Annotated in this window: 51 protein-coding genes and 3 pseudogenes (1 of these 54 running past the window's edge); 20 read left to right on the forward strand and 34 right to left on the reverse strand. The window is 69.4% G+C overall.

Annotated elements, in window-relative coordinates; genetic code table 11:
- The 16 genes and pseudogenes from FREUN1FDRAFT_RS01860 to FREUN1FDRAFT_RS01930 all read right to left on the reverse strand — a co-directional run.
- Nucleotides 1–536, reverse strand: partial view of an RNA ligase family protein gene (locus FREUN1FDRAFT_RS01860; protein WP_006538227.1) — the 5' portion only. Its footprint begins 106 nt before the window's first position; only the first 536 of its 642 coding nucleotides appear in the window; its start codon is at nt 534–536; its stop codon lies off the left edge, out of view.
- Nucleotides 537–641: 105 nt separating this feature from the next.
- Nucleotides 642–809, reverse strand: a complete 168-nt coding sequence (locus FREUN1FDRAFT_RS43360; protein WP_006538228.1) for a hypothetical protein — start codon at nt 807–809, stop codon at nt 642–644.
- A complete protein-coding gene (locus FREUN1FDRAFT_RS39380) occupies nt 799–1,437 on the reverse strand; it encodes a hypothetical protein (RefSeq protein ID WP_006538229.1) in 639 nt (212 codons plus the stop codon). The genes FREUN1FDRAFT_RS43360 and FREUN1FDRAFT_RS39380 overlap by 11 nt, the downstream gene beginning before the upstream one ends.
- 58 nt (nt 1,438–1,495) lie before the next feature.
- Nucleotides 1,496–1,603, reverse strand: a pseudogene (locus FREUN1FDRAFT_RS47850) (CHC2 zinc finger domain-containing protein); the annotation flags it as partial.
- Between the two features lie 74 nt (nt 1,604–1,677).
- A complete protein-coding gene (locus FREUN1FDRAFT_RS01875) occupies nt 1,678–1,860 on the reverse strand; it encodes a hypothetical protein (RefSeq protein ID WP_006538230.1) in 183 nt (60 codons plus the stop codon).
- Between the two features lie 15 nt (nt 1,861–1,875).
- Nucleotides 1,876–2,247, reverse strand: coding sequence for a hypothetical protein (locus FREUN1FDRAFT_RS01880; RefSeq protein ID WP_006538231.1), 372 nt, complete (start codon nt 2,245–2,247; stop codon nt 1,876–1,878).
- Nucleotides 2,248–2,421: 174 nt separating this feature from the next.
- Nucleotides 2,422–2,628, reverse strand: a complete 207-nt coding sequence (locus tag FREUN1FDRAFT_RS01890; RefSeq protein WP_006538233.1) for a hypothetical protein — start codon at nt 2,626–2,628, stop codon at nt 2,422–2,424.
- A gap of 326 nt (nt 2,629–2,954) precedes the next feature.
- Nucleotides 2,955–3,440: a Recombination endonuclease VII gene (locus FREUN1FDRAFT_RS40915; RefSeq protein ID WP_006538235.1), complete on the reverse strand. Its 486-nt coding sequence runs from the start codon at nt 3,438–3,440 to the stop codon at nt 2,955–2,957.
- A complete protein-coding gene (locus FREUN1FDRAFT_RS01905) occupies nt 3,437–4,204 on the reverse strand; it encodes an AAA family ATPase (RefSeq protein ID WP_006538236.1) in 768 nt (255 codons plus the stop codon). The genes FREUN1FDRAFT_RS40915 and FREUN1FDRAFT_RS01905 overlap by 4 nt, the downstream gene beginning before the upstream one ends.
- Before the next feature lie 6 nt (nt 4,205–4,210).
- Complete coding sequence (locus FREUN1FDRAFT_RS01910) at nt 4,211–4,648, reverse strand: hypothetical protein (RefSeq protein ID WP_006538237.1); 438 nt, start codon at nt 4,646–4,648, stop codon at nt 4,211–4,213.
- 26 nt (nt 4,649–4,674) lie between these two features.
- Nucleotides 4,675–5,502: a PD-(D/E)XK nuclease family protein gene (locus FREUN1FDRAFT_RS01915; RefSeq protein ID WP_006538238.1), complete on the reverse strand. Its 828-nt coding sequence runs from the start codon at nt 5,500–5,502 to the stop codon at nt 4,675–4,677.
- Between the two features lie 307 nt (nt 5,503–5,809).
- A complete protein-coding gene (locus FREUN1FDRAFT_RS43365; protein WP_006538239.1) occupies nt 5,810–6,079 on the reverse strand; it encodes a hypothetical protein in 270 nt (89 codons plus the stop codon).
- Nucleotides 6,080–6,626: 547 nt separating this feature from the next.
- Nucleotides 6,627–7,025 carry a hypothetical protein gene (locus tag FREUN1FDRAFT_RS43375; protein ID WP_006538241.1) on the reverse strand — a complete coding sequence of 133 codons (399 nt, stop codon included), beginning with the start codon at nt 7,023–7,025 and terminating at the stop codon, nt 6,627–6,629.
- Nucleotides 7,026–7,232: 207 nt separating this feature from the next.
- Nucleotides 7,233–8,234: a pirin family protein gene (locus FREUN1FDRAFT_RS01920; RefSeq protein WP_035948763.1), complete on the reverse strand. Its 1,002-nt coding sequence runs from the start codon at nt 8,232–8,234 to the stop codon at nt 7,233–7,235.
- Between the two features lie 229 nt (nt 8,235–8,463).
- Nucleotides 8,464–10,728: an arylsulfatase gene (locus tag FREUN1FDRAFT_RS01925; protein WP_369809767.1), complete on the reverse strand. Its 2,265-nt coding sequence runs from the start codon at nt 10,726–10,728 to the stop codon at nt 8,464–8,466.
- Between the two features lie 1,024 nt (nt 10,729–11,752).
- The gene (locus tag FREUN1FDRAFT_RS01930) at nt 11,753–13,474 is read right to left on the reverse strand and encodes an ABC-F family ATP-binding cassette domain-containing protein (RefSeq protein WP_006538244.1); all 1,722 of its coding nucleotides are present in this window, start codon (nt 13,472–13,474) and stop codon (nt 11,753–11,755) included.
- 547 nt (nt 13,475–14,021) lie between these two features.
- Here FREUN1FDRAFT_RS01930 and FREUN1FDRAFT_RS01935 point away from each other — a divergent pair.
- From FREUN1FDRAFT_RS01935 to FREUN1FDRAFT_RS01950, 4 genes are all read left to right on the forward strand, one after another.
- The gene (locus FREUN1FDRAFT_RS01935; RefSeq protein ID WP_006538245.1) at nt 14,022–15,332 is read left to right on the forward strand and encodes an ABC transporter substrate-binding protein; all 1,311 of its coding nucleotides are present in this window, start codon (nt 14,022–14,024) and stop codon (nt 15,330–15,332) included.
- Between the two features lie 155 nt (nt 15,333–15,487).
- Nucleotides 15,488–15,964, forward strand: a complete 477-nt coding sequence (locus FREUN1FDRAFT_RS01940) for a hypothetical protein (protein WP_006538246.1) — start codon at nt 15,488–15,490, stop codon at nt 15,962–15,964.
- On the forward strand, nt 15,961–16,269 hold the full coding sequence (locus FREUN1FDRAFT_RS01945; protein WP_006538247.1) for a transcriptional regulator: 309 nt from the start codon (nt 15,961–15,963) through the stop codon (nt 16,267–16,269). The genes FREUN1FDRAFT_RS01940 and FREUN1FDRAFT_RS01945 overlap by 4 nt, the downstream gene beginning before the upstream one ends.
- Nucleotides 16,270–16,447: 178 nt before the next feature.
- A complete protein-coding gene (locus FREUN1FDRAFT_RS01950; protein WP_006538248.1) occupies nt 16,448–17,449 on the forward strand; it encodes an SPFH domain-containing protein in 1,002 nt (333 codons plus the stop codon).
- Between the two features lie 60 nt (nt 17,450–17,509).
- Here FREUN1FDRAFT_RS01950 and FREUN1FDRAFT_RS01955 read toward each other — a convergent pair whose 3' ends face one another.
- The 3 genes from FREUN1FDRAFT_RS01955 to FREUN1FDRAFT_RS01965 all read right to left on the reverse strand — a co-directional run bounded on the left by FREUN1FDRAFT_RS01955 (nt 17,510) and on the right by FREUN1FDRAFT_RS01965 (nt 20,946).
- Nucleotides 17,510–19,930, reverse strand: coding sequence for an excinuclease ABC subunit UvrA (locus FREUN1FDRAFT_RS01955; RefSeq protein ID WP_006538249.1), 2,421 nt, complete (start codon nt 19,928–19,930; stop codon nt 17,510–17,512).
- 72 nt (nt 19,931–20,002) lie between these two features.
- Complete coding sequence (locus tag FREUN1FDRAFT_RS01960; protein WP_006538250.1) at nt 20,003–20,413, reverse strand: VOC family protein; 411 nt, start codon at nt 20,411–20,413, stop codon at nt 20,003–20,005.
- A 5-nt stretch (nt 20,414–20,418) separates the two neighbouring features.
- On the reverse strand, nt 20,419–20,946 hold the full coding sequence (locus FREUN1FDRAFT_RS01965; RefSeq protein WP_006538251.1) for a helix-turn-helix transcriptional regulator: 528 nt from the start codon (nt 20,944–20,946) through the stop codon (nt 20,419–20,421).
- Nucleotides 20,947–21,201: 255 nt separating this feature from the next.
- Between FREUN1FDRAFT_RS01965 and FREUN1FDRAFT_RS01970 the strand changes: the two genes are divergently transcribed.
- The 3 genes from FREUN1FDRAFT_RS01970 to FREUN1FDRAFT_RS01975 all read left to right on the forward strand — a co-directional run bounded on the left by FREUN1FDRAFT_RS01970 (nt 21,202) and on the right by FREUN1FDRAFT_RS01975 (nt 22,507).
- Nucleotides 21,202–21,678, forward strand: a complete 477-nt coding sequence (locus FREUN1FDRAFT_RS01970; RefSeq protein WP_232294999.1) for a hypothetical protein — start codon at nt 21,202–21,204, stop codon at nt 21,676–21,678.
- A gap of 22 nt (nt 21,679–21,700) precedes the next feature.
- Entirely contained in the window at nt 21,701–21,949 is a 249-nt protein-coding gene (locus tag FREUN1FDRAFT_RS40920) for a toll/interleukin-1 receptor domain-containing protein (RefSeq protein WP_232295000.1), read from the forward strand.
- 66 nt (nt 21,950–22,015) lie between these two features.
- Nucleotides 22,016–22,507, forward strand: a complete 492-nt coding sequence (locus tag FREUN1FDRAFT_RS01975; RefSeq protein WP_232295001.1) for a hypothetical protein — start codon at nt 22,016–22,018, stop codon at nt 22,505–22,507.
- 33 nt (nt 22,508–22,540) lie between these two features.
- Here the strand turns inward: FREUN1FDRAFT_RS01975 and FREUN1FDRAFT_RS01980 are convergent, their stop codons facing one another.
- The 4 genes from FREUN1FDRAFT_RS01980 to FREUN1FDRAFT_RS01995 all read right to left on the reverse strand — a co-directional run bounded on the left by FREUN1FDRAFT_RS01980 (nt 22,541) and on the right by FREUN1FDRAFT_RS01995 (nt 26,301).
- Complete coding sequence (locus FREUN1FDRAFT_RS01980; RefSeq protein ID WP_006538255.1) at nt 22,541–23,314, reverse strand: ABC transporter ATP-binding protein; 774 nt, start codon at nt 23,312–23,314, stop codon at nt 22,541–22,543.
- Nucleotides 23,311–24,264 (reverse strand): ABC transporter permease, encoded by a 954-nt coding sequence (locus tag FREUN1FDRAFT_RS01985; RefSeq protein ID WP_006538256.1) that lies wholly within the window; start codon nt 24,262–24,264, stop codon nt 23,311–23,313. Before FREUN1FDRAFT_RS01985 ends, FREUN1FDRAFT_RS01980 begins: the two co-directional genes overlap by 4 nt.
- Nucleotides 24,261–25,343, reverse strand: a complete 1,083-nt coding sequence (locus FREUN1FDRAFT_RS01990) for an ABC transporter substrate-binding protein (RefSeq protein ID WP_232295002.1) — start codon at nt 25,341–25,343, stop codon at nt 24,261–24,263. Before FREUN1FDRAFT_RS01990 ends, FREUN1FDRAFT_RS01985 begins: the two co-directional genes overlap by 4 nt.
- Nucleotides 25,344–25,443: 100 nt before the next feature.
- Nucleotides 25,444–26,301 (reverse strand): TauD/TfdA family dioxygenase, encoded by an 858-nt coding sequence (locus FREUN1FDRAFT_RS01995; protein ID WP_006538258.1) that lies wholly within the window; start codon nt 26,299–26,301, stop codon nt 25,444–25,446.
- A 195-nt stretch (nt 26,302–26,496) separates the two neighbouring features.
- Here FREUN1FDRAFT_RS01995 and FREUN1FDRAFT_RS02000 point away from each other — a divergent pair, with 195 nt between their 5' ends.
- From FREUN1FDRAFT_RS02000 to FREUN1FDRAFT_RS02020, 5 genes are all read left to right on the forward strand, one after another.
- The gene (locus FREUN1FDRAFT_RS02000) at nt 26,497–27,477 is read left to right on the forward strand and encodes a helix-turn-helix domain-containing protein (RefSeq protein WP_006538259.1); all 981 of its coding nucleotides are present in this window, start codon (nt 26,497–26,499) and stop codon (nt 27,475–27,477) included.
- A 191-nt stretch (nt 27,478–27,668) separates the two neighbouring features.
- Nucleotides 27,669–28,877, forward strand: coding sequence for an amidohydrolase family protein (locus tag FREUN1FDRAFT_RS02005; protein ID WP_006538260.1), 1,209 nt, complete (start codon nt 27,669–27,671; stop codon nt 28,875–28,877).
- A 207-nt stretch (nt 28,878–29,084) separates the two neighbouring features.
- Nucleotides 29,085–30,536: an aldehyde dehydrogenase gene (locus FREUN1FDRAFT_RS02010; RefSeq protein ID WP_006538261.1), complete on the forward strand. Its 1,452-nt coding sequence runs from the start codon at nt 29,085–29,087 to the stop codon at nt 30,534–30,536.
- Nucleotides 30,537–30,602: 66 nt separating this feature from the next.
- Nucleotides 30,603–31,319 carry an acetoacetate decarboxylase family protein gene (locus tag FREUN1FDRAFT_RS02015; protein ID WP_006538262.1) on the forward strand — a complete coding sequence of 239 codons (717 nt, stop codon included), beginning with the start codon at nt 30,603–30,605 and terminating at the stop codon, nt 31,317–31,319.
- Entirely contained in the window at nt 31,316–32,614 is a 1,299-nt protein-coding gene (locus FREUN1FDRAFT_RS02020) for a flavin reductase (protein ID WP_006538263.1), read from the forward strand. The genes FREUN1FDRAFT_RS02015 and FREUN1FDRAFT_RS02020 overlap by 4 nt, the downstream gene beginning before the upstream one ends.
- Nucleotides 32,615–32,953: 339 nt before the next feature.
- Here the strand turns inward: FREUN1FDRAFT_RS02020 and FREUN1FDRAFT_RS47855 are convergent, their stop codons facing one another.
- The 3 genes and pseudogenes from FREUN1FDRAFT_RS47855 to FREUN1FDRAFT_RS02030 all read right to left on the reverse strand — a co-directional run bounded on the left by FREUN1FDRAFT_RS47855 (nt 32,954) and on the right by FREUN1FDRAFT_RS02030 (nt 37,924).
- Nucleotides 32,954–34,543: an AMP-binding protein gene (locus FREUN1FDRAFT_RS47855; protein WP_198144221.1), complete on the reverse strand. Its 1,590-nt coding sequence runs from the start codon at nt 34,541–34,543 to the stop codon at nt 32,954–32,956.
- 210 nt (nt 34,544–34,753) lie between these two features.
- Nucleotides 34,754–36,427: pseudogene (locus FREUN1FDRAFT_RS47860) on the reverse strand (AMP-binding protein); the annotation flags it as partial.
- A gap of 108 nt (nt 36,428–36,535) precedes the next feature.
- Nucleotides 36,536–37,924, reverse strand: a complete 1,389-nt coding sequence (locus FREUN1FDRAFT_RS02030; RefSeq protein ID WP_232295003.1) for an ABC transporter substrate-binding protein — start codon at nt 37,922–37,924, stop codon at nt 36,536–36,538.
- 348 nt (nt 37,925–38,272) lie between these two features.
- Between FREUN1FDRAFT_RS02030 and FREUN1FDRAFT_RS02035 the strand changes: the two genes are divergently transcribed.
- Both FREUN1FDRAFT_RS02035 and FREUN1FDRAFT_RS02040 read left to right on the forward strand, forming a co-directional pair.
- A complete protein-coding gene (locus tag FREUN1FDRAFT_RS02035) occupies nt 38,273–39,517 on the forward strand; it encodes an amidohydrolase family protein (protein WP_006538266.1) in 1,245 nt (414 codons plus the stop codon).
- A 4-nt stretch (nt 39,518–39,521) separates the two neighbouring features.
- On the forward strand, nt 39,522–41,249 hold the full coding sequence (locus FREUN1FDRAFT_RS02040) for an amidohydrolase family protein (protein WP_006538267.1): 1,728 nt from the start codon (nt 39,522–39,524) through the stop codon (nt 41,247–41,249).
- Between the two features lie 363 nt (nt 41,250–41,612).
- Here FREUN1FDRAFT_RS02040 and FREUN1FDRAFT_RS02045 read toward each other — a convergent pair whose 3' ends face one another.
- The 4 genes and pseudogenes from FREUN1FDRAFT_RS02045 to FREUN1FDRAFT_RS47865 all read right to left on the reverse strand — a co-directional run.
- Nucleotides 41,613–42,080, reverse strand: coding sequence for a type II toxin-antitoxin system VapC family toxin (locus FREUN1FDRAFT_RS02045; protein ID WP_006538269.1), 468 nt, complete (start codon nt 42,078–42,080; stop codon nt 41,613–41,615).
- A complete protein-coding gene (locus tag FREUN1FDRAFT_RS02050; RefSeq protein WP_006538270.1) occupies nt 42,070–42,336 on the reverse strand; it encodes a type II toxin-antitoxin system Phd/YefM family antitoxin in 267 nt (88 codons plus the stop codon). Before FREUN1FDRAFT_RS02050 ends, FREUN1FDRAFT_RS02045 begins: the two co-directional genes overlap by 11 nt.
- A 132-nt stretch (nt 42,337–42,468) precedes the next feature.
- Nucleotides 42,469–43,266, reverse strand: a complete 798-nt coding sequence (locus FREUN1FDRAFT_RS45775) for a hypothetical protein (protein ID WP_006538271.1) — start codon at nt 43,264–43,266, stop codon at nt 42,469–42,471.
- A gap of 258 nt (nt 43,267–43,524) precedes the next feature.
- Nucleotides 43,525–43,740 (reverse strand): annotated as a pseudogene (locus FREUN1FDRAFT_RS47865) (helix-turn-helix domain-containing protein); the annotation flags it as partial.
- 556 nt (nt 43,741–44,296) lie between these two features.
- Here FREUN1FDRAFT_RS47865 and FREUN1FDRAFT_RS02060 point away from each other — a divergent pair.
- Nucleotides 44,297–44,791, forward strand: coding sequence for a hypothetical protein (locus tag FREUN1FDRAFT_RS02060; RefSeq protein WP_157474206.1), 495 nt, complete (start codon nt 44,297–44,299; stop codon nt 44,789–44,791).
- 110 nt (nt 44,792–44,901) lie between these two features.
- On the opposite strand, the gene FREUN1FDRAFT_RS02065 is transcribed toward FREUN1FDRAFT_RS02060, so the two are convergent.
- Both FREUN1FDRAFT_RS02065 and FREUN1FDRAFT_RS02070 read right to left on the reverse strand, forming a co-directional pair.
- Complete coding sequence (locus FREUN1FDRAFT_RS02065; protein ID WP_035948826.1) at nt 44,902–45,981, reverse strand: Zn-dependent alcohol dehydrogenase; 1,080 nt, start codon at nt 45,979–45,981, stop codon at nt 44,902–44,904.
- A 30-nt stretch (nt 45,982–46,011) separates the two neighbouring features.
- Nucleotides 46,012–47,490 carry an aldehyde dehydrogenase gene (locus FREUN1FDRAFT_RS02070; RefSeq protein WP_006538274.1) on the reverse strand — a complete coding sequence of 493 codons (1,479 nt, stop codon included), beginning with the start codon at nt 47,488–47,490 and terminating at the stop codon, nt 46,012–46,014.
- A gap of 289 nt (nt 47,491–47,779) precedes the next feature.
- On the opposite strand from FREUN1FDRAFT_RS02070, the gene FREUN1FDRAFT_RS02075 reads away from it, so the two are divergent.
- Nucleotides 47,780–48,931, forward strand: a complete 1,152-nt coding sequence (locus tag FREUN1FDRAFT_RS02075) for an LLM class flavin-dependent oxidoreductase (RefSeq protein WP_006538275.1) — start codon at nt 47,780–47,782, stop codon at nt 48,929–48,931.
- Between the two features lie 31 nt (nt 48,932–48,962).
- Here FREUN1FDRAFT_RS02075 and FREUN1FDRAFT_RS02080 read toward each other — a convergent pair whose 3' ends face one another.
- On the reverse strand, nt 48,963–50,231 hold the full coding sequence (locus FREUN1FDRAFT_RS02080; RefSeq protein WP_006538276.1) for a CaiB/BaiF CoA-transferase family protein: 1,269 nt from the start codon (nt 50,229–50,231) through the stop codon (nt 48,963–48,965).
- A 249-nt stretch (nt 50,232–50,480) separates the two neighbouring features.
- On the opposite strand from FREUN1FDRAFT_RS02080, the gene FREUN1FDRAFT_RS02085 reads away from it, so the two are divergent.
- From FREUN1FDRAFT_RS02085 to FREUN1FDRAFT_RS02100, 4 genes are all read left to right on the forward strand, one after another.
- Nucleotides 50,481–51,272 carry a crotonase/enoyl-CoA hydratase family protein gene (locus FREUN1FDRAFT_RS02085; RefSeq protein WP_006538277.1) on the forward strand — a complete coding sequence of 264 codons (792 nt, stop codon included), beginning with the start codon at nt 50,481–50,483 and terminating at the stop codon, nt 51,270–51,272.
- Between the two features lie 30 nt (nt 51,273–51,302).
- Nucleotides 51,303–52,286, forward strand: coding sequence for an LLM class flavin-dependent oxidoreductase (locus FREUN1FDRAFT_RS02090; protein ID WP_006538278.1), 984 nt, complete (start codon nt 51,303–51,305; stop codon nt 52,284–52,286).
- A gap of 248 nt (nt 52,287–52,534) precedes the next feature.
- Entirely contained in the window at nt 52,535–53,143 is a 609-nt protein-coding gene (locus FREUN1FDRAFT_RS02095; RefSeq protein WP_006538279.1) for a restriction endonuclease, read from the forward strand.
- A complete protein-coding gene (locus tag FREUN1FDRAFT_RS02100) occupies nt 53,140–53,376 on the forward strand; it encodes a hypothetical protein (protein ID WP_006538280.1) in 237 nt (78 codons plus the stop codon). Before FREUN1FDRAFT_RS02095 ends, FREUN1FDRAFT_RS02100 begins: the two co-directional genes overlap by 4 nt.
- 316 nt (nt 53,377–53,692) lie before the next feature.
- Here the strand turns inward: FREUN1FDRAFT_RS02100 and FREUN1FDRAFT_RS02105 are convergent.
- Nucleotides 53,693–54,350, reverse strand: a 658-nt coding sequence (locus tag FREUN1FDRAFT_RS02105) for a TetR/AcrR family transcriptional regulator (protein ID WP_006538281.1), incomplete at its 5' end; no start/stop codon positions are given.

Here is a 54,350-nt window from a genome sequence, read left to right on the forward strand (position 1 = left end):
TATCCGGGGACTGCCCGGCTACCCGTGGATTCCAGGTCCCACAGGGCGTCGTCGATGACGCCGGTGTCGAAGGTGCCGCCGCTGTCGAGCACGGGCACCAGGCCGACGCAGGCGGGCAGCGTCTCGCCGGACCACCGGCCGACGTTGAACAGGGAGAATCGGCGTTCGTCGAGGCCGTAGCCTCGCTGGATGCCCTTGCCCCACCATTCGCCGTAGTGGTTGCCCGATCCCAGCTTGGACAGCTCGAAGGCGTTGGCCAGGGCCCACGCGGCGAACCCGTAGTTGTCGTTCTCCGGAGTGATCCAGCGCTTCCGCGAGCCTGCCCGCACTTCCCAGAGAACCCCGTCACGGGAAGTGAACGCCGAGTTGGTCACCGTCTCCCAATGCGTGCGTCCCTCGTCTTCGGGCTCGGATGCGCCCATGGCGCAGATACTGACCAGGGCGTTGGTGCCGTCAATCTTCTCCGTGATCACCATCTCGCGGAAAAGGCGGGGGGTCTTCGGCCAGGCCGGAAAGGAATCGGGGCCACTGCTCACGTACTGCTCTCCTTCGCTTTTGGTCTTGCGCGTCGAGGTAGGTTCCTGCTATCGCGATTCCCCCGAAGAACGCGATCATCACTGCTGAGACGATGAGAAAGGCGGTCACGGCTCGACGCCTGGCCACTCCCCGGACAAGACCAGGGCGAGGATCGCGCCGTACCCTGCGATGTCCTGCGCCGTGTCGTAAAGGCTCTCGAAGGCAGGCTCACCAGGCCGTGTGATCAGGTTCGCTGCCCGGTGCAGCTCCGCCGTGGCGGCGTCAGATTCCAATGCCTAGCCTTTCGCAGAGTGCCTCGCCGCCTTCGCGGAGCACGAACGTTGTCGGATCGTCCTTCTCTTCCGGGAGGCGGACCACGACCAGGCCGCTGATTGCCTCCGTGAGGGTTTTCACCAGTTTCTCGCCTGGCCGTTCACCGCTTCGCGGGTTGACCGGGTCGTGGTCGGGAATCAGGTAGACGTCGAGGCCTGCGAAGCATCGGGCCATGTACGCCTTCCAGGTATCGACCCCGGGAATCCCAACGGCTGGGATGCCGGTTTCCTGCTGTGTAACAATGGCGTCTAGCTCGCCTTCGACGATCGCCACCGTGCCAGCGGCGTAGGCCAGGGTTCCGGCGTTGTAAAGCCGCGGTGCCGCCCCGGGCAGGCCCCGGTACTTCGGCGTGTCTGTGGCACTCAGGCCAGGCATCGCCCGGAACTTGAAACCAACAACACCGGTTGGTGTCACGTAGGGGATTGCCAGGCGGCCCCGGACGTCCTCATGACCCGTCAAGGGCTCGGCGACGAATCCCAGCCTGAAAAATTGTGCGCTGTCCCCGGTGATCCCCCGGAGCGTCAAGTATTCGTGAACCAGGGGTTCTGCCCGTAGCGCCTCCTGGTAGGTCTGGCACGCCTGCTCCAACGACCTCCTGTATGAAGCGTCTGGCACTAGGGAAATCGAGTCCCTCCCTCCACATCACCAGGTTGTAGGCGTCGCCCTTCACACATCCTGAGTGGCATTTGAATGCGTTCTCGGTGAGGTTGACGGAGGCGGAGGGTAGACGATCCTCATGGAACGGGCATTTCATTTTCGCCCACCCCCCGCGCTCCGGTACTGTCCCGTCGTAAAATTCGAGGACTGCCCGAATGTCGGGCTTATCGCTCACCGCTCAATGTGCAGCTCGAAGTCGTGATACTCGCTGGCGGCAGCCTGGCGGAAGCGGAGGACCGCGCCGGGGGGCGCCTCGTCGACAAGTCGCTTCAGTTCGTCACGAGAGATACTGTCCCCGATGTCGAACAGAATTCCCTCGACGGGCGGAGGCGACTGATAGGAGAGTCGAGCCATGACGGTTTCCTTCCCTTAGCTGACGTGGTAGCCGCGTAGATCTCTCACGATCTCGCGGAATTGGTCGAGTTCCATCACTACATAGGCTTGTTCGACGGTCTTCCGTCGAGCCTTGACGACGGCAGCGTAATAGCGCGTATTAGCGTTCTCGCGCTCCCTCTTGGCCTCCGCCATATAACCGGCAAGCCTGATCTTCTCTTCGTCTTTGCATTCGATGACGAAACCGGTAACGCCGCGAATGTCACCCTGATCGAGGCGCCCATGCACATCCCCGTTGCGTTCGATGTCCTCCGGCCTGGCAGCCCCGAAGTCCCGGAAGTTCTCTCGCAGGTAGTCCCGGACCGCGGACTCCCATCGGGTGCCGCGAATCTTGCTCGGGTGGCTCACGTGGCCGGTACCAGCTCAGTCATCAGGCGCTGTGACATGGCGACCGCGAATGCCGCCGGCTCCGGGGTTCGCCACGCGCCGTTCTGCGCTGCTGCGGCCAGGGCCTGAGCGATCCACACAGCCTCATCCTGGGAAAGAACCAGGGTGGTCGTGACTACCCGGTCGACACGGATGTCAGCCAAGGTCGGCCGCGTGAAGGTCGATGCCGCCTGTGAGCCGTCCGAGCGGGTCAAGTTCGTCGACGATCCGGATCGCGGTGGCGTCGTCGGCCCTGCTGAGCCAATCCCGACCGTAGGCCTTCGAGGTGAGGCGCAGCAGGAATCGGAGTTCGTCACGGGTGAACTCGACGGTGATGGTTTCGTTGTCAATGATTCGAGGCATGAGCCTCCCCTTCTACTCAAATTCGATGTCGGTTCCGCAGTCCGTACAGACGGTGTCGTCGGCCGGAACGTGCCCGCCTCCCGCCTCACCCTTCGAGACACACCGGGGGCACGGCTTACAGAGAGGCATTCCCATCTGCGCGAATTCCGGGTCTTCGCAGATGTAACAACCGTCCCGGTGCACTTCCGGTGCGGTGGTGTGGCCGTCTCGCATCATGGCGAGTTCGGCTGCCCTGGCGAGGCGGACCCCTTCGCGTTCCATGATTCCGCGAAGGTCCCACTCGGCGGGGGCGATCATCTCGACGAAAGAGACCATCTCAGGCGACGTCATGCGGCTAGCCTCTCCGGGGGGTTCTGTTGCTCGATCCAGTCTGTGAGGCGGATTCCCTGCGCGATGCGGTCAGCGTGGGTAGATCTGTAGGCGTCGATCTGTGGGATGGCTAGTCCAGAATCTGGCCTGTAGTACCCCTCGATCACGTTGCAGTCGCGGCAGAGAATCCCCCGGACGCAGATTCCGCAACCGCTCGCCAGGGGATGGCATGCGTGGTCGTGATCGACACCGCGCCCCCGCCCGGTAACATCCGACAGGTCTAGTTGGCAGACGGCGCAGCTATACCCTTGCCAGGCTAGAATGGTCTCGAAATCGTGATCCGTGAGGCCGTATTTACGCCAGGATGGAATCTTGCGGCGCAGTTCTCGCGCACATTCCTGGCAGTAGGTCTGGAGGCCGTCAGGGTTTCTCGCGTTTCGATGGAACTCGGCGCCCTTCTTCCGCTTCTTACACCTCGTGCAGGCCTTCTCTCCGGCGCTCATGTCAGCCTCCCCGTCCTCAAATCCCAGCTAAGGAACGCCTGATATCGGCCTGATGGGTCGGCTTTACCTCCCCGGTTCTTCACGATCGCCACGCCCATTTTTGGAAACAGTTCGTCCCCGGCACGCCACAGGGTCAGCACCTGCTCAGGGACCTTCGAGACCTTCCCTCGAAGGCCGGACAGCGGCACAGGGTCTGTTCCGGTTTCAAACTCGCCGGTCACGTGGTGCAGGACGATGATCAGCGCGCCGGTTTTCCGGGCCAAGTCGTGCAGGTAGTCGAGACCTTTTTCGAGGGCTGACCATCGTTCCGCCTCGCCGGTGTAGATGTTGGAAAGGTTGTCGACCACGATGATTTCCGGCCAGGCTCCCCAAATCTGGGCGTAGGCTAGAAGTTCATCGTCGATGTCCTCTGTGCTGGGATTTGCATCGTAGTGCCATTGGATTGCGTCCGCACCTAGGTATTGGCGGTATCCGTGCGGCTCTCGCGCGATGTCTTCGAGGGCCAGGCCGGAGTGCAGCGCGACCAGGCGGCAATACTGGGTGTAGGCGTCGGTGTCCGCGCTGAAATACAGGGTGCGCAGCCTCGACGCGAACACCAGGTTGAGCGCGAACGGGCTTTTGCCGACGTTGGGGGCTGACGCCACCAACACCATCTGGCCTAGCCGCAGGGTGAGCCCAGAGGCTGTGAGGGCCGGGAAAACGGCAGGCACCGGAGTGCCCGCCGTCCCTGACGTCCGCAGGCCCCGGAGCGCCGTTACCGGCACGGACGCCTACCGTCGAGGCGGGTAGACCGGGGAGCAGCCGGAGCCCTGCGGACAGATGCCCTGCACGTACGCCTGGCCGTTCTTCGAGCTGACGCCGGTCGCGATCGACCGGGGCCCGTGCATGTTGCAGTGGAGCGCACCAGCGGGGAAGCGGGCGGCATGCTCGGCGTAGGCGGGGTTGTCCGGGCGGAAGATCTGCCGGCCCGAAGGCGCCTGCGGCGCCTGCTGCTGGGCCGGGTACGTCTGTGCCTGCGGCTGTGCCTGCGGGGCGCCCACGGGCGCCTGCGGGTTGATCAGGGGGCCCAACAACAGGGTCGCCTTGTACATCTCGTTTGCGCCTGCCAGGGCGGTTGCAACCTCCGCAGAGGTGACCGCCTCCGAGAGCGCGCGGAGTTCCTCGGGCGTGTCCGCCCGGATGGTCAGCATGGGTCCGCGGTCGGACATGCTGAGTTGAACCTTATAGCTGTCGGTCAGGTCGGCCCTTTCATTTGGAAGATCGGACAGTGCATTTTGACGTCACAGGCGCGGCAATGCTCGCCAGGGTTCGCAAGAAAGACACCTTCGGCGAGTGCGGTTTCGAGCGCCTGAAACTCGGCGTGCATGACCTCCGGCGTGTAGCCGGACAGCGGGATGGGTGGTGTGGCGGCTCCCTTCTTTGCCATGTAGTAGTCACCTTCGGTCACGACCTCACCGAAGAGGGCTTCGACGGCTAAGCCGTAGATTCCCAGCTGCCGGTTGCCAACTGGTTCTTTGGCCCCGGTCTTGTGATCGCGGACGCGGACGCTGCCCGCCCGCGTGACGTAGACCAGGTCAACCGCACCGACCAGGCGGACGACGGCGGTTTCCGTCTCCCACAGGGGCAGGACGAACGGCACCTCGACGGCCGGTGAGCCGTCCGGGAGTTCGTAGACCTCGACGGGGCTGGTCAGGGTCGCGTCGATGTAGGCCCTGATCATGTCCGGGCCCTGTGCGCGCCTGCGCTCAATGTCCGCCTCGACGCCACCGCGGCCACCGTAGAGCCAGAGGTGACGCGGGTAGGTGGTGCGCTGTTCGATGGCCAGCAACTCGCGGTCGAACTCGGCAATGAAGACGTCAACGGCAGCGTCAGGGGGCATGCCGCCGGATGTCTCGTACAGCTCGACGGTGCGGTGAAAGGCTAGGCCGGTGGCGAGCCACGGCGCCGGTAGGCGCTCGACGCGGTCAATGCGATGTAGCCGGTATTTCAGGCCGCACTGCGCCCACTCACTGAGCTGTGAGTACGACCGCGTGATGATCGTGCGTTCCTCGGTGACGTGCACCCCCTTACCCGGTGGGCGTCAAAGCCGGTGATCCCCTCGAAGGTCTGATGACAGGTGGCACAGTGGCATCGGGCTAGCCCGGTCCACCGGGCGTCACATCCGCCGCAGGTGGCGTACTGCCTGGCCTCACTGCCGGGTCGGCACTGGTCGTGCCATCGGCGCCGTACGGCGCCCTTGCTCGTCTCCAGGTCGTTGCCGCAAACCTCACAGGCTCCTGCCGGGGCGGTCGGTACCGCCTCGACGGATGTGGGTTTCTCTGTGCACTGCGGATGGGCGGTACGGGGCCGCCCGGGGCGCCCTGTGGGTGCTATCGGCTCATGGCAGATTCGGCAGGGGCGACCGTAGGGGTTGGTGTTTGCGCTGATCGCAATGCCTCCGGGTCAAGATAGGTCCGGATGACGAACCCGTCGGAAGATTCTTTGAGTACCGCTTCGAGCCCCACCGGCACCATGGTCAGGATTGCCCGAACAAAATGCCGTGGTAGGTCGTCGAGATAGCGCAGGACACAGAAGGCCCCGTCTCGGCACAGTTCCCAGATGCCTTCGACGCCGTCGATCAGTTCCGGCATGTCGCGCATGGAAAACCCCCGGCGGTCCCTTTGAGTTGGCTGTGTAACGCTAGCCCGGGGCAGGGGTAAGGCATATGGCCTTAGAACAACGGATACACAAACACGCTATGCATTAGCGCTCTGCGGCGTAGCTAGGCTGCGCTCCGCAGTTCCGCCCGGATGCGCTCGACGGTCCTAGACGACAGGCCGGTTTCGCGGGCTACATCAACATTCCGCAGGCCGGAGCGCAGAAGGTCCACGGCCCGTGCACGCAGGGGCCGCAGGCGGCTAACGGGCGCGCCTCCGGCAGGCTCTCCGCCCCATACGCCATATTCCTCGGTGGCTCCGACTCTTCGGCAGGCCTCGAAGGCGAAGCATCCCGAGTTGCACAGGGCGATGGCCTCCGCCTCCCGGGAGGGGTCAAACATCAAATCCCACTGTCCCGCGCAGGGCGCCTCCGGCATTTTCGATCTCTCCTGTCTGTGGGCGTTCCCGCTGACAAGAGATATCAAACTACACCTTCAGGGTGCCCGCAACGACGTTTGGCGGCACCCTGCCGGGACCGGAGAAATGATGCTTAGGCGACCTGACGTGATGCGCTCCGTGAGCGGAGCTTCTTTGGAGGCATCCTGACCAAATCCTCACCGGGCCCACGCGAAACGTAGGCGAATCCGCCTCGCTGCGGCGACGCGGGATTCGGCGGGACATCGGGGTGGTAATAGACCACCAGGTCGCCATCTCGCAAATCTTCTAGCCAGGCGTCGACCGCCTGATTTATCCGCGCATCCAATTTCTGCCCCCGGAGGCGCTTGGAATACTCGCGGAGCATTGTTGCGGCGTAGACGTGTTGGTGGTCCATCTTCATTCGCCAGGGGAGAACCTGCGCCCGTGGTGCCGTCTCGCCCATGGCTGCAAGGCGTTTGTTCACCGCACCCCGACTGACGTCGTACTTTTCGGCAATTTCGGCAATCGTCATGCCGGCTCGACGGTGTGCGCGGAGTATCGCGTCCGTGGGCAGCTTCGGCAAGGCTGGCATGTGTCGAGGGTAGCGCGCCGCATGATCGGTGCCAAAGTCCCCTTTTGTGTGCGCCACGTCACACGGTCGTGATCTATACGGGGAGTGACATGGACCGGTCGCGCCCCCTAAGATCACGTCAGCGGAAGCGCTGACCGGCTCGACGGGTCAGGGCCTGGTACGAGGCTTGATCCGGGTCTCAGGCAGGGGTGGCGCAGGCAGCCACGCTGGGCCGCCTACATAGCCCCTGACCTGCCCAAACCGGTCCGATTGGGCCTGCCACTCCGCGTGAAACGCCACGATCTCGTCATGACTACGAGCGATGAAGTTCCACCACATGACGATGTCCTCGTTGAAGGGTTCCCCACCGATCAGTACGACCCGTGCCGGGTCGCTGCCGGGGTTGCCCAATGTCAGGCTCGCCGCACCCGCGGCGAGGTACCCCAGCTCGCCAGCCGCGACCCGCTGTCCACCCGCGCCCGTGCCCGCGTCGGCGCCCGCGGTCACCTCGACGTCACCGGTGTCCACCAGGACGCCGTGCTCGTAGCCGGGGCTGACGGGCAACGTCAGCCGGGAATGCGGTGGGAGCACGAGCTCGGCGCCGAGAAGCGGCGAGAACGTGCGTACCGGTGACCGCTCGCCGGCGAGCTCGCCCAGGAAGACCCGTGCCGTCGCGCCGTCGAGGTCCACGACCGGCGGAACGTGGTGCTGGAAGTCGCGGGGGGCGTCGCGGTGCGCGTCGGGCAGCGCGACCCAGAGCTGCACCCCGTGCAGGATCGTCGTCCCCGGGGCGGTCACCTCGGAATGGCAGATGCCGTGCCCGCCCGTCATCAGGTTCACCTCGCCGGGGCGGACGAACGCGTGGGTCCCCAGGCTGTCGCGGTGCTCCAGGGCTCCGGCGAACAGCCAGCTCACCGTCTGCAGCCCGGTGTGCGGATGCGGCGGCACATCCATGCCGCCGCCCGCCGAGACGTCATGCGGACCGTAGTGGTCGACAAAGCACCAGGCGCCGATCATCGAGCGGCTGTGGCGGGGCAGGGTGCGCCGCACCGTCATCGCGTCGGCTCCGCCAAGCGGGACGTCGTGCGGGGAGATGATCTCCACGACCTGCCCCGAGTGCTCGTCGGCCCGGCACCGGATCTCGGCGGAAACCGTTTCCACATTGCTCACAGCGCACCGTCACCCTGGTCGGCCAGCATCTGAACCGAGCCTTTTCCGTCGTCGGTCACGAGCTGTAGCAACAGTGCCCGACAACCGTGAGATGGAAAAGGTTCACTGCACAACCTATTGCGACGATGCCCGTGTTCCACCAGTTCCGGTGCCGGATCCGAGATCGGAAGGATCCTGAGCCCTGAGCCCTGAGCCCTGAGCCCTGAGCCCTGCGCGCGGTCGCCGGCGCCTACTCGAACGCGGCCGCGGCCTCCCGCATCACCCGGACGAGTGTCTCGAGATCGTCCGGACCCGGCTCACCGGAGGTGTAGGTCACGCTGCGCAGCTGGCCGGTGTAGCGGAACGTCCGGTGCCGCTCGTGGACGGGCCAGGAGACCGGGGAGCGGCGGTCCACGCCGACGCTGATCCCCTGGAACGGCGCCATGCCGATCAGCTGGTGGACGCTGGCGAGCCGCGCCGTCTCGACTCCGTCGACGAGGACCCGCCACTCCCAGCGCAGGCCCGCCTGCGCCGCCACCGCGATGCGAACGGCATGCACACCCTCATCCAGCGGCCCGGCGTCCACCTCGTGCAGCGTGCCGTACTCGTTGTAGGCGAGGTGAAGCCGGCCGTCCTCCACGTAGACGCTGTAACCGCCTCCCTGGTCACCGTGCGAGACGAGCACACCCGTGTCGTCCGTGGCGTGCCAGGTCAGGTCGATGTCGATGTCGAAGGACCGGAACGTGATCAGTTTGGCGGACCGGTACCGCTCAAGCTCCGGCGTGCCGGCCAGCAGGGTGACCGGGCGGCGCAGGCGCTCCTCGGCCGGGTTGCGGATGGCCAGGCCGCCGCTCGCGTCGGTGAGCGGGAAGACGCCGTTGCGCCAGGCGGCGTCCTCCCAGGCGGCCGCCAGCGCCCTGACGACATCGGGGTGCTCGGCGGAGATGTCGTCGATCTCGGTCGGATCCGCGGCCAGGTTGTACAACGCCCATTCACCGTCGTCGTACGGCGTGCCGAACCGGTGCAGGGTGACCAGCTTCCAGCCATCCCGGTAGTAACTGCGGTTACCGGTCATCTCACAGTACTGTTCACTGTGGGTGCTGCCCGTGTTCTGGTCTGTCAGAACGGGTACGAAACTGACCCCGTCGAGTTCCTGGACGACCTGCCCGTGGCGCTGTTCAGGCCGTTTCACCCCGGCCAGCTCGAGCAGCGTGGGCGCGATGTCGGTGACGTACTGGTACTGCGCCCGGATGCCGTCGTCCTCCCCGGTCCGACGCAGGCCGGCCGGCCAGGAAAGCACGAAGGGAACCCGCACCCCGCCGGCGTGGGTCTGGCCCTTGTAAAGCCGGAACGGGGTGTTCGACGCCATTCCCCAGCCGCGGGGATAGTGCACCAGGCTCTGCGGCCCACCAATGAGATCGATCTCGCGCTCGACGTCGGGATTCCAGTCGGCGGGAAGCAGCGGGTAGTGAACGAAACGGCTGAAGTAGCTGCGGGTGCCCTCCGGGCCGCCTTCGCCGGTCCCGCCGTTGTCCGAGGTGAACAGGATGATGGTGTTGTCCAGCTCCCCGAGGGCTTCCAGGGTGTCCACCAGGCGGCCGAGGTTCTGGTCGACATTGTCGACCATCGCGGCGTACACCTCCATGTACCGGGCGTACAGGCGCTGTTCTTCCGGGGAGAGGTCAGCCCATGCGCCGACCTCGAATCCGGCCTCGAAGTTGCGGCGTGGCAGTCGGGTGCCCGGCGGGAACAGACCGGCGTCGAGCTGCCGGCCGAACCGGCTCTCCCGCAGTTCGTCCCAGCCGTCGGCGTACCGGCCGCGGTGCCGTTCGAGATCCTCCGCCTTCGCCTGCAACGGGCCGTGAACCGCGTTGTGCGCGAGGTAAAGGAAGAAAGGCTTGTCCGGGTCGTGCGCCCGCAGCGACTTCACCATCGAGATCGCCTCGTCGGTGATCGCGTCGGTGTAGTAGTAGTCGTCCGGCAGCTCGTCGATGTCGAGCGGGCTGTTGTCCCGGACCAGCTGATGCGGGTGAAACAGGCTGGTCAGCCCTTCGAGGACGCCGTAGTAGCGCTCGAAGCCCTTCTGCAGCGGCCAGTTGCGCCGGTCGTCGGCGGCGTTCGAGGCGGAATCCCTCGTCAGGTGCCACTTGCCGACCGCGTAGGTGGCATACCCGCCGTCGTGGAGAATCTCTGCCAGGGTGGGGATGTCGTCGGCGATCTCCATGCCGTAGCCCGGGAAGCCGGGGTCGGCGTTGGCAACCAGCGAATAGCCCACACGGTGCGGATTCAGGCCGGTGAGCAGGGCGGCTCGGGCCGGCGAGCACAGCGGCATGGTGTGGTAGTTCGTCAGCCGCACCCCGCGCTCGGCGAGCCGGTCCAGCACGGGGGTGGGAATCTCCGAGCCGAACGGGCCGATGTCGCTGTAGCCCAGATCGTCGACGAGCACCACGACGATGTTGGGTGCCCCGGGCGCGGGTGTCTCCCGCGGTGCCCAGGCCGGCTCCGACTGGCCCATCGTGCGTCCGATCCGGCCCGGGAAGTTGGCATACGGATCGCGGCGCCGCGGCGTGCCGACCGGCGTCGCCGCAGGCGTGCCCGTGCCCGTGCCCGCGGGCTGCAGGCCCGCGTCCGTGCCCGCTTCCGCATTCGTGGACTGCGCGTCCGGCCTGGCGTTCTCACCCGGGGCCTGATCGGACATACGGCTGTTCCTCGTTTCGTCGGGTACGCAGTCTGCGATGCGATGCGGGCGGAAAATGGCGCGCCAGATCTCCACGTGACGTGAGGTGCCCGCCCGCGCAGGAAAACGCCTACTTAGCTGAGAAAGAAGATCCGCACTGGGCGGATTGGTCTCGCTGGAGAATCAGCGAGCCGGTGTCAGGGACGACACAGACAGCCGGTGACGTGAAAATGCTCCACCGTGCACCGCGCGGACGACGTCACCTCGATCACGTTTACCACTATCTTGGTAGACAAGTGGCCTGTCAAGCGGGCCGATTGATCCGGGGAGGGAGAAGTCTGACCTGTCACCTGTGGTAGTCGATGAGTTACTCGGTCGCTTCTCGGGATTCCGCTACACGCTCCCTACCGTCATGATCCTCAGATTGCTCGGCAGTGGCAGTGGCAGTGGCAGTGGCTCGAGGCCACCCATCGAGGATCCCGCACCGCCGCGTAGCACCGGCAACTCACCTCAAGATGGGTAAAAGGGGTGCGGGTCGCCTGGCGACCCGCAAGGAGCGAGGCTTTTGGTCGTCGGAACGACCAAAAGTCTTCACTCTTGCGACTCTCCAAGCCGGGCCACCGGGGCTACCGGGGCCACCGGGCTCTCGGGCTCTCGGAGGTTCGGCCGTGTTCGTGGGGTGCGAGCCTCCCCGCCCACCAGCGATCTTGATCGGGGTCAATCTGCGACAGGCTCTCTGGCTCTGGCGACCACGATCCGCAGGTCTTGCTCGGCAGCAGCCCGAAGCTCGGGATTCTGCTACACCGGGACGACGTGCATCCTTCACCGGTGACATCCCCGCCGGTCTCGAAGGCCGGCGCAGCTACTCGATCGACGAGCGCATGCCGGGCTCCGACAGGCGGCCCTGCTCGAGGTGCAGCCAGCGGTTCACGCCGATCCGAGCCAGGAACCGTTCGTCATGGCTGACCACCATGAACGCGCCCTGGTAGGCGTTCAGTGCGCCCTCGAGCTGGCCGATGCTCACCAGATCGAGGTTGTTGGTCGGCTCGTCGAGCAGCAGCAGGTGCGGCGCCGGCTCGCCGAACAGGACACAGGCCAGCGTGGCCCGCAGCCGTTCCCCGCCGGACAGCGCCCCTACCGGCCGGTCGGCACCGCCGGCGCGGAACCGGAAGCGTGCCAGCAGGTGCATGCGCTCCGACGGCGGCATCTCCGGGGCGGACGCGGCCAGGTTCTCCGCGACGGTGCGGTCGAGGTCGAGCAGGTCGAGCCGCTGGGAGAGGTACGCGACCCGGCCGTCAGCCGTCCTGATCCGGCCGCCGGAGGGCTGGGCCTGTCCGCCGACCAATCGTAGAAGCGTGGACTTACCTGACCCGTTCGGGCCGGTCAACGCGATGCGTTCCGGACCCCGGATCGTCAGATCAACGCCACCGCCGTCAACGCCGCCCCCGCCCCCGCTCCCGACCTCGCCCCCGCCGCCGCCGGTGCCGGCCGCGACGAAGACGGCCTTCTCGCCGTACCGGACCTGCAGGCCTTCGCCGGCGAACACCGTCCGCCCGGCAGGCACACGGGTGGCGGGCAGGTCGAGCACGATCGGCCGGTCGTCGCGCAGCGCCTCCTCGGCGCGGTCCAACCTGGCCTGCGCCTGCCCGACCCGCTCGGTGTGGGCTTCCTGGGCCCGTCCCGCCGACTCCTGCGCCCGCCGCTTCAAGCCCCCGGCGACGATCTTCGGAATACCGGCGTCGGACAGGTTCCGCGCGGCGTTGCCGGCCCGGCGCGCCGCCCGTTCCCGGGCCTGCTGCCTGTCCCGCTTCTCCCGCCGCAGCTCCTGCTCGGCACCGCGGACCTCACGTTCGGCAGCGGCCTGACGCAGCTGGACGGCCTCCTCGTAGGCGGTGAAGTTTCCGCCGTACGACCGGACGTCGCCGCGGTCGAGCTCGACGATGCGATCCATCCGGTCCAGCAGGGCACGGTCGTGGCTGACCAGCAGCAGGCAGCCGGCCCAGGCGTCGACGACGTCGTACAGCCGGCGGCGCGCGGCGAGGTCCAGGTTGTTGGTGGGTTCGTCGAGCAGCAGTACGTCCGGACGTCTCAGCAGCTGCGCGACCAGGCCGACAGCCACGATCTGGCCACCGCTGAGCGTGCGCAGCGACTGGTCGAAGGTCAGCGCGCCGAGGCCCAGTCGATCGAGTTCGGCGTGAGTGCGCTCCTCGACGTCCCAGTCGTTGCCGATCGTGGTGAAGTTCTCCTCGCTGGCGTCACCGGCCTCCACGGCGCGCAGCGCACGGATCACCGGGGCGACCCCGAGGACCTCGGCCACCGTCAGGGTGTCCGTCCGGTGGTCGGCCAGCGGAAGGAACTGCGGCAGGTAGCCGAGCAGGCCGGCGACGGTCACGCTGCCGGCGGTCGGCAGCAGCTCGCCGGAGATCAGGCGGAGCAGCGTGCTCTTGCCGGCCCCGTTCGGGGCGACGAGCCCGGTGCGACCGGCGCCGGCGGTGAGGGAGAGGCCCTGGAAGACGGGGGTGTCGTCCGGCCAGGAGAAGGACAGGTTGGAACAGACGACGCCTGCGTCGGCTACGACGGACATGCGGAAGAAGACCTCGGCTCATGGTGTGACATGGCTGCCCGCATGGCACGCCTGCGCGCATGGCGCGGCTGCTCAGCGGCAGAAGGCAGGACGACTCGTCGGCCCGGGCGGTGCCGCTGTCGCGCACCGGCAGGCAGGCCGAACATCACCGGGGTCAGCCGGAGATGTCGTCGTCGCCCTCCATGTCGCCTCCATCGAGCTGGGGAGTCTGCCCGGACACGATAGCCCGCCTCGCCGGGCCACGGAAACCGGTTTTCGGCCGGGGCCCGCTGGCCCGGTTTCCGGCGAGGGCTGTTCCTTAAGTTTCGCTTGTGAAACGGACCGCTGGTCCGTACCGTAGCCGTGCATCCCGGCCGGGAGATTCGGCCGTCTGACCCGCCGGCCGCCCGCCTGCCCGACCCGTCCAGCTGCCCAGCCGTCCGACCGGCTGTCCCGCTGTCCGGATGCCGGGGGGCGGCCCGGCGGAAGAGATGAAGCCGACGGCCTGGACGGCACGACGGTCACCTACCGTGAGATGGGGGATACATACATGCAGGAGCTGGCGACCATGCCTGGGTCCAGCGGCGGAACGGGGCAGCGGCGGTCACCGCGACGGCGCGTGGGAGTGCGCCTGGCGGCGTTAGGAGCGTTAGGTGCCCTGTCCGCGAGCCTCCTGCTCGGGGCCTGCGGCGGCGACGAGGACACCGACAGCGCGGCGCCGGCTGACACCGCGGCGGCGGCGCAGGCGCTCGGGCCGGTGGCCCAGGCCAAGGGCGAGCCGGTCAAGATCGGCGTGATCTCGGACGGCCATAGCCCCGCCGCGGACCTGTCCTACGAGTTCAAGGTCGCCGACGCGACCGTCCAGTACCTCAACGAGCACCGCTCCGGCGTCGCGGGCCGGCCCATCGAGATCGTGCAGTGCGAGGCACAGGCCGACCCGGCCAAGGCCACCGACTGCGCGAACCAGATGATCGAGAAGAACGTCGTCGCCGTCGTCGTCGGTTCGTCCGGCGCCGGGGAGCAGATCTGGGAGCCGCTGCACGCCGCGCATGTGCCGGTGATGTTCTACACCGCGAACGGCGCCGGCTCGCTGGGCGACCCCGAGTCGACCTTCATCCTGAGTGACCAGTTCTTCCCACTGATCACGCTGCCGGTCAAGGTCGCCAAGGACGCGGGCGCCAAGAAGGTCACGGTTGTCGCGATCGACCTGCCGGTCACCACCGGCCTCTACCAGGTGACCAGGCCCATCTTCGAGAAGCAGGGCGTCGCGCTCGACGTCGTCCAGATCCCGGCCGGCACCGCCGACATGACGCCGCAGATGCAGCGCATCGTCGACGGCGACCCCGGGATCGTGCAGGTCGTCGGCAGCGACGCCTTCTGCATCAGCGCGTTCAACGGGCTGCGTGCCGTCGGGTACGACGGCCCCCTCGCGGCCATCGCGCACTGCATCACGGACGCGACCCGCGCCGCTGTGCCCGGCGACTTCCTCAAGGGCATGACGATCACCGCGACCGCCCCGATCGGCTCGGACGACCCGGCGATCGCCGTCTTCGAGGCCGTGGTCGACACCTACGGCAAGGACAAGGGCATCGACGTCACCGAGGCCGGCGCGGCCGCGATGTTCATCACCCTGTCGGCCTTCCAGACCGGGCTTGAGGGCCTGACCGGCGACATCACGCCGGCTACCGTCACCGCCGCCCTCAAGGGCATGCCGGAGAAGGACCTGCCGGGAGTGACCGGGCTGCGGTTCCGCTGCAACGGCAAGGCCTACCGGGACAGCCCGGCCGAATGTGCCCGCGGTGGTCTGCTGACGACGCTGGACGACAAGGGCAAGCCCACCACCTACAAGGCGGTCGGCGTTACCCCGATCGAGGACTGAGGTGAGCGCGCCGGCGCCGACGTCGGTGGGGTGAACCCGGACCGCCCTGCTCGACTGGATGATCAGCAACCCCGTCGCCGGCGCGACGTACCCCGCCTTTGACTTTCCTGGTTGGAAACTCTAGCCTGAGTTTCCAACCAGGAAAGGAGTGCGTGATGGGTGAGGTGTCTGCGAACGAGGCCCGGGCGGCCCTGGTCGCCGTCGAGCAGGGCCGGCGCAGTGTGGTCGAGCGGATCGCTGTGCCGGCCTGGTACTGGTGGTTTGTCGCGGCGGGCTGGGTGGCACTCGGCGCGGTGGCGGATCTGGGGCCCGCGTGGGCGACGACGGTCGCGACCGTGGCGTTCGGCGCGCTGCACTCCAGCGTGGCGCCGAGGGTGGTGCACGGCCGGCGCGGCAGCGCCGCGCTCAGCGTCCGGGCGGACGTCGTGGGTCGCCCGGTCGCGGCCGCGGTGCTCGGGGGGCTTGTCCTGCTCGCCGGCGTCACGGTCGCGGCGGCGTTCGCGCTGTCCGCCGACGGCTGTGGGCATCCGGCGACCTGGGCGGGTGTGTTCGTCGCCGTCATCGTGCTGCTGGGTGGGCCGATGCTGCTGTCGCGGGTCCGGCGCGCGGCGCAGGTGGCGGGCGCCCGGTGACCGAGGCTCGCTTCGACGAGATCATCCACCCGGGCACCCGGCTGTCCATCGTCTCGCTGCTCGCCGCGGCCGACTGGGTTGAGTTCGCCTACATCCGCGATGAGCTCGGGCTGTCTGATTCAGCGCTGTCCAAGCAGCTGTCCACGCTGCAGGAGGCCGGCTACGTCGACCTTGACCGTGAGACGCGCGGGCAGCGCCGCCGGATGCGCGCCCTGTTGACGCCGGAGGGCCGGGCCGCGTTCCGGGGGCATGTGGCGGCCCTGCGCGCGATCGTCGCCGCCGCGGATGCGCGGGAAACCTTCTGAGGCTCGGCAGGCAGGCGGGAACGGTCTGGCGTGGAGGCGGGCTTCTGGCGTCGAAACGGAGTCGGGTGCCTGACAACGGAACGCGCTTCTGGCGGACGGCGCGAACTGATATTCATGTTGCATCATTTGCTTTGCGATTCGACGGTCTGTCGATTCGCGTCCGGCTCGAGGAGCCTGAATGCGCTTCCGGTCCTGGCGATCCCGTGCGGGAATCGCCGTCCTCGCCCTGCTCGGCATCTATCTGCTGGTCCTCGGGTTCAGCGCGCTGGGCTCCTTCGACCGTACGAACGGTGGCGAGGTGGCCGTCGTGCGCAACGGAGGCCCACTCGACAACCACCGGATCCGGCAGGTCATTCAGCCGGCATCCGGACGCGTCTGGGTCGGCCTCTACTCCGACGTGCACAAATACCCTGCCCAGCAGCGCTTCTACACGATCACTGCGAACGAGGGGCAGGGCGACCGGCCTGACCACGAGGTCGTCCGGGTGCCGTCGAAGGACGGCGTCGAAATGGGCATCGAGGGGACGCTGTATTTCTCCCTCAACACCGACCCGGACGTCCTACGGACCTTCGATGACAAGTTCGGCACCCGCAAGTTCCGGCTGCTCTCCGACGGCAGGCAGTATGCGCCCTATGACGGTGACAACGGCTGGTCCGCCTTCCTGGACACGATCATCCGGCCGGTCATCGACAACGACCTGCGTGAGCAGATAAACACCTTCGACTGCGCCCAGCTGGTCTCCTCGTGCGCGTTGGTGCAGCTCGGAGCGAACCAGGCCGTGAACCCGGACTCCGTGACGGGAACCACGCCCACCGGTCCGGTGGAATCGTCCAACGGGAACATCGCCGCGGTGCAGAAGGCGATCAACGAGTCGCTCGCCCGCGATCTGGAATCGACCCTGGGCGAGGCGTTCCTGGTCGACCTGAAGTTCAATCTTGTTCGGATCACCCTGCCGACCCAGGTGCAGGAGGCGGTGAACAAGGCGCAGGCGGCGTTCGCCGGTGTGAGCGAGGCCCAGGCCCGCGTCGCCCAGGCCCGCGCCGACGCCGAGGCGAACAAGATCCACCAGTCCGGCTACGCGGCCTGCCCGGCGTGCGCGGCCATCGACGAGCTCAAGGCCATCCCGCCGAACGTGACGACGTTCGCTCCCGGAGCGGGCTTCGCGATCACTTCGCCCTGAGAGACCCGGCCGGGCCAGGCCTGCCGGACCAGGCGCAGCCAGGCCTGGTCCAGCACCAGATCAGACGCTGATGTAGGCCGCGAGGTGTTCGCCGGTGAGGGTGGAGCGGGCGGCGACGAGGTCGGCCGGGGTGCCCTCGAAGACGACGCGACCTCCGTCGTGGCCGGCACCGGGGCCGAGATCGATGATCCAGTCCGCGCGGGCCATGACGGCCTGGTGATGCTCGATCACGATGACCGACCGGCCGGCGTCGACAAGCCGGTCGAGCAGGCCGAGCAGTTGCTCGACGTCGGCCAGGTGCAGGCCGGTGGTCGGTTCGTCGAGAACGTAGACGCCGCCGTCACTGGCCATCTGGGTGGCCAGCCGCAGCCGTTGCCGCTCACCGCCGGACAGGGTGGTGAGCGGCTGGCCGAGGCTCAGGTAGCCCAGGCCGACGTCGCCGAGCCGCGCCAGGATCCGGTGCGCGGCCGGGGTCCGCGCCTCGCCGGCGCCGAAGAACTCGGTGGCCTCCGCCACCGACATCGCGAGCACCTCGCTGATGTCGCGGCCGCCGAGATGGTGCTCCAGCACGGACGCCTGGTAGCGCCGCCCCTCGCACTCCTCGCAGAGGCTGGCGACGCCGGCCATCATCCCCAGGTCGGTGTAGACGACGCCGACGCCGTTGCAGGTGGGGCAGGCGCCCTCGGAGTTGGCGCTGAACAGCGCCGGCTTCACCCCGTTGGCCTTCGCGAACGCCTTGCGGATCGGGTCGAGCAGCCCGGTGTACGTCGCCGGGTTGCTGCGGCGGGAGCCGCGGATCGCGCTCTGGTCGATCGACACCACCCCCGCGCCGGGCGGGATCGACCCGTGCACGAGTGAGCTCTTGCCGGAACCGGCGACGCCGGTGACGACGACGAGCACCCCGAGCGGGATGTCGACGTCCACGTCGCGCAGGTTGTGCGTCGCCGCCCCGCGGATCGCCAGCTGGCCGGTGGGTGTGCGCACCGAGTCCTTGAGCACGGTGCGGTCGTCGAGGTGGCGGCCGGTGACGGTGTCGCTGGCGCGCAGCTCGTCGAGGGTGCCCTCGAAGCAGACGCTGCCGCCCGCCGAACCCGCGCCGGGGCCGAGGTCGACGACGTGGTCGGCGATCGCGATCGTCTCCGGCTTGTGCTCCACGACAAGCACCGTGTTGCCCTTGTCGCGCAGCCGCAGCAGCAGCTGGTTCATCCGCTCGATGTCATGCGGGTGCAGGCCGATGGTCGGCTCGTCGAAGACATAGGTGACGTCGGTGAGCGAGGAGCCGAGATGACGGATCATCTTGACCCGCTGCGCCTCACCGCCGGACAGCGTGCCCGACGGCCGGTCGAGGGAGAGGTAGCCCAGCCCGATCTCCACGAACGCGTCGAGGGCGTGCGCCAGCGCCGCGAGCAGCGGCGCCACGGACGGCTCGTCGAGGCCGCGGACCCAGTCGGCCAGGTCGCTGATCTGCATCGCGCAGGCGTCGGCGATGCTGATCCCGCCGGACCCGTCAGCCCCGTCAGCCCCGCCGATCCGGGACGACCGGGCCGCTTCGCTGAGCCGGGTGCCGTCGCACTCGGGGCAGGTGGTGAAGGTGACGGCCCGCTCCACGAACGCGCGGACATGCGGCTGCAGGGAGTCGACGTCCTTGGCGAGGAACGACTTCTGGATGCGGGGGACCAGACCCTCGTAGGTCAGGTTGATGTTGTCGACCTTGATGCGGCGGGCCTCGCCGTACAGGAACTCCTCGCGTTGCCTCTTGGTGAACCTGGCGACCGGGACGTCCGCGGGAACCACCGCGGCGAAGATGCGCCCGTACCAGCCGTCAGCGCTGAAGCCCGGGACGGTGATCGCTCCCTCCTTCAGCGACTTCGACTCGTCGAACAGCTGGGTGAGGTCGATGTCGGTGACCGCGCCCCGACCCTCACAGCGCGGGCACATGCCGCCGGTGCGGGTAAAGGTCTTCGTCACCGTCTTGCTGTTACCGCGCTCGACCGTCATCGCACCGCTCGCCCGGACGGACGGCACGTTGAACGAATACGCGTTCGGCGGCCCGGCATGCGGCTGCCCGAGCCGGCTGAACAGGATGCGCAGCATCGCGCCCGTGCCGGTGGCGGTGCCGACGGTGGAACGGGGGTCGGCACCCATCCGCTGCTGGTCGACGATGATCGCGGTCGTCAGGCCTTCGAGGACGTCCACCTCGGGCCGGGCCACCGTCGGCATGAAACCCTGGACGAAGGCGCTGTACGTCTCGTTGATCATCCGCTGCGACTCGGCGGCGATCGTGCCGAACACCAGCGAGCTCTTGCCCGAGCCGGAGACCCCGGTGAACACCGTGAGCCTGCGTTTCGGGATCTCGACGCTGACATCCTTGAGGTTGTTCACCCGCGCGCCCTGCACGCGGATCAGATCATGGCTGTCGGCGACGTGCGGCGCGGGTTCAGGTGCGGGCGAGGACGTTTCTGATTTCGCGGCCGTGGTCAACGTGCCTCCAAACAGAGCTGGGCGTGCAGGGCGTGCGTCGCACGGGACTATTTCTTCTGTCAGCTTCTTCTGTCAGCGGGTCTCGTTGACGCGGACCATGTTGCCCGCGGGATCACGCACGGCGAAGTCGCGCACCCCGTACGGCTGCTCGGTCGGCTCCTGGACGATCTCGACATCGCCGGACTGCAGTCGTTCGAAGGCGCCGTCCAGGTCCTTGGTGGCCAGGACGATCATGGCGTAGGTGCCCTTCGCCATCATCTCGTGGACGACGCGGCGCTCGTCGTCGGTGACGCCCGGGTCGACGACCGGCGGGTGCAGCACGATCGAGGTGCCCGGCTGGCCCGCGGGGCCGACCGTGATCCAGCGCATCGTGCCACCGCCGACGTCGTTGCGGACCTCGAAGCCGAGGACGTCGCGGTAGAACGCCAGCGAGGCCTCCGGGTCGGTGTGCGGCAGGAAGCTGGAGTGAATGGTGATGTCCATGGCCCTCACGCTAGGTGCGGCTCCATGACCTGCGCTTCTCGATTCCTGACCGGTCTGCTCCGGACGGGCCTGCTCACCTGCTTCTCGACGCAGGACGGCAAGCCCGCGATCTCCGTGGCCGGCGTGCCTGTGGCCGGAGTGCTCGTGGCCGCCGCGCCTGCGGCGTCGATCCGCGATCTCGCCTCCGCCTCGGCGGCCTGGCGCCGGTAGACGCTCGGCGGCACCCCGACCAGCTCGGTGAACCTGGTGCTGAAAGTGCCCAGTGACGAACACCCGACCGCGAAGCAGACGTCGGTGACGCTGAGATCACCACGGCGCAGCAGTGCCATGGCGCGTTCGATGCGCCGGGTCATCAGGTAGGCGTACGGAGCCTCGCCATAGGCAAGGCGGAACTGGCGGCTGAGGTGCCCGGCCGACATGTGCACGCCACGGGCGAGCGCCTCGACGTCCAGCGGCTGCGCGTACTCCCGGTCGATCCGGTCGCGGACGCGCCGCAGTCGCGCAAGGTCACGGAGCCGCTCCAGCTCGCGCATCTGCTGCGCCGCGGCGGGTCTGCTCGTCACCCCTGAAATCGTGCCACGTCCCGCCGGAGTTACCTAGCGCCGCCCCCGGCGGGCCCGCGGTGCCCGACAGGTTCACCGGCACAGGCCACGGACGCGGGCCTGCCCGGGTGACTGGACATCGGAAAGAAGGTGCGCACAGCGGGCGGATGGGGCGCTAGAATCACGACTGCATTGACAGGGGGCATGGTGCACATCGTTCGTCTGTACCTGAAGGTGCTGTGTTGGATGGGTCTGCCAACCGGTTTGCTCATCGGTTTCATGTCTGGCCAGGTGCAGGTCGGGGTTGCTGAAGGGCTGGCCATTTCGGCCGCGTTCGGCAGCATCACCCTGTACAGGCATCGGGGGCTGGGTGGCGGCGACTACTCGCCCCGGGTCACTTCGGTTGTTCACGTGCCCGCGGATTCCGTGTTGGTGCACCAGCGGGTACTGGAAGCCCTCCCTGCTCTGCGGGCGCGGGTCGTCGCCGACGACGGTGGGCACATCGTCGCGCGCACCCGGGTGAACAGGCACACCCGGGGCGAGCGAATCACGGTAGACGTCCGTCCGAGCACGGATGACACCGAGGTGACGGTCCGCAGCGTCCCGCGCGCCAGATGGGCGCCCGTCGACATTTACGCCAGGGGCCGCCGCAATGTCGAGGCCGTGGTCCGCGCTCTGGGCACCGACCTCACCGGCGAGGTCGGTGCTGTCGGGTCGAAGTGAGCAGGAGGACTTCGTCTCCTACATGGCTGTCGATGCCGGCTGGGCGGGGTGGTTCCCCTGGCAGCTGGAGGACGCCGGACACCGGGTGCTGATCCAGAAGTGGGATTTTGTTCCGGGTTCAAACTCTCGTTTTCGGCTACAAGGCCGGTTGCTTTCTGCGGATGGTCGAGGTGGCGGGCGGCCTGTCGGCGGCCAGCCCCTTTTCTCTGACGACGAGCTCGATGTGGCGCGGGGCCGCCTGTGGCAGTACGGTTTTCATATCGACGCCTGACAGCCGCGTTCGGCACGACATCGACCGGGGGGCATGATGCAGGTCGTTCGTCTCTACCTGAAACTGATGTTCTTGACGGGTCTGCCGTTCGGTTTGTTCACCGGGCTGGCATCCGGCCAGGTGCAGGTCGGGCTTGTGGCAGGGCTGTTCTTCGGGCTGGCCATGTCGGCGGTGCTTGGCAGCATCACCCTGTACGGGCATCGGGGGCTGGGTGGTGACTTCTCGCCCCGGGTCACTTCGGTTGTCCGCGTGCCCGCGGATTCAGCGGTGATTCATCGGCGGGTGCTGGAAGTCCTTCCCGCTCTGCGTGCGCGGGTCGTCGCCGACGACAGCGGGCACGTCGTCGCGCGCACCCGGGTGGACATGCGGACCTGGGGTGAGCGAATCACGGTGGATCTCCGTCCGAGCACGGACGGTACCGAGGTGACGGTCCGCAGCGTCCCACGCGTCAGGTGGACACTCATCGACTACGGCAGGGGCCGCCGCAACGTCGAGGCCCTGGTCCGCGCTCTGGGCGCCGACCTCACAGGCGGAGTCGGAACGACCAGGCCGGTGTGAACGAGGCCGGCGCGTGGCTGTTGGGGGCCGGGGTCAGTGCTCGTGGACGCCGAGCTCGGCGAGCAGCAGCCGGTGGAACTCGGCGAAGCCGGGATCGCCCACGGAGCGGGGCCGGGGCAGGTCGATGCGGCGGTCGAGGGAGATCTGCCCGTCGGTGAGGACGACGACGCGGTCGGCGAGCACGATGGCCTCGTCGACGTCATGGGTGACCAGCAGGACGGCCGGGCGGTGCCGGGCGCACAGATCGCCGATGAGCTGGCGCATCCTGATGCGGGTCAGGGCGTCGAGGGCGGCGAACGGCTCGTCGAGCAGCAGCAGCTGCGGTTCCCGGACGAGTGCGCGGGCCAGTGCCACCCGCTGGGCCTGGCCGCCGGAGAGGGTGGCCGGCCAGGCGTTCTCCCAGTCCTCCAGGCCGACCTCGGCGAGTGCGGCCCGGGCGGCGGCCCGGCCGCTTCGCCCGCCGCGGCGCCCGACGACGACGTTGCGCCAGACCCGCTGCGACGGCACCAGCCGGGGTTCCTGGAAGACCACGGTGCGGGTCGGGGGAACCCAGACGCTGCCGCTGTCGGCGGCTTCGAGGCCGGCGAGGATCCGCAGCAGTGTGGTCTTTCCGCTCCCGCTGGCGCCGAGCAGCGCGACGAACTCGCCGGCGTGGATGTCGAGGCCGATCCCGTCGAGGACCGGGCGGGCGAACGCCTTGCGCACGTCCCGGACCCGCACAGTCAGCTGCCCCTCGGCCGCTGATGCTGCCGAGGACGACGGCGCCGCCGAAGCCGAAGGCGAGGTCGGGTCTGAGGTGACGGTCATCTGGCGGCTACTCCTCGGTGCCAGGGCATGAGGACCTTCTCCAGGACACGGACGACGAGGTCGGACAGCAGGCCGAGGATCGCGTAGATCGCCAGCACCACGACCAGGATGTCCACCTGCTGCAGCGACTGCGCCTGGTACATGAGGTAGCCGAGCCCGGCGCTGGAGTTGATCTGTTCGGCGGCGATCAGGGCGAGAACGGAGACGCCCAGGCAGAACCGCAGGCCGGTGAGGATGGACGGCAGCGCCAGCGGGATGATCACCTTGGCGACCAGGCGGGCGCCGCGCAGGCCGAAGACGTCCATCGCCTCGATGACGCGCCGATCGACGTTGCGGACGCCGTTGTAGGTGTTCAGGTACATCGGGAACAGCGTCGCCAGCGAGATCAGCAGCACCTTCGGCGTGTCACCGATGCCGAGCCAGACGATGAACAGCGGCACCACCGCGAGGAACGGGATGGTGCGCAGCATCTGCATGGTCGCGTCGAGCAGTTCCTCGCCGATGCGCCACAGGCCGGCGACCGCGCCGAACAGCAGGCCGAGACTGCCGCCGATGAGCGCGCCGCGCAGCGACAGGCTCAGCGAGACCCACAGCTGGTGGAACAGATGGTCCTCGCTGACCAGGTCACCGAACGTCCTGACGACCTCCGGCGGGGAGACGAGAACGTTGGCGGAGATCCGGCCCGTCTCCGTTCCCCACCACCACAGGCCGAACAGCGCCAGTGGCAGCAGTGCCCGCAGGACGAGCGTGAGGCCCCGGCCGTGCCCGCGCTTCCTGGCCGAGCGCGGCCGGACGAGCCCCGGCGCCGGAGCAACGTCCGAGACCGGAGCGGTTTCCGAGGGCGGAGGGGTGTCCGAGGGCGGAGCGGTCTGCGAGTTCGCAGCGGCTTCGGAGACCGGCGGAGGTGCGGGGGTGGCCTCGGCCACCCCCGCGACGGGTAGATCGGTCATGATCCGGAGGTGGCTTTGGTGACGATTGGGTTGTAGCGGTCGTCGAAGACCTTCGTGGCGTCGACGGTCGACTTCAGCACGCCCTGCTCGGTGAAGAAGTCGGCCTCCGACTGGTGGGCGTCGATGATGGTGCTGTCGATCGGCACGTACTTGAACGGCGCGAGGGTGACGATCTTCCTGGCGATCGCGTCGTCGACCTTGTAGATCGGCTTGACGATCTCGGCGGCCTTGTCCGGGTTGGCGTTGTACCAGTCCTGGGATTTGGCGACCCGGCCGAGGAAGTCGCCGAGGGCGGCGCTGGTCTTCGGGTCGGACAGCGCTCCGTCGCGGGCGACGAGGTAGTTGAACCCGGGCAGCAGCCCAGAGCCGGAGATGAGGACCCGGTCCTGGCCCTTGGCCAGGGTGGTGACCAGCGGCGCGCCGCCGCTGCCGGAGACGTCGACGTCGCCGCGGTCGTAGGCGGCCTGCGCACCCTGCTGGATGTTGACCAGCTCGACGTCCTTCGTCGTCAGGCCGGCCTTCTCCAGCACCCTGCCGATCAGGTACTGCGACACCGTGCCCTGCGAGTTCAGGATCTTCTTGCCCTTGAGATCGGCGATGGTGCGGATCGGGGAGTCGTTCTTGACGATCAGGGCGAAGTTGTACTTCGCCGGGTCGCTGATCTTCGAGACCCCGACGACCTTCACCGGGCTGTTCGCCGCCTGGGCGAAGACGACCGGCGTCTCGCCCATCATGCCCAGGTCGACGTCGCCGCCGGTCTCCGCCGCGATGACCGCGGGGCCGCCCTGGAACTGGCTCCACTCGACCTTGTACGGGGCGTCGTCGAGCACGCCGGCGGCCTCGAGCTGGGACTTGAGGATGTTGTACTGGTCGCCGACGTGCAGCGTGACACCGGTGAGGTCGACGGCGGCTGCGCTGGCACCGGCGGCGGCGGCTGGCGCCGTCGCGTCGGACGTCGCCTCGGTGTCGTCGTCGCTCCCGCAGGCGGCCGCGAACAGTGCCACCAGGGCGACCAGCATGGCGAGCAGCGGGAGTCGGGCGCGGCGGGACCGACGTCCGCCGGAAAGCTGAGTAGTCACAGCAGTTCTTTCAGTGAATGTGTCTGACGAATTGTGTTTGGTGTGGGCTGTGCGGGCTGTGGGGCACGCGGTGCGGGAGGGCCGCGGTGCGCGGGTGGCGTCAGTGGCTGTTGACGGCGAACTCGCTGATGGTCACGCGCTGGAGCGGCCGGGGGGTGTCGCCGAAGTCGATCGAGGCCCGGTGCAGCACCGTGCGGTTGTCCCAGAAGGCGATGTCGCCGGGGCTCCACTTGAACCGCGCGACGTACTCGGCGCGCGAGACGTGCGCGGCGAGCAGGGCGAGGATGCCCTTGCTCTCCTCCTCGCTCAGGCCCTTGATCCGGCGGGCGAAGCCGGTCACGGCGAACAGCATCCGGCGCCCCGTCTCCGGGTGCACCCGCACCAGCGGGTGCTCGACCGGGCGGGCCGCCCAGGAGAGGATCTGGTTGCGCCGTGCCTCGTCGACGTTCGGGCCCCACGCCCAGTCCTGGAAGTTGTCGGCGTAGTGGATCACCGTCAGGTCGTCCACGAGCGTGCGTACCGGCTCGGAGAGGTCGTTGTAGGCGGCCTCCAGGTCGAGGAACAGCGTGTCGCCGCCCACCGGCGGGATCACCGGAAGGGTCAGCAGCGTCGCGAACGGCGGCTCCGGCAGGAAGGCCATGTCGGAGTGCCAGCCCTCGGCGCGGGTCCGGATGCTCTGCTGCATCAGCCACTCGAAGTCGGGGTAGCCGCCCGCGAGCTCCTGGATGGGGTGCGGCGTCAGGTCGCCGAAGTGCTCCGCGAACCGGCCCTGCTGCTCCAGGTCGAGGTGCTGGCCGCGCAGGAAGATCGCCTTGTGGTCGAGCAGGGCCTGGCGGACGAACGCGACGGTCGCGGGGTCGAGCGGTCGGCTGGCGTCGACGCCGTGCACGACCGCGCCGATCGTGGGGTGGATCGGCTCGACTCGGAGCAGGGTGGTGGGAGCCTCGATCGTGGTCACGTCAGCCCTCCGCGGGGTCCGTCGATGCGTCGGATAATTCCGATCGGATTGGTGAAGTAGCGTGTTGCAATATCGCAACCCGCCTCCTCGTCTGTCAAGGCTGCCGGTAGACGCTGGTAGTGAGCCGGTAGGCGGCTGGGGCGACTCGGGCAGACTGTCGGGTGTCGACCACGCCATGGCCCTGAGTGAGGAGCGATGACGGCGCGCAACACGGCTATCTCCGCCGACACCCGTAGCGATCGGGTGTCACCACCGACGCGACGGGTGATCCGCATCCTGGAGCTTCTCGGTGCTCACCCGGACCGCTCGTGGACACTCGCGGAGGTCGCCCGGGAGCTCGGCCTCGTCCCGAGCACGGCGCTGGCGATCCTCAATGAGCTGCGTCACTCGGCGCTGGTGGTCCGGGACGAATCCGACAAGAGCTACACACCGGGGCCCGCGCTCCTCGCCCTCGGCAAGGCCGCGGACGCCAGGTTCCCGGCCCTGCGCGCGCTCGCCCACCAGCTCGAACCGCTCAGCCGGTCACTCGGCTACGGGTGCTCGATCCACATGCGCGACCACGACGAGCTCGTCATGGCGCACCGTTTCGGCCCGTCGGAGCGCTTCGTCGAGGCGGTGATCGGCGTCCGGTACCCCTTCGCGCCCCCGTTCGGCCTGCTGATCACCGCCTGGGCGTCGGACGAGGACCGCGCGGCCTGGCAGGCCCGCACACCGCGGGTCGCGCGGCATCTGGACCTGCCCGATCTGCTGGCCCACACCCGGCACCGCGGCTTCGGCGTCGAGGGGATCGGCCTGCTCACGCCGAGCGCGATCCTCTCGGTGATCGCCGATCTGGACGACGATGCGGCGGCCGGTCCGGGGCGCACCGCCGTGCCCGCCGCCGCATCCGTCCCCGCCGACGGGCCCGCGGGCGAGCCCGCCCCTTCCAACCCGGAGGACATCCAGTACGGCTACGGGCCGATCGCCGAGGACGAGTCGTATGTCGTCGGCCTGATCGGGGCACCGGTGTTCGACAGCTCGGCGCGGACCCGGTTCATCGTCTTTCTGCATCTGGGGGGTGAGGCGTTGCCCGGTGCCAGGGTCAACGCCATCGGAGCCGCGCTCGCCGCAAGGACAGCGGAGGCGACCCGCCGCCTGCACGGCGTGTTCCCACCCGACTACCCGGACTGGACGTAACGATCGCTCACCTCGTGGGGGAGAAGGCGGGGTCGCCGTGGCTGCGGGATGTCCGTGCTGTGGGCCGGTCAAACGGTGAACCGGTCGTCCGGGAGGTGGTGGAGCGGCTAGGATCGGAAGTGAGCGTTTACGCACTACTGCTGACGCCGCTGCACCGCTGACGTGACGACGGCGAGAACCAGGAGCTCACGATGCCGAGGCCGAACTGGCAGCTGCTTGGGGACCCCGAACCGCAGGAGCGCAGCTACTCGATCGTCTCCGTCGATGATCACCTCACCGAGCCGGCCGACGTCTTCGTCGGGCGGTTCCCGGCGAAGCTGCGTGACTGGGCACCCCAGGTGATCACGACGCCCGACGGCTCGGAGGCCTGGCTCTACCGCGACCGGCTCTACCGCGACAACGGGATGAGCGTCGTCGCCGGGCGCCCGAAGTCGCAGTGGACCCTCGACCCGCTGAACTTCGACGAGATGCGCCGGTCGGCGTGGGACGTCCACGCCCGGGTGAAGGACATGGATCTCGACGGCATCTGGGCGTCGCTGTGCTTCCCGTCCGGGGCATGGGGTTTCACCGGCCGGGTGCTGTCGATGAACAACGACACCGAGGTCGGGCTCGCCGCGATCCGGGCCTGGAACAGCTGGATGATCGAGGAGTGGCACGGCGCGTACCCGGAGCGCTTCATCCCGATGCAGCTGCCCTGGCTGAAGGATCCGAAGATCGCCGCCGAGGAGATCCGGCGCAACGCCGAGCTCGGCTTCACGTCGGTGTCGTTCCTGGAGTCCCCGCACCTGCTCAAGCTGCCGCCGATCACGAACCACCAGCACTGGGAGCCGTTCTTCAAGGCGTGCGAGGAGACCGACACGGTCATCTCGCTGCACTGCGGGGCGAGTGGCTTCGTCCTGCAGGGCTCGCCCGGTGGCGGGCTGAACGTGCAGACGTCGCTGTTCCCGGCCGGCGCGTACTGCGCCGCCATCGACTGGGTGTGGGCGGGCATCCCGGCGCTGTACCCGAACATCAAGATCGCGTTGAGCGAGGGTGGCATCGGGTGGGTGCCGATGGCCATCAACCGCCTCGACTACGTGATGGAGCACTCCGGCGGCGGTGGCACACCGTGGACGTATGACCTGACGCCGAGTGAGGTACTGCGCCGCAACTTCTACTTCTGCATGCTGGACGACCCCGGCACCCTCGACCAGCGGCACATGATCGGGATCGACCACATCCTGTTCGAGACGGACTTCCCGCACGCCGACTCGACCTGGCCGAACTCGCAGGACCTGCTGCGCAAGCGCTTCGCGGACCTGCCGCGGCACGAGGCCGTGCTGATCGCCGGTGGCAACGCCGCCAGGCTGTTCCGCCACCCGCTGCCCACCGGTGACGACTGGCCGGCCCTCCTCCCGTAGCCGGTAGCCCGCCGCCCGCCGCCCGCGGTCGCGGGCAGCGGGGCAGCGGGGCGCCTCAGTCGCCCGAACAGTTTTCTGATGGGGTGTCAGGAAATGGTTCGGGTGCCCTGTACGCGAATAAGAACCTGTTCTAGTCTGTCGGGGTGTCCGCCGGCCGACCAGACGGGCGGGCGCGCGTCGCAGGACTGAGCGAGGAGGCCGGTTCGCATGGGTTCCGACAACCGCCTGTTCATCGGAGGAAAGTGGGTCCCGTCGGCGGGGGAGGGCTTCGTCGATGTCATCAGCCCCGCGTCGGAGGACGTGATAGGCCAGATTCCGTCGGTCGCCCGCGCCGATATCGACGCGGCCGTGGCGGCCGCCCGCACGGCATTCGACAGCGGCCCCTGGAAGAACACCGACGGCGCGGCCCGGGCCGACGCTCTCGCCCGGATCTCGGCACAGATCAGCGCCCGCTCCGAGGAGTTCGCCCGCACGATCAGCAACGAGATAGGCGCGCCCATCACCTTCTCGCGCCTGGGCCAGGTGCTGGCCGCCACCATGGTCGCCGACTATTACGCGGAACTCGGCAGAAACACCGCCTGGGAGGAGACCCGGGCCGGGCTGCTCGGGCCGTCCGTGGTGCGCCGAACTCCGGTCGGTGTGGTCGCCGCCATCGTTCCCTGGAACGTCCCCGTCTACGCCACCATGCTCAAGCTCGCGCCCGCGATCGTCGCCGGCTGCACCGTCGTGCTGAAACCGGCTCAGGAGGCCGCGCTGTCGGCCCGGCTTCTCGGCGAGGTGCTGGAGGAGGTCGGCCTTCCCCCGGGTGTGGTGAACATCTTGCCGGCCGACCGTGTGGTCGGCGAGTATCTCGTCACCCATCCCGGTGTCGACAAGGTCAGCTTCACCGGCAGCACGGCGGTGGGCCGCCACATCGCGTCCCTGTGCGGGCAGCGGCTGCGCCGGGTGACCCTTGAGCTCGGCGGCAAGTCGGCGGCGATCCTCCTTCCCGACGTGGACCTGGCGGCGGCCGTCCCGGCCCTGCTCGGCGCGGGCCTGATGAACAGCGGTCAGGCGTGCGTCGCGCAGACCCGCGTCCTCGCCCCGCGCGACCGCTACGACGAGGTGGTGGAAGCGCTTGTCGCCGGTGTCGAGGGAGTGAAGGTCGGCGCGCCGCTCGACGAGGAGACGCAGGTCGGGCCGCTGGTGAGCGCCCGGCAGCGTGGGCGCGTCGAGGAGTACCTGGCCGCCGGGGTGGCCGAGGGCGCCAAGGTCGCGGTGGGCGGTGGGCGCCCGGCCGACCTCGACCGCGGATGGTACGTGGAGCCGACCTTGTTCGTCGGCGTCGAGAACGGGATGCGGATCGCCCAGGAGGAGATCTTCGGCCCGGTGCTCTCCGTGATCGAGTACGACGGTGTGGACGACGCGGTGCGCCTCGCGAACGACTCGAACTACGGCCTGTCCGGATCCGTCTGGACGGCGGATCACGACACCGGCCTCGCCGTCGCCCGCCAGGTGCGGACGGGGACCTTCAACGTCAACACCTTCATGCTCGAGAACTGCGCGCCCTTCGGCGGCTTCAAGGATTCGGGGCTGGGCCGTGAGCTCGGGCCGGAAGGCCTCGCGGCCTATATCGAGTACCAGACCGTGAACATGCCGGCGGAATGGGCCGGAAGCTGACCGGGCCCACCCTTTCCGCAGGCGGCATGACGTCCTGGCACACGGCACGAAAGGGGAACCGGTGCGATGGCGGCGACACATCTCTGGGGCACGATTGACGGGGCCGAGATCACGTTCCCGATGCGGGTGGAGGCGTTCAACGCCGCCACGCTGACCTATTCGGTCCCGGCTCGGGAGGCCGCGGCCCTCCTGCCGGGGAATTCTTTCGAACTGGTGGAGACGGCGCCCGGTGTGGGCTGCCTCGTCATCGCCGCGTGCGATTTCCGGCGCAATCCATGGGGCGACTACAACGAGCTCAACGTCGGCTTTCTGAGCCGGCCGTCCGGCGCCGGCGACGAAACCGTCGGATCGTTCATCTACCGGATGCCGGTCAACCAGCCCTTCACCTGCGAGGCCGGCAACCGGGTGATGGGATTCCCGAAGACGGTCGAGACGATATCCGCCGGATACGGCGGCGGCGGGTTCACCTTCCGGGTGAGCAGCCCGGCCGGCCTGCCGGCCCTCACACTCGGGTTTCCCCGGCGCCCCGCACCGCTCGGGCCACCGGTGGTGCTCATCGTGGAGAGCTACTCGTACCTCGACGGGCACCCGTACGCGACGGCGGCCGAGATGGAGATCGGCTCGGACGCCGTAGATCCGTCCGAGGTGTCCCTCGAACTGGGGGAGGGCCCGCTCGCGGACGAGCTGCGCGGCCTCGGCCTGCCGGCCGCGCCCGACAGCTGCGTGTGGGGCGAGGGCCTGCGCGCCACGTTCCAGCTCGGCCGGCGGCTGGTGACCGCATGACCACCACCCCGAACCACCGGTCCGGTACCCCGAACCCGGCGGCGGACGCGGCCTGGTTCCGGCGGGTGCTCGGCACGTTCCCCACCGGGGTCGCCGTCGTCACCGGGATGGGCGCGGACGGGCAGCCGGTGGGGATGGCCGTCGGCTCCTTCACCTCCGCGTCCCTCGATCCTCCGCTGGTGGCCTTCTTCCCGGACAAGTCCTCGACGTCCTGGCCGCGGATCCAGGCCTCGGGCCGGTTCTGCGTGAACGTCCTCGGCAGCGACCAGGAGGCGGTGTGCCGGGCGTTCGCGGCCCGCGGCGGCGACAGGTTCGCGAGTCTCTCCTGGCAGCGGGCACCTTCGGGCTCGCCGCTGCTCGACGGGGTCGTCGCGTTCATCGACTGCGAGATCGAAGCAGTGCACTCGGCCGGCGACCACTGGATCGTGATCGGCCGGGTGCATCATCTCGACGTGGGCCGTGAGATCGCTCCGCTGGTCTTCTTCCAGGGCGGCTACGGCCGGTTCGCGTCGCCGTCGCTGGCGGCCTGGGAGGGCGACCTCGCGGTGCAGCTGCGCTGCGCGGACATCGCCCGCCCGCACATGGAGGCGCTCGCCGACGCCCTGGGTGCCGAATGCGTAGCCAGCGCGGCAGTCGGTCAGGAGCTGGTCCTGGTCGCCAACGCGGGCGGCTCGCGTTCCCACGCGCTGCCGACCCGGGTCGGTCAGCGGATTCCGTTCCTGCCGCCGCTGGGCACCGCCTTCGTCGCCTGGGCTCCGGAGAACGTCCGGCGTGCCTGGTGCGCGCAGATCGGCAGCGGGGCGCAGCCCGGTGCGTCCGAGGCGCTGAACGCGACACTCGCCTCGGTGCGCCGGCACGGCTACGCGGTCGGGCGCGGGCCGGGGTGGCACGTGTCGCTGTTGCGCGCGCTGATGCGCACCGATTTCACCGACCGGGCGCAGACAGAGGCCCGGGACCTGATCCGGGCCCTGCCACCCGGCTGGGAGGCACCCGACTGGGAAGCACCCGCGGGGGATGCGCCGGCGGGGGATGCGCCGGCGGGGGATGCGCCGGCAGGGGAAGTCGCGAACGGCTCGTTCCGGCGCGATGTCGGCGGGCGGCGCGATGCCGGCGGGCGCGAGGCGGTGGAGACGCTGTCGGCTCCGGTCTTCGACGCGGACGGGAGCGTGGTGCTGGTGCTGAGCGTGATCGGCCGCGACTCGGGCTGGCACACCGGGCCGCGGGCGCAGGCCCGCCAGCTGCTCGCCACGGCGCGGGAGGTCACCGCCGCCCTCGCCGACACCCCTGCCTCCTGACTCGGACCGGCTCCTACCCCCACTTCCAGACCGGCGCCGCCGCCACCGCCTCGCCGGAAAATCGTAAAAACCACGGTGATCCGCCGCGAATGGTCCCGCGGCGGATCACCCCTGCCTCGGCCCCAACGCGCCTGGATGCCGCCCACCGCACGGCCGCCCACCGAGGGATCCCGCATTTTCGTAAAGCGCCAGCAATTCAGAACAAGAGCCATAAAAGGGGCGCGTGGTGACCTGGCAATCCGCAAAAGTTGAGGATCGTGGTCGTTCAAGCGACCACGATCCTCAACGCTTGCCCGGCGTCAGCCACGGCCAGAGCGACAGCCCGATTCTGGAGAAGGGTCAGTGGACGCGGCGTTCGCCGGTGGACCAGTAGCGGGCGCGCAGGGCCTTCTTGTCCGGTTTGCCGACCGGGCTCATCGGCAGCTCGTCGACGACGTCCACGCTCTTCGGGGCATGATGCGGGCCCTTGCGTTCCCGGACGAGCGCGGTCAGCTCGGCGGTGGAGACCTCGGCTCCGGGGCGCAGGGTCACCACCGCCTTCACCGCCTCCCCCCAGGTGTCGTCCGGCACGCCGATGACGGCCGCTGCCGCGATCGCCGGGTGCGAGCACAGGACGTCCTCGACCTCCTTCGGGAAGATGTTGAACCCGCCGGTGACGACCATGTCCTTCTTGCGGTCCACGATGGTCAGGAAGCCGTCGGCGTCGCGGCGCGCGATGTCCCCGGTGTGCAGCCAGCCGTGCTCGAACAGCTCCGCCGTCTGGTCCGGGCGGCGCCAGTAACCGGCTGACAGCAGCGGCCCGCGGACGCAGACCTCCCCGGGCTCACCGTCGGCCACCTCGGCGCCGTCGTCATCGAGCAGCGCCACCCGCACCCACGGCACCGGACGCCCGCAGCTGGCCAGCCGGTCGGGGCGGGTGACATCGTGGTCCCCGCGGCGCAGGACGCTGATCGTCATCGGGCATTCGCTCTGCCCGTAGAACTGGAAGAAGACCGGCCCGAACCGCTCGATGGCCTCCGCCAGCCGGGTCGGGCTCATCGCCGAGGCCCCGTAGAAGACGGTCTGCAGGCTCGACGTGTCCGCCGTCGCCAGCTTCGGGTGGTCGAGCAGGTGGTAGAGCATGGTCGGCACGAGCATCGTCGCGGTGATGCGGTACTTCTCGATCGCGTCGAGCACCGCGGCGGGGTCGAACCGGGGGAGCACGACCAGCGACCCGCCCCGCAGCAGCACCGGCACGAAGAAGGCGGCGCCCGCGTGCGACAGCGGTGTGCAGACGAGGAAGCGGGTCTCGGTCGGCCACTCCCATTCGGCGAGCTGGATCTGGGTCATCGTGGCCGCGCCGCGGTACGTCGACATCACCCCTTTGGGACGTCCCGTCGTACCGCCCGTGTAGGTGATGCCGGAGACGTCCTCGGGCCCCACCCGGGGCGCGACCAGCGGGCGCGGGGTGAACCCGGCGGCCAGCGCGGTCAGGTCCGTGCCCACCTCCGCCGGCCCGAGTGACAGCAGGTTCACCAGGGACGGCACCCGCTGCGCCAGCTCCGTCGCACGATGGGCGAAGGCCGGGTCGAACACGAGCGTCTCGATCTCGGCGTCGGCGAGGATGTACGCGTGATCATCAACGGAGCCGAGTGGATGCAGCGCGGACGACCGGCATCCGGTCAGCATGTTCGCGCCCATGGTGAAAAGCACCTCGGGGCGGTTCGCTGAGATCATCGCGGTCGGGCTGCCGACGCCCAGGCCGAGCTTCGCGTACGCCTGCGCGTATCGGCTCATCTCGTCGCGCACCTCGGCCCCGGTCAGCACCCGGCCGTCGAGGTGCACAGCCGGAAGGTCGCGGCCGCGTTCGAGCGCCGCGATGAGCAGATCGGGCAGGAACGATGCCCGCTCCCGCCGTGCCACGTCGGCCGCGGATCCATCAGCCGCCAACTCGCCGATCACGCCCGCCGGGCTCAGGCCGGGGGCAGGGGCGGAGCCGGGCGGTTCGGCGGAGCCGGGTGGTTCCGCGGAACCGGATAGGTCGGTGGCGTCGGGTGGTTCCGCGGAACCGGACAAGTCGGCGGTACCGGATGGTTCCGCGGAGCCGGAAGGGTCGGCGGTAACGGGCGGTTCCGCGGAGCCGGACAGGTCGGCGGCGCGGGCGCGGGCCCAGGGGATGTCGACCTTTCCGGCCGGGCTGCGCCTGATGGCGGTCACGGTGTGGATCTCCCGCGGCACCTTGAAACCGGCGACGAGGCCTCGGCAGTGCGCGATGAGCGCCGCGGAGTCGGGCGCCCGCCCGGTGCGCAGGACCGCGAGGGCGACGACCCGCTCGCCGAACCGGGGATCCGGGACCCCGACCACCACCGCGTCAACGAGGTCGGGATGCGTCTTCAGCGCGTCCTCGACCTCCTCGGGGAAGATCTTCTCGCCGCCGGAGTTCACCACGGTGCTGCCGCGGCCGAGTAGTCGGACCGTGCCGTCCGCGTCGACGGTGGCGAGGTCGCCCGGCACTGCCCAGCGCACCCCGCCGGCGTCGGTCTGGAACACGGCGGCGGTCTTCTCCGGGTCCTTGTAGTAGCCGAGCGGGATCGCCCCGCGGCGCGCGATCCGGCCGACCGCGTCCGCTCCCGGGTTGATCGGGACGAGGTGCTCGTCGAGGACGGCGGTGTCACCGCTGAGCCGGAAGCGTGCCGGCCCACCTTCCTCGGCGCCGCTGTGCCCGAGCTCGGTGGCGCCGTACGAGTCGATGATGAGCACGTTCGGCAGCAGCCGCGCCAGCCGGGCCCGGACCCCGCTGGACAGCGGCGCACCACTGTTGGCCAGAGCGAACAGCCCGGAGAGATCCCAGCCGCCGGGCCGTGCCTCCAGCGCGTCGACCAGCGGGAGCGCCATCGCGTCGCCGACCACGGTCATAGACGTCGCCCGCTCGGCCGCGGCGAGATCCCAGATCGCGGGCGCGTCGAAGCTGCGGCCCGTCCACAGCACGGTGGTGCCCGCGGTGGCGATCGCGATGAGCACGCCGAGCTGGGCGGCCCCGTGCATGAGCGGCGCCAGGGTGAAGTAGTTCAGCGGCGGGTTCGCCGCGTGCTCGACGAAGTCGGTGATGCCGGTCGGGACCCGGCCGTCCGGCAGGGGGCGGGCGATCGCAGCCCGGAACAGGTCGGCGGACCGCCACACCACCCCCTTGGGCAGCCCCGTCGTACCGCCCGTGTAGATGATGTAGTGATCATCGCCGTCGCGGGGGATCCGCACCGGTCGCGGATCCGTCGCCGGATCGGCCGTAGGGTCCTCGAACCCGACCGTTCGCCACGACGTCGCCTGACTCCCGGCCGCGCCGCCGCACCTGCCGTCGGCCGGGACGTCGGCCGGGACGTCGGCCGGGGGTGGGGAGCCGTCCTCGATGACGACGACGGCGCGTACCGGTGAGACGTCCGCCAGCGCCGTGGTGAGGGTGGGCAGATAGCGCCGTTCGACGACGATCGTGCGCAGGTCGGCGTTGTCGATCAGATACCGCAGCTCCGCCGCGACATACCGGTAGTTGATGTTCACCGGGGTGGCCCGCAGCTTGAGGCAGCCGATCATCGCCTCGACCCATTCGATCCGGTTCACCGCGTAGATGCCGACGTGCTCGCCGGGCTGGACTCCGGCGTGCCGCAGCAGCCGCGCGGCGCGGTCGGCACGGGCGTCCAGCTCGGCGTAGGTCAGTCGTGACGATCCGGCGACGATGGCCGGCCGGCCCGGCACCGTGTCCGCGATGAGCTCGATCATGTCCGCGAAGTTGACCCCGGTGCTCACGATATCCCCTTCGACGTTGAGCCTTTTCCATCTCACGTTTGTCGAGCGCTGTAGCCGCAGGTCGGAGCCGACGATGGAAAAGGCTCAATCCTGGCGGCTGGAATTCGGGTGGATGGGTCGTCGGTACGGGACGGATTCGGACCGCTATTCGAAGGTGTTCGTCAGCTCGGCCACATTGGACGGATCGCAGTTGTAGATGCCGTTGTTCGGCCGGGTGAGCTCGCGGTCGTAGACGAAACCGTCGGGGGTGACCTTCATGAGCAGGACGCAGGTGCTGAGGTCACCCTTCCCGCCGGGGGCGATGTCGTGCGCGGGATAGAGGCCGCCGGCCGACCACTGCTTCGTTGCGCCGGCCTTCTCCAGCACACAGGCGGTGGTCAGGTCCGCCCCGCATTCGGTCGCCGCCTTCGCCCACAGCAGCCAGGCGTTGAAGCCGATGGCGGTGAAGTCGGTGAGCTTCGCCTCCGGGTGGGTCTCCCGCAGAATCGTCACGGCTTCCTTCACCGCGGGTACCGTGTCGGCGAGCTCGAACGGAACGTGGTCGAGCGTGAGGTAGACGTTGGAGAAGTTCGCCGTGGTCACCGCCTTGATCGTGCCCGGGTCGTACAGCTGGTGCGCGATGACGACGAAGTCCGGCTTCCACCCGATGTTGTTGATCGCGGTCAGCGGCGCGGTGAGGTCCTGCAGGGCGATCGCTTCCAGCCCCCGGGTCCCCTTGGCCCGCATCTCCTCCATGTACGGCCGGTAGTTCGCCACCAGCGGGGGCCATTCCTGGTAGGAGCTCACCCCGAAACCGTTGGTGGTGAGTGCCTCCCGCAGCCGCAGGCCCTGCGGGCGCAGGGTCGCGAGGTTGTTTCCCGCCACACCGAGATGGTCGGCCGCCTCGGGATAGCGTTTCACGAGCTGCCGGTAGGCGCCGATCGGGTACTGGTCGAACGGCGCCGGAATCGGCACGACCTGAAGCGGTGCCCTGATGGCCTCCGGGGAGACGGTGTAGCCGGAGATCTGGCCGAGCCCGCAGTCGACCCGCGGCCCGACCGCGGCGGCGTCACCGACCATTCCGCCGCCGACAATCATGAAGTCGGTCTGGCAGGCCTGGATCATCTGCGCGGCGGCTTCGGACAGTTTCGCGTCGTGCTTGATGAGCTTGAGCTTCCGGCCGTTGATGCCGCCGGCCTTGTTGCACCAGGCGACGAACGCGTCGCCCACGTCGAAGAACTCCTGGCCCAGGCCGGGGGTGATGTTGCTGCCCACATCGGCGGTGGTGCCGATCGTGATCTCCGAGTCGGTGACCCCGCGAACGCTCGCACCGCCCGCGGCCCCGCCGCCGCTACCGCTACCGCCGCCGCTCGCGGGGCCGGGGCCGCAGACGCCCCGCAGGGTGCCGAAGTCGCCGGCCGCGGCCGCTGCCGGCGATGCGCCCGCCGTCGTCGCGGCGGGCTCGGATCCCCCCGTCTCACGTTCGTCGGCGGACCGGGTGCACGCCGTCAGGGCTATGGTCGCCGCGATGGCGACCGTCAGCGCGGAAGCCAAGCGGGCTCTGCGACGGCGGGGGTGGGGTCTCATCGGGGGATGTCCTCTCCCTTGACGCCCGCACGTCGGCCGGTCAGCCAGCGGCCGGCGGCCGCGGGGAGGCAGGCCGCGGCGACTCGGCGGGGCGTGTGAGGCGGCGAAACGCGCTCGTTGCACCGGGCGCGCCGACAGACCGACAGACTAGAACACGTTCTCTTCTGGCGATAGAGGTTTCCGCAAGGTTTCTGACGCCATCTCAGGCATGCTTTGCTGGCTGCGGCGCAAATACCGGCACTGATTGCTTGCTGTGCGGGTCCAGGTCGCCCCGTACACCTGACGGATCGTCAGAAACGGAGCTACCCTGCCCCCATGCACGACTTCCCGAAGATTGTCTCGGTAGACGATCACGTCGTCGAGCCACCCGACGTCTGGAGCAGCCGGCTGCCGGCGCGGTACCGCGACGTCGGCCCCCGGGTGGTCCACGCCCCGAAAGGCGAGGTCACCTTCGTGGGCGGCCGGCTGACGGTGACCATGGGCTCGCCGGGCAGCGGCCCGGACGTCGCCTGGTGGCGCTACGAGGACCTGTGCCGCCCGCTGATGCGCCTCGACGCCGCGGTCGGCTTCGACCGCGACGAGGTCGACCTGCGGCTGGTGCGCTACGACCAGATGCGCCCGGGTGCCTTCACGGTCGCCGACCGGCTCGCCGACATGGACGTCAACCACATCGAGTCGTCTCTGTGCTTTCCCACCTTCCCGCGTTTCTGCGGCCAGACCTTCACCGAGGCCGCCGACCGGGAGCTGGCACTGCTGTGCGTACGCGCCTACAACGACTGGATGGTCGAGGAATGGTGCGGCGCGGCGGCCGGCCGGCTGATCCCGCTCGCGATCGTCCCGCTGTGGGACGCCGGGCTCGCCGCCGCCGAGGTCCGCCGCAACGCCGCCCGGGGTGTGCGCGCCGTCTGCTTCAGCGAGATCCCACCGTTTCTCGGCCTGCCGTCCATCCACGACCGCGACCATTACTGGGATCCGTTCTTCGCCGCCTGCGCCGAGACCGGGACGACCATCAACATGCACATCGGGTCGTCGTCGAAGATGCCCTCGACGTCGGCGGACGCCCCGCCGGCCGTCGGCTCCACCCTGACGTTCGCGAACTCGTGCTATTCCCTCGTCGACTGGCTGCTGTCCGGAACGTTCGAGCGCTTCCCGGAACTCACGATCGCCTACTCCGAAGGCTCGATCGGCTGGATTCCGTACATCCTGCACCGCGCCGACGTCGTCTGGCGGGAGAACCGAGGCTGGGGCGGGCTGGGGGAGACCGTGACCGTGCCCCCGAGCGAGCTGTACCGCCGGCACGTGTACGGCTGCTTCTTCGACGACCCGCACGGCCTGCTCAGCCTCGACGAGATCGGCGCCGACACCGTCACCTACGAAAGCGACTACCCGCACTCGGACAGCACCTGGCCCGACACCCGCGCCGTCGCCGAACGCCAGATGAAACATCTGCCGATCGAGACCATCGAGAAGATCGTCCGCGGCAACGCGATCCGCATGCTCGGCCTCACCGCGAACGGCCGCTGGGCCGCCGCCCCCGACCTGCCGGCCCCCCGGGGGTAGCGCCATGTTCGACACGCTGATCACCGGTGGTCTCGTCGTGGACGGCACCGGCGCGCCGGGCCGGCACGCCGACGTCGCAGTCAAGGACGGTCGGATCGCGGCCGTAACCCCACCCGGTGAGCCCACGCAGGCCCGGGTGCGGATCCAGGCCGACGGCCTCATCGTCGCGCCGGGCTTCGTCGACGTCCACACCCACTACGACGCGCAGCTGCTCTGGGATCCGTACGCCACCCCGTCGAACGTGCACGGGGTCACCACGGTGATCGGCGGCAACTGCGGGTTCACCCTCGCCCCGCTGCGCCCCGGCGGGGCCGACTACCTGCGCCGGATGATGGCCCGCGTCGAGGGGATGCCGCTGGCCGCGCTGGAGACCGGCGTCGACTGGGGCTGGGAGACGTTCGCCGAGTACCTCGACACACTCGACGGGCGGATCGGCGTCAACGCCGGGTTCCTCGTCGGGCACTGCGCGCTGCGCTCCTACGTCCTGGGCACCGAGGCCGTCGGCCGGGCGGCGACCGCGGGCGAGGTCGCCGCCATGACGGCGGCGCTGCACGACGCGCTCGCCGCCGGCGCCCTCGGCCTGTCCACCACGCTTTCCTCGACGCATGTCGACGGTGACGGCCGGCCGGTCGCCTCCCGCTGGGCGTCCCACGAGGAGACGCTCGCGCTGTGCGCGGCCGTCGGCGAGCACGAGGGCACGTTCCTGGAAGGGATCGTCCCCGGCTGCCTGAACACCTTCGACGACGACGAGATCGACCTGCTCGCGCGGATGAGCGCGGCGGCGGGCCGCCCGCTCAACTGGAACGTGCTGACCATCGACGCGGCCGCCCCCGACCGGGTCCCGCACCAGCTGGCCGCCTCCGCGCGGGCCCGCGAACTCGGCGGCCGGGTCGTCGCCCTGACCATGCCGACGCTGGTACCGATGAACATGAGCCTGCGCACCTTCTGCGCGCTGCACCTCATCCCCGGCTGGGGGGACGTCCTCGGCCTGCCGATCCCCGAGCGGATCGCCGCGCTGCGCGACCCGGCGGTTCGCGCCCGCCTGCTGGAACGGGCCCGCTCCCCGGAAGCCGGCGTCCTGCGCCGACTCGCGGACTTCCGCCGCTACGTCATCGGCGACACCTACGCACCCGCCAACGCCGGCCTGACCGGCCGCATCGTCGGTGACATCGCCGCCGAACGCGGCCTCGACCCGTTCGCCGCACTCGTCGAGATCGCCGCCGCCGACGACCTGCGCACGGTCCTGTGGCCGATGCCGACCGACAACGACCCCGACTCGTGGGCGCTGCGGCGCGACACCTGGGCACATCCGGACGTCCTGCTCGGCGGCTCGGACGCCGGTGCGCACCTGGACCGGATGGCCGGCGCGCCCTACCCGACCAGGTTCCTCGGCGACTGCCTGCGCGGGCGCCGCCTCGTCGGCCTGGAGACGGCTGTCGCGATGATGACCGGCGAGCCGGCGGCCCTGTTCGGCCTGCGCGACCGGGGCAGGCTCGCACCGGGCTGCCACGCCGACATCACCGTCTTCGACCCGGCCACCGTCGACGCCGAGCCCGCCGCCCTGGTCGACGACCTCCCCGGCGGCGCGGCCCGCCTCACCGCCGGCTCGATCGGCGTCGCCCATGTGCTGGTGAACGGCGTCGAGATCGTCCGGGACGGGACGACCACCGGCGCCACCCCGGGCACCCTGCTGCGCTCCGGCCGCGACACCTTCAGCGTGCCGACCCGCTGAAGGTTCCTCAGTCGTCGGCCGCTGGCTGATGCCGCTGCAGCCGCGCCGGCTCACCGTGGTCGCGGACTGAGGCCACCCGTTCAACCAGGTGCGCATGGCTCCTCGGGTAAAGGTCCTTCCGCAAGCTCCACAGGGTCTCGGCAGCGAAGAGAATGCTGCACTCAACAGCTATCCGCCTGGACCGGAACCGTCCGTTTATCACCCGGTCGAGCAGAAGAGCCGGGCTGGCGCAAACCACGTAGAGGCCGAGCCTCCGGAGCGTCGAGGCATGGAACTCGGAGCTGGGGCTTACTGCCGACTGATCACCGGTGGCGGGTAGGCGTGGGGCCGCCGGGCCGGAATCGCACGCCCAGGCGGCGAACTTCAGCGTTGCTTCTCAGGAAGCACCGACGGCCTCGTGACCGGGACCACGTCCATGAGCCTTTCCAGGCCGACGTAGTCACCGGGATTCGTGGTGAACAGGGGCAGGCTCTCCGTGATCGCCGTGGCCGCGATCATGAGATCCGCGACGCGGCGGCGTGGCCTGCGCCCAGCGGCGACGACGGCTGCCGACAGACGACCGTAGACACGGGCCGCTTCGGCATCGAACGGGATCGGGTCGAACTCGTTCTCAGCGCGCTGCAGGGTTTCCATCCGTCGCGCGCGTTCCTCGTGTTCGTCGTACAGGTCCTGGTCATCGTTGCGCCGGACCTGATGCGGCCCTGCGGACAGCTCGGCAAGCGTCACGGCGCTGATCGCCATCTCGTCGGGGAGCTCGGCGGGATCTATCCATCGACGCAGGATCAAAATGTTGGTGTCGAGCAGGCCCTGCCGAAAAGCCTCAGTGGTCATAGGCGCCGGTGGCCTCGTGGTCGACCGCCGCGTCCTGGTCGGCGCGGAAGGCAGCCAGATCCGTGTCGGGCGCGTTGCGTGACATCGCGGCGAACTCCTGGCGGGAAATGAACCTGCGCCTACGCCGAATGGGCACCAGCTGGCCGATCTGACGACCATCCCGAGTGACAGTGAAGGATTCGCCGTGCTCGACGGCATCCATGATCTCCCGCGATCTCGACCGCAGATCTCGCTGGGTGATCTCCAGGCTGCCCATGACATCCACGGTAGCACCCTGTAGCACCTGGTGTCACAGGGTGCTGCCGTGGGTGTCTGTGGCCGGTTTCGACTATGGCGAGCACCTGACGTGCTCCTGTGCCTGCCGGCCTGTCCTGCCTGCGGTGAGCGGTCAGTGCGGGTACTGGCAGGCGGCCCGACGGGCGTCCTCGCGGTCCTGCGCCGACGGCGGCCCGGACGAGGCGGTGAGTTCGGCTGATATTCCGGGTGCAGCCGCGCGCAGGGCGCCGAAGTCCACGGCCTCGGTGGGGCCGCCGCCGCCCAGGCACGCGACCGCGGCGACGGGCACCCGATCGCCTGCCTGCGGAGGAAGCCGTAGCCCATCCGGGCGCCAGCTCACCGAGAACGCCTGGCTGGCCTCACTGGTGATGCCGATCTGATGCCAGCGTCGAAGGGACGGGCTGGCAGGGTCCTCCGCGTAGTAGGCGGCGAACCCCACGATCTGAGCATTCGGTCCGTGCGCCTGCAGAACGGCCGTGAGTGGACTGGCCGGATCGCCGGACAGCTCGAGCGAAATCTCGGTGGGTATCGGATAGCCATCCGGACAGGTGGCGGCAGTGATGCCAGCCGGCGGGTTTCCGTGGATGATCGCCGACGCCACGAAGCCGCGGTCGTGCGGGAGGGCGAACCAGCGGGTGTCGGCGATTCCGGCTGTCGGGTCCAGGACCTTCTCCCCGATGCAGAAGCCGGCGAATCCGATCGTGCAACCGGGCGGAACGGTCGTCAGCAACGGGCGATCAAGCCGAGCGCCTGACCGGACGTTGGCTCCGTTGTCGTAGGTCGTCCCGGTGAACAGGGCGTCCTTTCCCACCGCCGGGCACCGACTCGCGTCGGTGCTTCCCGACTGGCTGCGGATGGCCACGGCAACCGTGATGCCGACGACGGAGACCAGGACGAGGCCGATCGCCACGAGTATCAACAGTCGACTTCGCGGCGGAGGAGGGGGTGGCGGAGGCTGTGGTGGCGGCGGGGCCAGCCGTGCCCCTGAACCGCCCGGCTGCCCGTTCGGGCCTCCGGATGAATTCTCGTCAGGGGGCTCATCGGCTTCTTGTCGGGGTGTCGGTGGATCGACAGGTTGCGGGGGTTCCGGATCCGCTGCTGGGAGCGGCTCCTCGGCTTGTAGGGCCTTGTACGTGGCCAGCCACCGGTCGCTCCATTCGCCGCGGTCACCATTGCAGGCACCGACAAAAGCGAGTGTGACATCCAGCGTTGGCAGTCGAGTTCCGCCGGCGGCTTCCGAGAGTGTGGTGGCGGAGTATCCCGCGCTTTTCGCCAGGACCCGGTAGGTCGGCTGGCCGGCCTTCTCACGTAGCTGCCGGAGGTCATGAGCGAATTCCTGTACCGGTCCGGCACTGGGATCGACCGGTCGTTGCTGTCGGGCCATTACGACCGCGGGGTGGATCGGGTCAAGGATCGGACTCCTCTGGAGAGCGACTACTCCCGCCGCTGCCGGTGATCTGCTGCTCAGCGGACGGATGTCGCACGCGGTGAACCGCGGTGGCCCGAAAGAACCCTGCGTGGTCTCTGAACGGCCCCCCGTGGCCAGGCCGCGCTGACCTGCGCGACCTGGTCGAGATTGTCCGGGATTGATTGATCGGATGCAAACCTGCTGGTCGTTCAACGTTTCGGCTGGCTTACTCAGGGCGGGGCGGCTGTCCGGCAGATCGACCAGCCGAACCCTGCGGGGCGCGTCGTCTCCACTCTGGTTCGTCCGCCGGCGATGGTGCGCCCGCGATCCCGTTGGTTGCTCAAAAGAAAGAGAGACCTGATCGACAGGCGGGTGTGGGCCGCGCGGCCGGCGGAGCCCCGGAAGGGGCGCCGGTCGCTGCGGAACTCCGGTCGAAATGCTGCCCGTAAAAGATTCATCTCACAGAAGCGGAGCCTACGGAAAAATGCGCGGGACCAGAATCTTCGGCGCCGGTGGAGTCAAGCGAGCGGCCTTGCTGGCCGCCATCCTGACGGGGGTGACTGGTAGTACGGTTCTCGTGTCCTCGGGAACTGCCAGCGCCGGAGCAACGTATAACGGAGAATGCGGCACCGGCTACAGTGTGATCGATTCGATCGGGCTGGACGGTGGCAAGGTCTTCCTGACCTACAGTCCGGCCTCCGGAAAGAACTGCGTCGTCGCGATCCGCGACAGCGCGGGAGGGTCCGGCCGTCTGGCCGCGGACGTTTCGCTGGCTGAGACCGCCAGCGTTGGCTTTGCCCCCGGAATCGCCGGAGGTGGAGGTGGGGTGGCTCCCGGAATCGCGGGAGGTGCAGGGATAGCACCCGGAATCGCGGGCGGCGCCGCGGGAATCAACGGCGATTTCATCTCGGGTTCCCCGGCCAGGCGCAGCGAGCCGAAATATGTCTATGCGCCCGATTCGTGTATCACATGGTCTGGCAGCATCGGACGTTCCCACTTCGAGGCGACCTCCGTCCACTGCGGCTGACGGGACGCACCGGACCGCCCGCCGGGTGCGCTCAACGGCGCGCGTACCCGGCGGATCCCGGACCGATGGCGGGAAGCGCGGGCCGCCCGTCAACGCGTCGATGCGGGGGGCTACCTGGTGAAGGTGAGGACGCCGCGGGCCAGGTCGCCGGTCTCCAGGTCGTGCATCGCCTGGCCGACGGCGTCGAGGGGGTAGGTGCGAGTCACCAGCTCGTCGAGCAGGAGGCGGCCGCCGCGGTACAGGCCGAGGTAGGTGCGGACGTCCCGTTGCGGGCGGGACGAGCCGTAGCGGCAACCCATCACCGACTTGTCGAGATAGAGGTCGGTGATGGGGACCGAAAGCTCGGCGGCCTCCGCCGGCACCCCGAGAAGGACGGCCGTGCCGTGCCAGCCGAGCATGTCGACGGCGGCCCGGGCGAGGGCGGGGTGCCCGACGCATTCGAAGGAGTAGTCCACGCCGGTGCTGTCGGCGGGCAGCAGGTCGCGGACGGCACCGGCGGTGTCCCGGCCGGACGGGTCGACGAAGTCGGTCGCCCCGAACCGGTACGCGAGTTCGGCCTTCGCGGGGTTGGTGTCGACGGCGACGACGCGGGTCGCGCCGGCGAGCGCCGCCCCCTGGATCACGTTCAGGCCGATGCCGCCGACGCCGATGACGGCGACCGTCGACCCGGGCCGCACCTGGGCGCGGTTGAGCACGGCGCCGACGCCGGTCAGCACCCCGCAGCCGAGCAGCGCCGCCGACGCGGCGGGGACGTCCTCGGGAACCGGCACGCACTGGTTCGCGGCGACGACGACCCGCTCGGCGAAGCAGGACGTGTTCGCGAAGTTGTAGGTGGGCGTGCCGCGCCAGGTGAACGGCTGCGGCCGGCGGCCGAAGGTGGAGCGGCACATCGTCGGCTGGCCGGCGTCGCAGTGCTCGCAGGCGCCGCAGTTGCCGAGGGTGGTGAGCGCGACCGCCTCGCCCTCCGCAAGCCCTGTCACTCCCGGCCCCAGCGCCGAGACGACGCCGGCGCCCTCGTGGCCGAGAACGACCGGGGTCGGGAAGGGGATTGTCCCCCGCACGACCGCCAGGTCGCTGTGGCACAGGCCGGCGGCGGTCATGCGTACCTCGACCTCGCCGGGCCCGGGCGGGCGCACCTCGAGGTCGTCGACCACGTGGTAGGCGGAACCGTCCCAGACGATGCCACGCAGCAGATCACCCATGCTCGTCGCTCCTCAGCTTCAGCTTGACCAGACGATGCTCTGTAACTCGCTGTAGGCGTGCATCGCGAAGGTGCCGCAGTCGCGCCCGACGCCGCTGTGCTTGAAACCGCCGAACGGCGTCTCGTGGTTGCGCTGCACGGTGTTGATCCCGACGCTGCCGGAGCGCAGCCGGCGGGCGACGCGGTACCCGCGCCCGGTGTCCGCGGTCCAGACATAGTCGCTCAGGCCGAACGGGCTGTCGTTCGCGAGCTCGACGGCCTCGTCCTCGTCGGTGAACGTCATGAGGACGACCACGGGCGCGAAGAACTCCTCGCGGGCGATCGACATCCCGGGCTTGACGTCGGTGAACAGCGTCGGCGCGACGTAGAAGCCGGTGTCGGACGCCGGCCGGTGGCCACCGACCGCCAGGGTCGCGCCCTCGGCCACACCTTTCTCGATCATCACCTCGACCCGGTCCCGGTGCGCCGCGGAGATGACCGGGCCGACGACGGTGTCCGCGGCGCGCGGGTCGCCGACCCGGCAGACGCCGGCGTAGGCGGTGAGCCGGTCGACGAGGGCGTCGCGCACGCCGCGCTGGACCAGCACACGGGTCGGCGCGGTGCAGATCTGCCCGGAGTGGAAGCTCCAGGTCGAGCCGATGCCGCCCACCGCCGAGTCGAGGTCGGCGTCGTCGAAGACGATCGCGGCGCCTTTTCCGCCGAGCTCCATCAGCACCCGCTTCATGTCCCGCCCGGCGGCAGCGGCGATGGCCTGTCCGACCTGGGTGCTCCCGGTGAAGCTGATCATGTCGACGTCGGGGGAGTCGACCAGCGCCGCGCCGATCGACGGCGCCGACCCGGTGACGACGTTGACCACGCCGGGCGGCACCCCGGCCTCCGCGACGATCTCGGCGAAGCGAAGGATCTGCAGCGGATCCTGCGGCGCCGGTTTGACCACGACGGTGTTGCCCATGGCGAGCGCGGGCGCGACCTTCCCCGCCAGGCTGACCAGCGGGAAGTTGTACGGGGTGATGCAGGCGACGACGCCGACGGGCTGGCGCACGGCGACCGCGCCGATCAGGCCGCCGGACGCGAGCGGGGTGGCGGGCATCGGCTGCGGAGGCAGTGGCACGGCGACGGGGTCGAGCGCCTCCTTGGCGTAGCGGCGGAAGCGGTCGACGGCCACCGGCACCTGCATGGTCTGTGCGACCCGTGCGGTCGCGCCGGTCTCCGCCTGGACCAGCCCGACCAGCTCGTCGTTGTGCGTGATCAGCAAATCGGCGATCCGCCCGAGCAGCTCCGCGCGCCGCTCGGGGGCGGTCTGCGACCAGGAGCGCCAGGCGGCGCGGGCCGCGGCGGCGGCCTCGTGGGCCTGCTCGGGTGATGCCTGTGGTGCCTCGCCGACCAGCTCCTCGCTGGCCGGGTCGATCACCGGGTAGCGCCCCGCCGCGCCCGGCACCGGGTCGCCGCCGATGAACAGCGACCCGGCGTGCGCGGCGGTCGTCTCCAGAGCGCTCATGACCATCCTTCCGTCCCCCGGTGAGAAGCAGCCGGACGCAGGCGCCCCGGTACCTGACGATGAATCAGGTCCTGGCTCGGGTTGGTGACGGCGTCCGGCGACTCTTGCACCCACGGTTCCAGTCGCTAGAGTCTAGAACACGTTCTAGATGCTGTCGCTGTCGAGCCGCGAGTTCCGGACGGGGCGTCAGGTCAGCGAGGCTCGGGTCGGCCGGTTGGGCGGGCCGCGCCGGGTGGGCCGCGCGCGTCGCGCCGCGGTCGTCAGTCGAACGGTGAGAGGTGGTCCGGCCATGGAATTCGGGATCTTCAACTCGCTCTACCTGCCGCGCCGGCTGTCGGAGCGCGATCCCCGCAACGCGGAGCACAACCGGCTGATGGACGAGGTGGCCTGGACCAGGGCCGCCGACCGGGCCGGCTTCAAGTACACCTGGGCCACCGAGCACCATTTCCTCGACGAGTACTCGCACCTGTCGGCGAACGAGAGCTTTCTGGCCTATATCGCCGGGGTCACCGAGCGCATCCACATCGGCAGCGGCATCTTCAACATCACGCCGCCGGTGAACCACCCGGCCCGCATCGCCGAGCGGGCCGCGATGCTCGACCATCTCTCCGGCGGGCGGTTCGAGCTGGGCATGGGCCGTGGCTCGTCCACCACCGAGCAGCGCGGTTTCGGGATCACCGATCCGGACCTGACCAAGAAGATGTTCGACGAGGTCGTCGCCGAGCTGCCGAAGATGTGGGCGGACGGCGAGTACGAACACGACGGTGAGTTCTTCTCGATGCCGGCGCGGAACGTGCTGCCGAAGCCGTACACCCGTCCGCATCCGCCGATGTGGGTGGCGGCGGGAAATCCGGGGACGTTCGAGAAGGCCGCGCGGATGGGGCTCGGTGTGCTCTGCTTCGCGCACGGAACCCCGGACCAGCTCGCCCCGCTCATCGAGATCTACAAGAAGAACATCGAGAAGGCCGAGCCGGTCGGCGGGTACGTCAACAACAACGTCATGGTCACCAGCCAGATGCTCTGCCTGGAGGACGGCGCCCGGGCCCGGGAGATCGCCACCGACATCACGATGAGCTACCAGAACAGCCTCGTGTACCGGTACCTCGACACCTTCCCGAAGCCGGCCTACGTACCCGACTGGCCGCAGGTGCTGCCCGAGCCGACCGTCGAGCTGCTCGACCTCGCGATCGGGGCGGGCCACATCGTCATCGGTGACCCGGAAGAGTGCGAGCGGGCGGTGCGCACCTACGCCGACATCGGCGCCGACCAGCTCACCTTCGGCATGCTGTCGACGACGATGCCGGTCGAGGTGGCCTGCGAGGCCGTCGAGGTGTTCGGCCGCCACGTCCTGCCGATCTTCGACCGGGACCCGGTGCACAGCACCACCCGCCAGCGGGCGGCGCAGCTCGGTGACGACGCACCGACCCCCGCCGCCGGCTGAGCCGCGGCAGTCCCGCTCGCGCCGCCGCGGTTCAGCGGGGCGGGCGGGACTGCGGCTCCTGAGCGTCGCCGCCGAGCGCTCCCTCGGCTCGCAGACTGTCGATCCGCGCCTGGTCGTAGCCGAGGACATCGCGCAGGACCTCGGCCGTGTGCTCGCCGACCCGCGGCGCGCGGGCCGGGTGCGGAAGGCCGCCGTCGACGATCCTGATGGGAATCGGCAGCTGGTCGGCGCCGAGGCTTTCCTTGGGAATCCAGGGCAGCCGGTCGGCGAACTGGGGGTCGTCCGCGAGGGTGCGGGGAGTGTTGACCGGGGCGATCGGGGTGTTCACCCGCCCGCCGAAGGCGATCCATTCCGTGCTGGTGCGGGTCAGGAAGACGGCCCGCAGCTCCCGGCGCAGCGTGGTGTTCCCGGCGGCGTGGTCGGCGTAACGTTCCCCGGGATAACGGTCGAACAGGTCGGCGCGGCCCACCCCGACGCAGAAGTTCTTCCAGAACTCCCGCTCGGACGCCATGAAGAGAATGTGGCCGTCGCTGGTCGCGTAGATGTTGTAACGGACGCCCTCGGCCATTCCGGCGGTGCCGGGAAGCCGGCGGCGACCGCCGTCGGAGGCGTTTCCGGTCACCTCGTGCGCCGGGCGTTCGTAGGCCCGGTGGGTTTCCGAGCGCAGCCAGTCCACGGCGGCCGCCGCGTCGGACTGGGCCACCTCCAGCCACCGCCCGACACCGGTGGCACGGGCGGCCAGAACGCCCGCGAGAATGCCCAGCGAACCGTAGAGCGGGCCGGCGTTGATACCGAGCGAGACGTGCTCGGGAATGGCGGTGAAACCGTCCTCGTCGACGACGGGGGTGACCACACCGGCCCAGGTGTCGTACGCGACACCGTGGCTTGGATAGTCCTTGTACGGGCCGGTCAGGCCATAGCCGGAGATCGTCAGCAGGACGATCGCCGGGTTCACCGCCCGCAGTGCCTCGAAACCGAGGCCGCGGCGGGCGAGCCCACCCGGGCGCATCGCCTCCACCACCGCGTCGGCGCCGCGGACGAGATCGAGGAACACCGCCCGACCGCCGGGGGTGCGCAGGTCCAGCACGATCCCGCGCTTCCCCCGGTTCACATGCAGGTGCATGAGGGACGTCCCCTCGACGATCGGCCAGGTCATCGACCGCACGTAGTCGCCCTGGGGCGGCTCGACCTTGATGACCTCGGCGCCGAGGTCGGCCAGCGCGGTGGTGACGGCGGCGGGCCCGAGCATCGAGCACTCGATGATGCGGACGCCGGCCAGTGGGGTGACTGTCTCGGGCACGCCTGCTCCCCTTCCACTTCCACGGATCCGACGGACCTGACTACCCGTCAGATCTTCGACGGTAGCGCGCCGCGCTCGACCGCGGATGACGAACCGCGCAACCGGGCCGCATCCCACAACGCCCTGCTCACCAGGGATTTTCGTGATGGCGGGCGACAGAAACTAGTACGTGTTCTAGTCTGGGGCCGCGCCGTGGGACCAGTCGGCGGCAGCGCGCTCCACCGTGGCGAACGAACCGTGGAGGACACGATGAGCGAACATCTTGTGGTCGAACGTTCGGGCCCCGTCGTCGTGGTGACGATGAACCGGCCCGAGGCGCGCAACGCCCTGTCACCATCCATGATCGTGGGCCTCGCCGACGCCTGGGAGATGATCGACACCGACCCGGCGGTCCGCGTCGCCATCCTCACCGGAGCCGGTGGGGTGTTCTGCGCCGGCGCCGACCTGAAGGCGATGAACAGCGCGGTGAGCGCCGACGACGCCGCGAAACGCTTCCGGGAGGACACCGGCATCGCCTGGCGGGCCCTGCTGCGCTCGAAGCAGCTGGCCAAGCCGCTGATCGCCGCGGTCGAGGGTCCCGCCGTCGCCGGCGGTACGGAGATCCTGCAGGCGACGGACGTCCGGATCGCCGCCGAGAGCGCCACGTTCGGCGTCGTCGAGGTCACCCGCGGACTGTTCCCACTCGGCGGGTCGACGGTCCGGCTGCGCCGGCAGATCCCCTACGCGCGGGCGATGGAGCTGCTGCTCACCGGCGAGACGATCACCGCGGCCCAGGCCGCCGACATCGGCCTGATCAGCCGGGTCGTCCCGGATGGCAAGGCCCTCGACGAAGCCCTGCGCGTCGCCGAGCGCATCGCCGCCAACGCCCCCCTGGCCGTGCAGGCGGTGAAGCGCTCGGTGCGGGAGACCGAGGGGCTGCCCGAGGCGGAGGCGCTGGCCCGCGAGCTGGAGATCGGCCTGCCCGTCTTCGCCACCGAGGACGCCAAGGAGGGCACCCGCGCCTTCAAGGAACGCCGCCCCCCCGTCTACACCGGCCGCTGACCCGAGACGGATCACCCGAGAGGAGCCGGCGTGCTCACCGTGCTGCGCTTCAACTTCGCCGTGCCCGGCCTGGACCCGGCCGGGCTCTGCGCCGCCTACGCCGCGGGCATCGAGATGGCCCGCCATGCCGACGCGCACGGCATCGACCTGGTCAGCCTGGAGGAACATCATGCGTCCGGCGATGGCTGGAGCCCCGCGCCACTGCTGAACGCGGCGATGATCCTCGGTGCGACGTCCCGGCTGCGGGTGATCATCCAGGCACTGCTGGTGCCGCTGTACGACCCGCCTCGGCTCGCCGAGGAGCTCGCGGTGCTCGACCTCGCCAGCGGTGGGCGGCTCACCATCGTCGCCGGTCTCGGGTACCGGCCGGAGGAGTACACGGCGCTGGGCCGGGACTGGAAGGCCCGCGGCCGGGCGCTCGACGAGGCCCTGGAAACCCTGCTCGCCGTCTGGTCGGGCGAGCCGTTCGAGCACGAGGGTGCTCAGGTGCGGCTCACCCCGGTGCCGCGGCGCGCCCCGTCCTCCCTGGTGTGGGTCGGCGGCGGAAAGCCGGTGTCGGCACGCCGGGCCGCCCGCCTCGGCCTGCCGTTCTGCATGCCCAGGAACGACCCCGCACTCGCCGCCTACTACACCGAACAGCTCACCGCGCATGGGACGTCCGGCTTCGTCGTCATGCCGCCGGAGCGGACCCGGCTGACGTTCCTCGCCGACGACCCCGACCGGGCCTGGGCGCGGCTCGGCCACCACTTTCTGCATGAGGCCCGCGCCTACGCCTCCTGGCAGCAGCCGGGCCAGACCTCGGCGGTCCGCTCACACGCCGACACCGTCGACGAGCTGCGCGCCGAGGGCGTCTACGAGGTCCTGACCCCCGCCGAGTGCGTCGAACGCGCCCGCGCCGCCGGCCCGATGGACACGATGGTCCTGCACCCGCTCGTCGGCGGCCTGCCGCCCGCCGACGGCTGGGAGAGCCTGCACCTCTACACCGACAAGGTCCTGCCCGCGCTCCATCCCTGATGTCCATGGCAAGGCTCAGGTAGCGCTTTCCTGGACATGACACGCGGGCCGGCTCTCGTGCCATTTGCGTGACGAGATGTCCCCGCGACGTGATCGAAGCGCACCCATGTGTCGTGTTGTGTGTGAATAGTGAATGGGTGGCTCGTCGGGGTTCTTCGGCTTCGCGGCGTCGTCCGAGTGCTCGCCGTACTCGTCCGTCTCAGGCTCACCGGGCGCGCGGGCGTCCATCGGCCGGCCCGTCGGGGCCGTTGGCGGCGGTCGCATTCGGCCTCGTGTGCCTCGCCCTGATCGTCCAGGGGGTCGCGGCGGCGTTGGGCTGGTGGACGCTGCCACTCGGGCTGCTCGCGGTGGCGGCGGCCATCGGGATCTGGCGCGCGGTGCGCGCCAGCAGGATCCGCGAGATCGGCCGGAGAGTCGCGGTTGCTGCCCTCGACACCCTGAGCCCGACCGAGTTCGAGCATCACGTCGCGGATCTGCTGACTCGCGACGGCTGCCGACGGGTTCGGGTCGTCGGGGGCCGTGGGGACGGGGGTGTGGACGTGCTCGCCCGCACCCCGCGCGGGGCCCAGATCGCGGTGCAGTGTAAGCACTACCGCAGCCGTGCCGTCGGCCCGTCCGAGGTGCGGGACTTCAACGGCTGCGCGTGGACGGACCACCGTGCCGATATCGCGGTGATGGTCACGTCGGGCCGGTTCACCACCGCGGCCGCGGAATTCGGGGAACGTCACCGCATTCGGATGATCGACCGGGAACTGCTGGCGCGGTGGATGGTCGGCGAGCGGATCCTGCCCGGTATCCCCGCTCCCCGACAAGGCCACATCGACGTCTCGCCCATACCTGGAGAGGCCTCACGATGATCGTGCTGTTCGTGTGCGTTGTGCTTCTGCCGTTGTTCGCGGGTCTGTACTGGCTGTCCCGCTGTGGCGCGGCGACCCGCTCGACCGGCCGGCTGTGCTATCGGCGGCGCCGGGGGCTGCTCAGCCGCTGCCACGATCACGGGTTCCAGCTGATCGCCCGCGGTGATCTACTGGCGCTCGGTTGCTTCGTGTTTGCCTACGGTGGGTTCCGCTTCTATGGGATCTTCGACTAGTGCGGCGCCTCAGTAGCTTCTTGTCCCTGACCGCTTCCGCCGGTCGACGTCACGTCCACCCGCCGCACTGCGACCCATCGGGGATCCCGCGCCGCCACGCAGCGCCAGCAATTCGCACCAATAGGGACAAACGGGGCGGCGGGGTCGCTTGGTAATCCGCAAGAAGTGAGGGTTTCGGTTGCTGCAGCAGCCAAAATCCTCACTGCTTGCTCGGAAGCGGCGGCGGCAGCGGAACCTCGAGGCTCGGGATTCTGCGCCGGGCTCTGGGATGACGAAAATCCTCCACTCCTCGGACGGTCGGCTGTGCTCCGGGGTATCAGGGAATGGTGGGCGGTGGGTTGCCGGCGCCGGTGGCCGGGCCGTGCGGGCGGATTCCGTCCAGGAGCATGCGCAGGAAATGGTCGGCGAGCTGGTCGGGTGACAGCCGCCCGCCGGGGGAGTACCACCGGACGGACACCCAGACCGAGTCGCGCAGGAGCCGGTAGGTGATCTTCGGGTCCAGGTCGGCGCGCAGTTGGCCGGCCGCGATGCCGTCGCGCAGCACCTTCATCCACAGCCGTTGGGTCGACTGCTCGGCGGCGGTCAGATAGGCGAAGCGCGGAAGCTGGATGAGGTGCACCCGCTCGTTCTGGAAGACGGTGACCGCGGCGCGGTGCCGGGCCACCGAGGAGAACGCCGCCCGCACGAGACCGTCGATGAGGTCGACGGCCGTCCCGCCCCGCTCGACGATGGCCTCGTATTCGCGGTGCAGGTCGTCCAGGTAGCTGGACAGCAGCTCGTCGATGATCGACTCCTTGGAGTCGAAATGGTGGTACAGGCTACCGGAGAGCATCCCGGCCGCGTCCGCGATCTCGCGTACCGTGGTGGCCCGGTAGCCGCGCTCGGCGAAGAGGTCGGCGGCCAGCCCGACGATCGCCGCCCGGCGCTCCGACTCGCCCGACCCGGCGGCCCGGCCACCGCCAGCCCGCCGGCCG

Source organism: Parafrankia sp. EUN1f (genome assembly GCF_000177675.1).
Taxonomy (GTDB): domain Bacteria; phylum Actinomycetota; class Actinomycetes; order Frankiales; family Frankiaceae; genus Parafrankia.

What these genes read in the sequence shown, in the direction of transcription:
- FREUN1FDRAFT_RS02070 (WP_006538274.1), bottom strand. Translation starts at nt 47,490, where the DNA reads ATGAGCGCTCTGGAGACGACCGCCGCGCACGCCGGGTCGCTGTTCATC.
- FREUN1FDRAFT_RS43365 (WP_006538239.1), bottom strand. Translation starts at nt 6,079, where the DNA reads ATGCGCGACATGCCGGAACTGATCGACGGCGTCGAAGGCATCTGGGAA.
- FREUN1FDRAFT_RS01890 (WP_006538233.1), bottom strand. Translation starts at nt 2,628, where the DNA reads ATGCCTCGAATCATTGACAACGAAACCATCACCGTCGAGTTCACCCGT.
- FREUN1FDRAFT_RS01935 (WP_006538245.1), top strand. Translation starts at nt 14,022, where the DNA reads ATGCCTGGGTCCAGCGGCGGAACGGGGCAGCGGCGGTCACCGCGACGG.
- FREUN1FDRAFT_RS01975 (WP_232295001.1), top strand. Translation starts at nt 22,016, where the DNA reads ATGTTCTTGACGGGTCTGCCGTTCGGTTTGTTCACCGGGCTGGCATCC.
- FREUN1FDRAFT_RS02000 (WP_006538259.1), top strand. Translation starts at nt 26,497, where the DNA reads ATGACGGCGCGCAACACGGCTATCTCCGCCGACACCCGTAGCGATCGG.
- FREUN1FDRAFT_RS02040 (WP_006538267.1), top strand. Translation starts at nt 39,522, where the DNA reads ATGTTCGACACGCTGATCACCGGTGGTCTCGTCGTGGACGGCACCGGC.
- FREUN1FDRAFT_RS02045 (WP_006538269.1), bottom strand. Translation starts at nt 42,080, where the DNA reads ATGACCACTGAGGCTTTTCGGCAGGGCCTGCTCGACACCAACATTTTG.
- FREUN1FDRAFT_RS02010 (WP_006538261.1), top strand. Translation starts at nt 29,085, where the DNA reads ATGGGTTCCGACAACCGCCTGTTCATCGGAGGAAAGTGGGTCCCGTCG.
- FREUN1FDRAFT_RS02075 (WP_006538275.1), top strand. Translation starts at nt 47,780, where the DNA reads ATGGAATTCGGGATCTTCAACTCGCTCTACCTGCCGCGCCGGCTGTCG.
- FREUN1FDRAFT_RS02015 (WP_006538262.1), top strand. Translation starts at nt 30,603, where the DNA reads ATGGCGGCGACACATCTCTGGGGCACGATTGACGGGGCCGAGATCACG.
- FREUN1FDRAFT_RS01940 (WP_006538246.1), top strand. Translation starts at nt 15,488, where the DNA reads ATGGGTGAGGTGTCTGCGAACGAGGCCCGGGCGGCCCTGGTCGCCGTC.
- FREUN1FDRAFT_RS01925 (WP_369809767.1), bottom strand. Translation starts at nt 10,728, where the DNA reads ATGGGCCAGTCGGAGCCGGCCTGGGCACCGCGGGAGACACCCGCGCCC.
- FREUN1FDRAFT_RS01930 (WP_006538244.1), bottom strand. Translation starts at nt 13,474, where the DNA reads ATGTCCGTCGTAGCCGACGCAGGCGTCGTCTGTTCCAACCTGTCCTTC.
- FREUN1FDRAFT_RS02005 (WP_006538260.1), top strand. Translation starts at nt 27,669, where the DNA reads ATGCCGAGGCCGAACTGGCAGCTGCTTGGGGACCCCGAACCGCAGGAG.
- FREUN1FDRAFT_RS01950 (WP_006538248.1), top strand. Translation starts at nt 16,448, where the DNA reads ATGCGCTTCCGGTCCTGGCGATCCCGTGCGGGAATCGCCGTCCTCGCC.
- FREUN1FDRAFT_RS02085 (WP_006538277.1), top strand. Translation starts at nt 50,481, where the DNA reads ATGAGCGAACATCTTGTGGTCGAACGTTCGGGCCCCGTCGTCGTGGTG.
- FREUN1FDRAFT_RS43375 (WP_006538241.1), bottom strand. Translation starts at nt 7,025, where the DNA reads ATGACGATTGCCGAAATTGCCGAAAAGTACGACGTCAGTCGGGGTGCG.
- FREUN1FDRAFT_RS01965 (WP_006538251.1), bottom strand. Translation starts at nt 20,946, where the DNA reads ATGCGCGAGCTGGAGCGGCTCCGTGACCTTGCGCGACTGCGGCGCGTC.
- FREUN1FDRAFT_RS02035 (WP_006538266.1), top strand. Translation starts at nt 38,273, where the DNA reads ATGCACGACTTCCCGAAGATTGTCTCGGTAGACGATCACGTCGTCGAG.
- FREUN1FDRAFT_RS01980 (WP_006538255.1), bottom strand. Translation starts at nt 23,314, where the DNA reads ATGACCGTCACCTCAGACCCGACCTCGCCTTCGGCTTCGGCGGCGCCG.
- FREUN1FDRAFT_RS01910 (WP_006538237.1), bottom strand. Translation starts at nt 4,648, where the DNA reads ATGTCCGACCGCGGACCCATGCTGACCATCCGGGCGGACACGCCCGAG.
- FREUN1FDRAFT_RS40915 (WP_006538235.1), bottom strand. Translation starts at nt 3,440, where the DNA reads ATGAGCGCCGGAGAGAAGGCCTGCACGAGGTGTAAGAAGCGGAAGAAG.
- FREUN1FDRAFT_RS40920 (WP_232295000.1), top strand. Translation starts at nt 21,701, where the DNA reads ATGGCTGTCGATGCCGGCTGGGCGGGGTGGTTCCCCTGGCAGCTGGAG.
- FREUN1FDRAFT_RS01960 (WP_006538250.1), bottom strand. Translation starts at nt 20,413, where the DNA reads ATGGACATCACCATTCACTCCAGCTTCCTGCCGCACACCGACCCGGAG.
- FREUN1FDRAFT_RS01985 (WP_006538256.1), bottom strand. Translation starts at nt 24,264, where the DNA reads ATGACCGATCTACCCGTCGCGGGGGTGGCCGAGGCCACCCCCGCACCT.
- FREUN1FDRAFT_RS02020 (WP_006538263.1), top strand. Translation starts at nt 31,316, where the DNA reads ATGACCACCACCCCGAACCACCGGTCCGGTACCCCGAACCCGGCGGCG.
- FREUN1FDRAFT_RS01875 (WP_006538230.1), bottom strand. Translation starts at nt 1,860, where the DNA reads ATGGCTCGACTCTCCTATCAGTCGCCTCCGCCCGTCGAGGGAATTCTG.
- FREUN1FDRAFT_RS02050 (WP_006538270.1), bottom strand. Translation starts at nt 42,336, where the DNA reads ATGGGCAGCCTGGAGATCACCCAGCGAGATCTGCGGTCGAGATCGCGG.
- FREUN1FDRAFT_RS01970 (WP_232294999.1), top strand. Translation starts at nt 21,202, where the DNA reads ATGGGTCTGCCAACCGGTTTGCTCATCGGTTTCATGTCTGGCCAGGTG.
- FREUN1FDRAFT_RS02100 (WP_006538280.1), top strand. Translation starts at nt 53,140, where the DNA reads ATGATCGTGCTGTTCGTGTGCGTTGTGCTTCTGCCGTTGTTCGCGGGT.